This is a genomic window from Anaerobium acetethylicum (assembly GCF_900096945.1).
Classification (GTDB): Bacteria; Bacillota; Clostridia; order Lachnospirales; family Lachnospiraceae; genus Anaerobium; species Anaerobium acetethylicum.
In genome coordinates this window covers 1-46,560 of record NZ_FMKA01000029.1, presented here as the reverse complement: position 1 = coordinate 46,560, position 46,560 = coordinate 1, and the positions used below count along the sequence as shown (strand labels likewise).

The window sequence follows — 46,560 nt, the reverse complement described above, 5'->3', positions numbered from 1 at the left end:
GAGGAAAACATCACAATCAGCGGTGCGGAAAGAAAGGCAGCCAGAAAGGGATTTGTTACCAGATCTGAGTTCGATGAAATGAAAGAAAGACTGAGACAGGACGTCATGACAGAAGCCAGGAATGAAGTAATCCGTCTTCTTGGAGGGATGCTGGCAGGAAGCCGTTTGGGCGGGTTGAATGCATTGCCCCAGTCAGAAAAAGCAGGCCAGGCTGAAGAGGAAGTATTCGAAGACAAGGTAATGGCAGAACTGGCGGGAAGCTGGTCATAGAAGGGAGGCTTTACTTATGAGAGCCATATGGAGCGGTATATCATTTGTTTTAAGAGGAATTGTGTTGAGCGCACTCAGCATCCTGAAGTTAGCTCTAGAGGGAGCAAAGATAATGCTGCTCCTGTTCGGACTTGTATTGAGAATCTTTTTGGTATTTGCAAAAGCAGGCACGCCCTGAGAGGAGGTGGATCTTATGCTTATCGGTTTTTGGAATTATTGTGCAAATCGCAGATTTGTAAGATATTTTTTCGGACTGCAAAAACAGGTGATTAGATAGAAGGAGAAGGAACATGCATTTGATACGGGACAAACCAATGGTTGTCTCCGTGTAACCGAACAGAAAGTCAAAAGACTTCCCAACTGTATAGTGGATAGGTTTCTTACGGAATACAACCAGGCCTATCCCTTACAGAAGGAGTGGATAGGTATTGTAAACAGCTTGAAAGACAGCTGTTTTTTTGTTGCGTATAGGTTTAAAATCCTCATTATCCATTAAATAAGAGATAGAGATATTGATGCCATTTGCTAACTCTATAAGAATATTTTTTCGGTTATCAAATTTAATAAAACATAAAAAAATTCTCTGTGAAATGTCAATATATGGTATTATTGTAGTGGAAAGGTGGTACGGGGAAAATGAATAACTTAGCACAAAATATTTTAGACGCAGCAAAAACAAGTTTCATTGAAAGCGGCTTCGAATCCGCAGAAGAACTGCGTCCAAAACTACTATTCAACGATACAAAAAGGGGAAATACAGTTCTCGCTAATATTGCGAAAGAACTGAATCATTGCGAATCCTTCTGGTTTTCAGTTGCATTTATAACAAAGAGCGGTCTCGTGGTTTTAAAAGAGACATTTAAAGAATTGGGAAAGAATGGAATCAGAGGGAAGATTCTCACTACCGATTATCTGGCTTTTAACGAACCGGATGCGCTGCGAGAATTACTTGCTTTTTCAAACCTTGAAGTCAAAGTTTTTACGGAAGAGCACTTTCATACAAAAGGCTATATGTTCCAGGACCGGGCAGACAGAGATAAACATACATTCATAGTGGGCAGCTCCAACCTGACCCAGTATGCATTGAAATCAAATAAAGAATGGAATCTGAAGGTGACATCTCTTGAGGATGGGGAGTTAATCAAGGAAACCAACGAAGAATTCCAGTTTATGTGGAAAACTGCCGAAATTTTGACGGAAGAGTGGATAAGTGAGTATGAAAAGATCTATCAGGAAAATCGGAAAGTCCGTGTGAATCAGAAGCTGGCACGAATGAAAACATATACATTCAAGCCGAATAAAATGCAGGTTGAGGCGACCAGGGCGCTGGAGGAATTGAGGGATAAGAAGAAGGATAAGGCCTTGCTTATTTCGGCGACCGGGGAACGTGTTATTATTGTGACAGGTCAAAAAAGTCCGGTAAAATCAAGGGCTTGGGCGGCTTAGTCCTAATCCGTTATTGAATAAATAGTGTTTTATACCCCGTATGTATTGTTAAGAGAAAAAATTGCGAAGGCCCGCAAGCGACAATCAAAGCTTGGAGCGAATAGGTATGTAAATCAGAATAGGACTAGATTGACGTAGATTGAAATCAGAGAAAAGGCTGACGTAAATCTATAGTCAATATAGTTCTATTTTTTACCAAAATCCGGATGGCTACCGGATAGGTTTGCCACTTGAGTGACGAGGATTTTTACTTATGAAAAGAATATCCCCTCTGTCCCTGAGAAGCAGGGAATGTTGTTGAATCATACATACTTTTGACCCATTTTCACGTTGAATTTTGACCATGATATCATTGGCTTAAAACTATGGTGTCTCGTGATCAACTAATTTACCCTGCGTTAAATAATATAGTTTACCTTCGATAGTACAAAGCGAAGGCCATGTAGATGAAATGATTATTATGGATACTCCTTTCTGAGTAAGCAGGAGGATCATTTGATTAATAACCTGATTAATCTGATAATCAGAAATAGAAAAAGGATTAATGCAAATCAATACTTTGGGGAGGAAAAGAAGCCATTTTGCATAAATACTTATGTAAAGAATGTCTTGCGGAACTTTTGATATTGATAAGTTAAGGTATTTGGGATTAATTAAGTGGCTGGTTGATTTTATGACGCTTTTTTTATATTTGTTTTGCATCCAGAATCCAGAGACTTTTGACGATAATGGATAACACATGTTTTCTAAGACAGTAAGATTTTTGAAGAGCATTGTTGTTAAGGGATTGTCTTCGATAAAGCCGATGCCGTGTTCAAAGGAATTGTTGTTATGTGGCAATTTATAAATTTTCTTGTTGATTCTGATTGTGCCGGATATGATAGATGTGTTGCCTTTTAGTATTCGAATCAGATCTTGTGCACTATCGTCATCGGAGTAAATAATTTTCATTACTTCACCACGATTAAGTGAAAAACTGATGTTTTGGAGAGTATCGCTGTATATGTCGTCAAAAGATAACATAGGTTCGGAAAGAACGGTGGCATTCTTATACTCAATAGGAAGAGAGTATTTACAAAACAATTTATGAAGGTATTCAGGCTTTATTTCGGAAGGATTGAAAATACCGATGGTGCATCCATCTTGGATCAGAGCAATAGTATTAGCATATTCAAAGAGTACTGTTTCATAACCAATGAGAATGAAAGAATGTCCTAAGTGTTTCAACTTAGCGACGAGGTCAAACACAATGTGTATTTCGTTAGGAGTCAGGGCACCGATAATATCAGCAAGTACAATAATAGAATTGTTCAAAGCATGAGCTTTCAATAACTCAATTATGCAACATTCGCAAGGTGTTAATTGAGATATGGGGCTATTAGGATCAAAATGAAAACCAAATTCTTCCATTAGAACAAGAGCTTTTTTTGAAAATTTCCGTTTGCTAATAAACAAAGAAGGAAAAACACTGTAATAAAGGTTTTCTTGAATACTTAGCTGTTTGCACAAAGACGTAGGACTGGTTATGACATATACAGATTTTTTTAACGCCTCTGGTAAATCAAAGGGATGTATAAGGGTATCTTTTATATATATGCGTCCATAGTGCAGTGGGAGTTCACACATCAAAAACTTTATTAATGTATTTTTTTCGTCAGAATTATTAAAAATAAGACCGATGATTTCCTGTGAAAAAAGCTGAAAATTCACTTTTTTTAAGAGTGCGTGTCCATTGCGGTTCATAATGGCATTTTCTATTCTGAATGATTCTTCTTTCATATTTTTATCTTTCCTGTTTTGTGAATATCAAGATCGTTTTTGGTTAATTTGGGGAGAACAATTCGGACGTTTGTTCCAAATTCGGGAGTGCTATATATTTGCAGGCCATATTCATCTCCAAATAAAAGCTTGATTCTGCGGGATACATTTTTGAGTGCTATGCCGCTTCTTTTTGCTGAAGATTCGCTTACATAACTCACTCCGACCTGTTCTAACGCATCATTCAAGTTTTTAAGGACATCAGGAAGGATTCCCTTACCGTTATCGGTGATACTGATAAAAAGCCTGTTTCTTGTTGTTTCAAAGCTGATATTGACAATACCTTCTCTGCTGATTTGTTCCAGCCCATGATAAATAGCATTTTCAATAATTGGCTGTAAAGTCAGTTTTGGAATTTGAAGGTGCAACAAAGTCGGTTCGTTTGAAGGAAAGTCAAATGTCATTTTTAATCTATCTCCAAAACGATACTGCTGAATGATAAAATAATTTTGAATATTCTCAATTTCATTTTCTAAAGGAACGAGATTGCCAGTGTCAGTAATAGTGTAACGGAAAAATGAGGCAAGTGCCTCTGTTGTTTCTGCAATACTGGTAATTCCTTCGCACAGAGCATCACCTCTGATGGCTTCAAGAGTATTATAGAGGAAGTGAGGGTTGATCTGGTTTTGAAGTGCGAGGTATTCTGCTTGTTTTTTTGATAAATTAATAGAGTCCTGCTTGTTAAGCAACAGATGAACCCTTTTCATTGCCAGTTCAAATTCTAAAAAAGGCATATTTCCAGCCGTAAAAAGTTCTTCGTAAATAATCCCTTGACTGAAAAGCAGATATGATTTTTTCGTGTTTTGAAATGGTAAAAAACAACATTTGTAGAATAGCAGGCTAACAAGGAACTGAGTGAGCAACATGCAGAAAATAACAACCTTATCCAGTAGAGCATAAGGTTTTAAAAAGGCCTCCTGTAATAGGAATAGAAAAGCAAATACATTGAGTATGAGTGAAATACAAAACAAATAAAATATTTTGTTGGACAGATAAAACCCTTTTTTCATAATAGACCTCTTCTGCTTTAAGAGTATAGTTTGCGATAATCGCTGGGAGATAAGCCGGTTTCTTTTTTGAAGCGTTTGGTAAAATACTTGATATCATTGAAACCGACAGCTTCACAGATATCCATGACAGTTAACGAATTTTCAATTAGCAGTTGTTTGGCATTTTCAATTCGAACTGCATTGAGATAGTCGATAAAATTTTTCCCGGTTTCCTTTTTGAAAATACTTGAAAAATAGGAAGGATTTAATCCTATTTCTAAGCCTATCATTTCCAGCGTCAGAGGAGAGGTATAATTATCGTTGATATACTGTTTTGCTAATCTGATCGGTCTTGTATTTTCCAATTGTTTTTCTGTTTGTAATTGTGTGATTTTACTGTTTATAACAGCGATAACATGATTTATCAGGTCAGTGAGATTAGTGAAAGTATGGAATTCCAGCAGAAGATTCTGAGTTACGGAAGCGTAATCAATATTGAAATTATAATTTTTAACTCCGTATGAAAACATATCTATCAATTCAGTGTAAATAGCATATATATCATTACCTTGTAAGTTTTTATCGATTATGTTTTGCATTGTTTCTGTTAGTAATTTTGATATGCGTGAAGTGTTTAATGTTTCAAGTGAGAAAAGAAAATCTTTACGGAATTGAGCACTTAAAATAGCGTTGATGTTACTGTTTTCCTTTTTCTGTTCATATTGTATGATAGACGATACGGAAGTTAATTTATCATAAGAGGCAAAAAGGACCTCTTTCATGCATAAAGGAAGCTGCTCGATTCCTTGATAGACAGAGCTTAGATAAACATAAATCTTTAAATTGCTAAAAATATCTTTTAGTCCTAATAGTTCACTTCGAATGCGTCTTGCGGGATCCGCAGAAGTTATAAGTTGATCGTAAGATCCATTGAGTACACAGTATGTAAATTCTCCATGGTTGCTTATGATAAGCTCGTTTAAATAATTGATTTCTTTTTGTATAATGCTTGTAGCTTTCGACATAAAGAAAGCTAAAATTTCATCACTAAGAACATCATTCATACATATAGGTTGAATCACCATGATTTGATAAAACGCATCATTGAAATTACAATAATATTGAGTGTTGATTTTATTCAAATTCGGAATGAAATTGGGCACCTCATAATTATCGAGCAATTCATTGATAAAGTATGTTTTCACTATCTCTTTGTTTGTATGTATTTGCTGTAGCATGTCATTTGTTTCTGTTTCTTTGGTCTTTTGTTCCCTATGCTTCTCGACTAATTTGGTTAAAGTTGACAATAATTCGTTCTTTTTTATTGGTTTCAATAAATAGTCTTCTACACCATATTTTATGGCTTGTTGAGCATAAGTGAAATCGCTGTATCCACTTATAATTATAAAATTAATATTTGCATTAATGTCTTTGGTTTTTTTGATTAGTTCCAATCCATTAACATTCGGCATACGGATATCTGTAATTACAATGTCGGGCTGATGTTCGTGTATAGCAGAGAGTGCAGACAAACCGTCATGTACTACAGAAACTATTTTCAAACCTATTGATTGCCAGTCAATAAGACATTCGATGAGCTTGCAGATTTTAATTTCATCATCAGCTATCAGTACTTTTAACATGATATATCAATCCTTCCATAAAGAGCTCAATTAAAAACATTATAACTTATCAATAGGTTAATCTCAAGGAGTACTTTTTGAAAGGGGAAAACATGTTGTGCAATTTATATAGGTAAAATGAAAATATAATAAAAAAATAAAGGTAAATGCACAATATCTAAAGATTGTACCCCTTGATATAAAGAAAGTAAGTTGAGCAAAGATCCTTTGGATGATAGTATGTGTATACAAATTAAACAAAGCGACTGAATAAAGGAGGAAATAAAAAAATGAATGACATGAATTCTTTTCAAATTGACACACAACCAGTAAGAACGGAACGAATTGATAAACTGCATAAATATGTTACTTCGTTCGATTACGGTATTTGTACAGAAAGGGGACATTACCTAACAGAATTTTACAAAGACAATATGAGTCTTGTGCCGGTTGTAAGGAGAGCAAAAGCCATCGATTATGTACTGGAAAATATGAGTATTTATATTATGCCAGGAAGTCTATTCGCCGGTAATCAGACGTCCAATCCAAGGTGGGCTCCGTTATTTCCGGAATTCGAGGTTGAATGGGTAGAAGAAGAACTTTTAAAAGGGAATCCTTATTATCCATGGGAGAGACCTGCAGACAAATATACGCTTAGGGAAGAAGATAAAGCGGATGTTAAAGATATGTGTGCCTGGTGGGCAGGAAAAACCCATACGGATACATTGAGAGCACGTCTTCCAAAAGAAGCACTTACAACACACTATGATTTAAAGGCAGCTGACATAGGCACATATTTTCAAGGTGGAGACGGACATTTTGCGCCGGATCATCAGTGGTTGTTTGAAAATGGAATTGAACACATTATAAAAGAATCTGAAAAATACAGGGATGAAATTGATTGGCATGAACCAGATGCAATAAAGAAAAAGGACTTCTATGATGCAGCCATAATAAGTGCAAATGCAATTATCAAGTTTGCGGAACGCTATGCTGTTTTAGCTGAAGAAATGGCTGCTAAAGAGACAGACGAAGTTCGCAAAAAAGAATTGCTGGAAATAGCGGATACCTGTCGTTGGGTTCCGAGAAAACCGGCAAGAAATTTTAAAGAAGCATTACAGTTTGTAATCTTTGTTCATATTTGTATCCAGATTGAAGACAATGGAGCAGGGGTCTCCTTTGGACGATATGATCAGTTCATGTATCCGATGTACAAAAAAGGAATTAAAGATGGTACACTTACCAGAGAACTTGCGGTCGAATTGACAGAGAATTTCTTTTTGCAGATTTATACCTGTAATAAAGTTCGTAGTTGGATTGATACGGATTTCTACCGGGGGGTTCCGATGTTCCAGAACCTTACTATTGGAGGACAAGATCCTGTAAAGAAGTGCGATGCGACAAATGAACTTAGCTATATTTGTTTAGATGCAACTTATCATACAAGGGTTCCACAGCCGTCACTTACTGTAAGATTTCATAAAAATACGCCTTTCGAATTTAAGATGAAGGTTGCAGAAGTAATAAGATTAGGCACGGGATTACCGTCAATTTTCAATGATGAAACTTATATTCCTGCTTTGATGAATCGGGGATACGAATTAAATGACGCATATAATTATTGTATTATTGGATGTGTTGAACCAGGAACAGCGGGGCTTTTAGGTGGAAGAACAGGCGGGGCTTGGCTAAATTGTACAAAATCATTAGAAATGTCTTTATATAACGGAACTGATCCGATAACAGGAATATGTTTGCATAAAAATTTCAATAACAAAGATCTTTCGACATTCGAAAGTTTCGAAGAGGCAAAAGCGGCTTATTTGGATCAAATAAAATATTATATTAAGATGGAAGCTATTTTAGAAAATACAATCGATCAGGTTTGGGAAGAAAGTCTGGAAGAACCGATGGCTGCAATTTTCGGTTGTCCGACTACGACAATACCAAGAGGTAAACCCATCAAACAGGGTGGTGCAAAATATGATTTAACAGGACAGCAGACAATCGGTACAGCGAATGTCGCCAATAGTTTATATGCAATAAAGAAACTGATATTTGATGATAAAATTATCACAGGTCTACAGTTAAAACATGCATTAGAAACCAATTTCCAGGATATGACTACAAAACCTACTGGAGCACAGATAAAAGCACTTTGCTTATCTGTTCCTAAATATGGAAATGATGTTGACGAAGTAGATGAAATCGCCCGTGAAATGCTGGCTTTTGTAGCAAATGAATTAGTTTCATATAAAAATACAAGGTATGGAAGAGGACCAATTGGCGGTACCTTGCATTGCTCGACAAGTACAGTGTCAAGTAATACGCCTTTTGGAAAAGTATGTGGTGCAACACCAGACGGAAGGGAAGCCTTTACAGCTGTCGCAGATGGGCAGTCACCTATGAGAGGAACGGATATCAAAGGCCCGACGGCAGCTATTGCTTCGGTAGCAAAATTAAACAATATTCTTCTGTCATGTGGATCATTATACAATATGAAATTCAGTCCGGCAGATTTATGCTAAGTGAGGTATGTGAAAGGAGAAATTACTATGTCAGATGTAAGGATAAATAAAAATGATGGTTTAAAGAGATTTGTCAGTTTGATTGATCGTTATTTTGCGGCAGGAGGATCGCAGATGCAGTTCAATGTTGTAAGCAGAAAAACATTATTGGAGGCACAAAAAGAGCCTGAAAAATATTCGAATCTATTAGTAAGGGTTGCTGGTTATAGTGCATATTTTACACAGCTCTCAAAAGATGTGCAGCAGGATATTATTGAAAGAACTGAAGAAAAGTTATAACAGTAAATAAAAAAACAAATAAGAGAGGGAAAAGTTTGAAACAGAAAAGTAGAGGAAAACCAATAAAAAAGTGCACAGCAAACAAACCATCCGCATTTGTGGATAGTGACAGCTAATATTGAAGATAATGGTTAAGAGTTTACAACTGAATCATCTATTATTGTGTATCCTCTTTTCCTAAAAAGATCCAGAGCCTGTGCCTTTGTTAATATCTTAGATTCATTGACAGGACGATGCTCTAGAAAACCTTCCGGGTTGTAAGGCTCTAGCTTGCTTAAGATATTCCAGATAGCGGTCAGAAGCATCTTACAGATAGCAATAATAGCCTTTTTGTGGCCACGGCGGGTCTTGATTCTGTGATACCTCTCTTTAAATTCAGGATGTTTTTTTGATTTGAGAAGTGCATTGGCAATCTGAACAAGAAGAGGTTTCAAATAACAACCGGCACGGGAAATACGTGTGGATTTCACTTTACCAGCACTCTGGTCATTGCGTGGACAGCAGCCAGCCCAGGAAACGAGATTCTTTGATGACGGAAACACCGACATGTCGGGACCAATCTCAGAGAGAATGGCAATAGCGGTCATCGGATTTGAATCCAGTCCGGGAAGTGTATAAAGAAAATCCAAAACAGCAGAAAAGGGTTCTGTAATTAAAAGTATTTCCTGCTCGATTTCCCTTTTGTGGGCTTCAAGCTCATCGATGTGTGATAGGCATTGACGGAGTTTGATAGCCTGCTCGTGGGAAATGGCACCATCAACGGCGGCTTGTATTTCGTCGATGGGAGTTTTACAGCGTTTATCAACAAAAGGAGCAACATCAAAGCATTCACCTGGATGGTCGAGCATGTAGTTGGTAATAGCTCTGGAAGACTTGCCAAAGACATCACTGAAAACATCATCAAGCTTTAGGTTTGAAACAGTGAGGCAGTTTTGGGCACGGTTCTTTTCTCCGATCAGCATGTTTGTAAGCTTGAAGCGGTAACGCATTAAGTCACGGAGCTGGCGGATTTCAGGTGAAGGAATAAAACTTGGTTTGATCATGTCACACATAAAGAGATCACAAATCCATTTCGCATCCTTACGATCAGTCTTGTTCCCCTTTTGGGGCTTGGTGTATTTAGGATGTGCAAGGGTGACAAAGCAAGTCTTTTCAAGGATGTTGAAAACAGGAATCCAATATTTTCCGGAAGATTCCATACAAACTTCAGTACAGGAGTGTTTGGCAAGCCAGTCAGACAGCTCTCTAAGACCTTTGGAAAAGGATGAGAAGCGAGCTTGCTTGTACTCGGTTAGACCGTTTGTATCGGTAATTCCGATGCAGGCATAGATCCAGGTTTTGTGGACATCAAGACCACAGCAGTTTTTACGAAAGATTTTAAACATAGGGTACCTCCTACAAAAAGAATTGTAGGGCTGACGGGGACTGGTCATCCGGCGAAATCGAGTCAACTTCGGAAGAGATAAGTTTACGGGCTACTGTTTTGCGCCATTCATTGATGCCTTAACGGGTGACCGACCTATATAAATATACGGGGTTGCCGCTATACAGCCCCGCCACTCACCTCCTCAGGTTCTGTAGTATGTCAGCTACCTACAAGAGGAGAATAACATAGAAAGTACGAAAGGACGATGGATTTTGAAGTGTTTCATAACCCCATCGGTGCCTTTCGGAGAAAGGCGGATTATAAATATGAAAAAGAAAATCTTAAGTTTATTACTGGTAACTGTTATGGCAATTAGTTTTACAGCAGGATGTTCATCGACTAATCAAGCATCTGATAACAAAGTGGATAGTGGTAACACAAGCACAGTATCAGCGGATTCAGCGGGAGCTTTTTCGGCGACTCCGGATCAGCTGAAAGCGCTTCCTGAAGAAATGCTTGGCGAAAAAGATGAATTCAAAGGCATGAAAATTGGATTTTCACAGAGGAATATAGCAGGTTCAGAATGGTGGGAGCAGTTAGTTCGCTTGGCAAGAGAAGAAGCGGAGTATTTGGGGATTGAGCTTACTGTTTACGATGCAGGAAATGATTTGACGAGACAGCTTGCAGATATTGAAACATTAGTAAATTTGAGTCCGGATGCAATGATTATTAATCCATACCATTCAACAGGGGTATTACCTGCAGTATCGAAGGTTCACGAAGCAAATATTCCCCTTACGGTTGTTAACTGCGCGTTAGATCCGGCAGGCGCGCCGTTTACATTCGTATCATGTGATGTTGAAAATAGTGGATATCAGTCGGGATTTGAATTGGCAAAGGCATATGATGAAAAAAATGGATGGACTGATAGTGTAGAAGCACTTGTATTATCGGCAGCTGCACAGGAAGAGGAGTCAGATTTACGCCGTTGGGGACAGATTGCAGGATATAACGACTATATGCTTGAAAAATATGGCAAGTCCAATTTGGATATTGTTTCATATAGGTACTATAACTGGCAGCCTGAACCGGCTATGAACGAAACCCTTGATGCCTTACAGGCAAATCCTGATATTGATGTTGTATTCTGTGCATGTGACGGTGGCGCACAGGGTGTTGTTGCAGCTTTAGATTCTATAGGAAAAACTGGCGAGATATTAATGACATCTATAGACGCAAGAAGTTCAGTATTAAAATGGATTCAAGATGGAGATAAGGGAGTGGTAAGTACGGTAGCAAACGATCCAAGAATGATGGGAAAATGGGCTGTGTACTTAGCAGCAAAGCAGGCAACTGGAGTTACTACGCCATCGAGATTCTATGTACCTAATACCTGTTATACAGAGGAAAATGTAGCGGATATTTACGATCCGGATTCAGCTTATTAGAAAAACTAAAAGCTAAGAAGCCAGGCGGGTCAAACCGCTTGGCTTTATTATCAATAATAGCAGCACAAAAAGGAGATGATTTTGTGAGTGATAAGTATGCAGTTGATATGAAAAATATTGTGAAGAAATTTTCGGGAGTTACGGTGCTTGATGAAGTGAATTTACAGGTTAAGCAAGGCGAAATACATGCACTTATCGGGGAAAATGGTGCAGGAAAATCGACGCTGATGAATATCCTGAGTGGGGGTTTTTCGCATCATGCCTATGAAGGTGAAGTGTATATTGAAGGGCGAAAAACTAAAATGAATACTCCGAAAGATGCGAATGGAGAAGGTATCGTAATGGTGCACCAGGAACTTGCATTAATACCGGAACTGACAGTTGCAGAGAATATGTTTTTGGGAAATCTGCCAATTAAAAACAGCGGGATTGATTGGAAAAAAGTCTATACTGAATCTGAAAATATATTAAAAAAATTAGCCTTAGAAATTAATGTGCGCACAAAAGTTAAATATTTAAGCATTGGGCAGCAGCAGCTTGTAGAAATTGCAAAGGCTATCATGCTGGGTGGGCGAATAATGATATTGGATGAACCAACAGCTCCTCTTACAGGAAGAGAAATAGAAGTTCTGTTTAATATATTAAGGGAATTAAAAAACCGGGGCATTACAATTATTTATATTAGCCACAGATTAGAAGAAATTTTTGAGTTGACAGATAGAATTACAGTGATGCGAGATGGAAAGAAGATTGTTACTGTTTCAACAGATCAAATCACGCAAGAAAAATTAGTGTCCTATATGATTGGAAGGGATATGCAGGATTATTATCCTGATACAGAGACGGTCGCAGGTAATACGATTCTTGAAATACAGAACTATTATGTCGAGCATCCGGTGTACCAGGGGAAAAATATAGTTGACAATGTCAATATGCAGTTTAAAAAAGGAGAAATTGTTGGGATTTCTGGGCTGTTGGGTGCCGGAAGAACAGAGCTGATGAGTTCAGTAGCAGGAGTATACAGAAAAAAAGGTCATGGGATTGTAAAGTTAGATGGAAAGGTAATTGAGTTTAAGAATGCCAGGAGGGCAATTCAAAACGGTATTGGGTATGTTACGGAAGATAGAAAAGGAAATGGACTTATAGTAAGCAAATCAATAATCTTCAATACGACTTTGGCGTCATTAGATAAAATCAAGAAGCACAGGTGTTTAAATCAAAAAGTTGAAGCTGGATTTGTTAAAGAATTGGCAGATAAACTGGGGATAAAGACAACTGATATACGAAATAAAGTAAGCAGTCTGAGCGGAGGAAATCAACAGAAGGTGGTATTGGCAAAGTGGATTTTAACCACACCTAAGATTTTGATATTGGATGAACCGACAAGAGGAGTAGATGTTGGTGCAAAATATGAAATATATAGCATAATGAAAGAACTTGCTAAAGAGGGAGTTTCGATAATCATGATTTCTTCTGATTTACCTGAAATAATAGGTATGAGTGATAGAGTCTACATTATGCATGAAGGCAGGGTTACGGGGCAGTTGCTAAAACAGGAATTATCGGAAGAAAAAATCATGAAATATGCAACAGGAACAGTTGCTCAGTAGGAGGTAGCGTATGGAAATAACAAATAGCAAGGTAAAAGAATTGTCAAAGAACAAAACAAAAGAAAAAGCAGTTGAATGGATAAAAGGTAATTTTGTAATTATTGCGTTTATATGTTTGTTTGTATATGCTTCTTTTGCATCACCGGCATTTCTGACTGTAAACAATATTAAAACCGTTTTGTTACAGAATTCGATTTATGCAATTTGCGCGATAGGAATGCTTTTTATAGTAATCACCGGCGGTATTGACCTTTCGGTTGGATCTTATATTTGTGTATGTGTTTGTTTCACGGCTGGATTTATACAGGATGGGAAAGGAATATGGGCAATTGTATTCGTGGCTATATTGAGTATATTGTTTGGAACAATATCAGGTGTTCTTGTTGCTTATGCAAAAGTTGCTCCTTTTATTGCAACACTTGCAATGACAACAATATTAAAAGGTGTTGCTTACATGTATCAAGTTGGACAGAACCGGAGAATTGACGGAACATTCTGGCCGATTTTCATACAGGGTAATGTTTTGGGTATACCTACCCCAGTGTTTATATTGATTGTTGTATCAGCGATAGCCATTTTCATATTGAAAAAGACGAAATATGGGAGAGGGATATATGCCATTGGAGGTAATGCGGAAACAGCACGTCTGGCAGGTATTAATGTAAAAGTATATCTGGTATGTACCTATGCACTAGGCGGATTTCTTTTTGGGCTGGCCGGAATGATTCTGGCAGGAAGATTGAGCATGGGAACTGCAACGGTAGGAGAAGGATATGAATTAGATGCAATTGCATCTGTTGTAGTAGGCGGTGCAACATTAGCCGGAGGCGTTGGAAGCATTCCAAAGACAATAATTGGAGCATTTTTGATGGGGATATTAATGAATATTATGAATCTGATGGGTATCGCTTCATATCCTCAGATGATTTTAAAAGGTGTAATTATTGTAATTGCGGTATTGGCCAATAGGGAAAGCTAGAGTTGGAGGTATGTTGTGACGAGAGGGACAGTAACTGATATTGAAAGATATGCAATTAATGATGGTTTTGGATTAAGAACCACTGTTTTTCTAAAAGGATGCCCTTTAAAATGTAAATGGTGCAGTAATCCGGAAACCCAGAAATTTTATCAGCAAATGATCTATTTCCAAGATAAATGTATTGGATGTGGTGCCTGCAAAGAGGTCTGCCCATATGGAGCATTTACGAACGGACTAGAAGCGGATCGAGAGATTTGTGAGAAATGTCATGATAGAATAGATGCTTTTAAGTGTGTTGAAGAATGTTATCCTCAATGTAGAAAAATTGCTGGAGACAAAATGACAGTACAGGAAGTTGTAGACATAGTGAAACGAGATATGCCGTTTTACCAGCTTAGCGGTGGAGGGGTTACGATTTCTGGTGGTGAACCGTTAGCGCAGCCCCAATTCACTTTTGAACTGTTGAAAGCATTCAACGAAAACTGGATAGATACGGCTATTGAAACTTGTGGAGTAGGGGCCGTAGAGGATTATAAATTAATAGCGCCATTTTTAAAATTTGCATTTATGGACTTGAAATGCGTTGATAACAGAAAACATTATGAATGGACTGGTGCAGATAATGAATTGATTAAGAAAAATATTATATGCATGGATGAGTTATCAAAAAAATATGGTTTTCAGTTGATTATTCGTACTCCAATTATACCGGGTTTTAATGATTCGCAAGAGGAAGTGAGGGGGATTGCAGAGTTTGTAGCAAATAACTGTAAGAATTATATTGGAATGGAGTTGCTTCCATATCATAAACTTGGCAGGGGAAAATACATAAGCTTAGGGCGTGCATATGAGTTGGCAGAGTTAGCAACCCCAACGGATGAGCACATGGATAAATTAATTAAAATCCTGGACGAGTATAAAATTCCGATTTACAAATTTTAAATGAGGTAAGATTAACAAATCAAAGAAGAAGTGAGATTGACGGAAATGTTTAAGCTCACTTCTTTTTGTGTTTTGTTACTAGCCGCTAAGATGAGAGGGATTTTAGTTCGATAAATTGAAGATAAATAGTAATTGTAGATTTGTAAATGCTTTTAATGTAAAATAATGGTTGCGAAAATGAAAAAATTGAGGAGTTCTTTTGGTGAAAACTGAAAGGACTCCTATTTTTTTGCTTCTAGACAATATTTTGAGAAATTCATGTTTGTTCTATTTGAATGTTTTTTATAATTACGCAGACATGGAGGGAGCCGGCGTAGACTGAAATAAGTTGAAGAAAAGTTTTGAGACAAACCTATGATAAAACTGATATGAAAAAAGCAAGAGAGTTGCACGGTATTTTGAAACAGGGTCCCGAATGTTGAATGTTATGCTAGATGATAATAGGGAAGAGGAAATTGAGATTTTGTGGTTTGTAATTTAAAAGGGGCTAGTTTGTTTGGTTAAAAAATAAGAAAACAGTAAATGAAATTGACAATCAAGCTATTAAATGATATATTTTTAAATAAATTTACGTAAAAAGTGAGATGGTAGAATGAAAGTAACGATAAAAGAAGTAGCAAAAATCGCGGGTGTATCTATAGCGACGGTATCTCATGTGATTAATAAAACAAGATATGTGGGACCGGAACTTACGGAAAAGGTTAAGAGTGCGATAGAAGAAACAGGATATAAAATAAAAACGGTAGAGAGCGAAAATAATTTGAGGATTGGGAAGGAATCGATTATTGCATTTGTCATTCCTAATATTGGTGGGACAGTCTATTCGCAGTTGATTTCGGTTCTTTCTGTTTATTTAGCGCGAGAAGGATATGTCCTTTCTGTCTTTCTAACAGGCGATGATATTGAAAGTGAAAAATGTATATTATCTACAATAATGGCAGATAAAAGAATCGCAGGTGTATTTATCGCACCTGTTAGTAGTAGTGTTCAGGATTATAAGAAATTGTTATCAGAGAATACTCCAGTTGTTTTTTTAGAACGCTCAATAAAAAATTTCGAAGTGTGCAGTGTGCTTTCGGAAAATGAATTGGCTATATATAAAGGAATGAAGCATTTAATAAAATGTGGTCACGAAAAAATTGCAATTATATTAGAAAGTCGCAATTTAACAACGGTGGAGGAAAGGTTATCTGGCTATCGGAAAGCGTTAGAAAATGAAGGGATTCGATTTGATGAGAATCTTGTAATAAAATTAGACTTATATGATAGAGAGGAAGTTTGTCGTAATAAAATCAATGCGGCTTTCGAACTAAATAAACCTACTGCATTTATTGCCGGTGGAAATCGCTTAACATTGTTGCTTTTGAGAACTATACAAAATATGGGACTTGAATGTCCTAATGATATTTCAGTTGTTGGATTTGGCGATGAAGAATGGTGTGAACTTGCTGCTCCACCGCTTACAACTCTTAAACAAAATACTGAAGAAATGGGAAAAAGTGCTGCTGAACTTATCATTTCATTAATAAATGGTGAAACAGTAGAGCAGAAAGAAATAAGAGTTCCGGCAAATCTTTCTATAAGAAAATCTGTACAGATTATAGGACGTGGCCCTTTTGGGGAAAATGCGACTGCGCCAGAAGAAATCGAGCTGACAGAAGAAGAAATTAAGCTTCTTAAAGAAAGCGATTTTAAAGTTGGAATTTCATTTCATTATGGTGGAACTGCATGGGCACGTTTACATGAAAATGGGATACGTGATACTTTGAGTAAATATGGAATCACAGTGATTTCTGTAACGGATGCTCATTTCAATCCGGAGTTACAGGTAAGGCAGCTTGAAGGTTTGAGAATACAGGAGCCGAATGCTATTGTGGCAATACCAACAGATGATGAGGTTACTTCCAATAAATTTAGAGAATTAGCTAGGGAAACCAAACTTGTTTTTATTAGTAACATACCGAAAGGCATGAAAAAGGATGAATATGCCTCTTGTGTATCTGTTAATGAGCGAGAAAATGGGCATAATGCTGCAGTTTTAATCGGAGAGCATTTTAAAAATGAAAAGCATATTAAACTCGGGTTTATTGGGCATGGAGCACCATTTTATGGAACACATTTAAGAGATATGATTGCTGAGCAGACAATATTGGAAAACTACCCCAATATTGAAATTGTCGATACTCAATATTTTTATCAAATTGATAATGCTTTTGATGTGTGTAAGAAGATGATTATGGAACATCCAGATATTCAAGGATTGTATGTTTCATGGGATCGGCCGGCTTTAGAGGTAATCAGGGCATTAGAGGAAATGGAACGAACAGATGTGGCGATCGTAACGTTTGAACTAGACACAGAAATTGCTTCTTATTTAGCGCAAGAAAAAATGGTTGTAGGGGTAAGTACACAACTTCCTTATGAACAAGGAGTTGCAGTTGCTTTAGTTACGGCAAAAGCACTCTTAAATAAATGTTATGATAAGTATATAGGGGTGCATCCTTATACTGTTAAAACTAATAATTTATTAAGAGCATGGAGAGAAGTGAATCATGAGAAGGCTCCAGAAGAAATAGAACAGTATATAACGAGAAAATTTACGTAAATAAATATTAAAAATAAAAACAAGAGAAAAAAATAAGAAAAAATATTGACATATGGCGTAAAAAGTGATATATTTTACGTAAATTACAAAGCGAAAACAAAACGAAGTCAAAATAGATGACTTAAAACGCTGTAATTTACGTAACAATATATCATTTTTATTAGGAGGAATATTTTATGAAAAAAGTACTAGGATTACTTCTCGGTGTAAGCATGATTGCTGCTTCTCTAATTGGATGCGGAAGCAATCAAACGAAAGAAACAACAGAAACAACAGAAACAGAAAAAGTAACAGAAACGACATCAGATGAAAAAGCATATAGTTTTGCTTTTTTGCCAAACACACAGAATAATACGTTCCAGGCAGCTATGAATGATACCTTCAAAAAATTATGTGATGAAAATGGTTATGATTATGTATGTTTAGATCCTGATTACGATTTGAACAAACAATTAAGTCAGTTGGCAGATGCGGCTAATCAGGGATTTGATGCAGTGTTTGTAATTCCGGTAGATTCGGCTGGAATTAGACAGGGTCTTGAGCAGTTAAATGAGAAAGGTATTCCTGTATTGAATGTTGACACACCTGTTATAAAAGAAGATCTTGATCTTGTTGAAACAGTTATAGCAACAGATGCCTATAATGCAGGTACCTTGGTTGGGGCAGAGATGGCCAAGATTTATCCTGATGGCGCTAAGATTGCAATACTTGATTTTCCTTCCAATGAGAGTTGCATAAACCGTGTAGCTGGTTTCCTTGATGGATTAGGAGAAGATAAAGATAAATTTGAAATTGTTGCTCAACAGGATGGAGCTGCAGCGCTTGATGTTTCGATGCCTATCGCAGAAGATATTTTACAGGCTAATCCGGATTTAGACGCTTTCTTTTGTATTAATGACCCATCAGCAATGGGAGCAGCAGCTGCAATTAAAGCGGCTGGAAAAGAAAATGTAGGTGTTTATTCAATTGATGCATCTCCGGATGGAAAAGCAGCTCTGCTTGATGGATCGTTTACATGTGTTGCTGCACAGGTCCCAATTAAAATTGCAGAAAAAGCTTTTGAATCAGCCATTGCATTGAAAGAAGGTAAAACTATCGAAAAAGAAATTTTACTCCCATCATTCATTGTTACAAAAGAAATGGCTGAAGAGACAGCAGGACAGTGGCAGTAATTATTTGTAATTGAATTTAAATTATAGATAGAACAATGAGGAGATATACTTCTCCTCGTTGTTTTATCAGAAGAAAAATCCGGGAGGTGAACCCCAGTGAATCAAGTAGTTTTAGAAATGAATAATATCGATAAAAGTTTTGGTGGAACACATGCACTTAAAGGAATTAATTTTGAATTGCGAAAGGGAGAAGTACACGCTCTGTTGGGGGAAAATGGGGCTGGAAAATCCACCTTAATAAAAGTTCTGAGTGGAATTCATCAGCCAAACAGTGGGACAATTAGAATTGAAGGTAAGGAAATACTGATGGATAGTGTACAGGCAGCACAGTCTCACGGCATTGGCACGATTCATCAAGAAATTGTTCTGGTACCGCATCTTACTGTTGCAGAAAATATTTTTTTGGGTAGAGAAATAACAAATAAATTTGGTTTTAAAGACCTGAATTCAATTAACAAGCGCGCGGCGGAAATGGTGGCCTCGTTGGGGCTTGACATAGATGTTTTAAAGAAAGTAAGCGAACTCACTATCGCACAGCAGCAGATGGTTGAGATTGTGAAGGCGATTTCGTTTAATGTGAAAATACTAGTTATGGATGAACCTACTTCTTCTCTTTCTGATGAAGAGGTAAATAAATTGTTTGAAACAATGGAGCGCTTAAAGAAAAATGATGTAAGCATAATATATATATCCCATCGTATGGAAGAACTATTCAGAATAACAGACAGAGTAACAGTTATAAGGGATGGTACATATGTTGGAACAGTCGATACAGCAAAAACGAATCCGGATGAATTAGTTGCTATGATGGTTGGAAGAAGTTTAGAAAATTATTATATTCGAACATATTCAGTACAGGAAGAAGAGGTATTGCGAGTTGAGCATTTGTCTAAAATGAATGTTTTCGAAGATATAAGTTTTACTGTGCATAAAGGTGAAATTGTAGGTTTTGCTGGATTGGTTGGCGCTGGAAGAAGTGAGATAATGAGTGCCATATTTGGGGCAGACAGCTATGATAGTGGGAAAGTTTTCTTGTCGGGAGAAGAGGTACGTTTTAAAAACTGTAAGCAGGCAATAGAAAACGGAATTGCAATGGTTCCGGAAGATAGAAAGTTACAAGGACTCACGCTTATTAACTCGGTAGAATTCAACGCCTCTCTGGCAGCATTGAAATTTATGATGAATGGTCTGCTAATCAGTTCGCAAAAAAAATCTGAAATAGTTCAAAAATATATAAAAGATTTAAGAATAAAAACTGCTTCGGCGGATATCGCGGTATCAAGTCTTTCTGGTGGGAATCAGCAAAAGGTTGTTTTGGCAAAATGGCTTGCAACAAAACCGAAATTATTAATTCTAGATGAACCGACCAGAGGTGTTGATGTTGGCGCCAAATCGGAGATATACGCAATAATCAATGAATTGGCAAAAAATGGAATGGCAATTATTATGATTTCTTCCGAACTGCCGGAGATTATTAATATGTGTGATTCGGTAAATGTAATTCGTGCAGGGAAACTGGCGGGCAGTATTGGGGCTGAAGAGTTAACCCAGGAAAATATTATGAAATACGCTACAGGAGGAGTTAAGTAATATGAATAGTAGATTAAGTAATGGCGTGGCAGGGAAAATGCTAAAAGGAAATATTGGTATTATTAGTGTACTTTTGCTGTTGTGCATTATCCTCTCTTTTACATCACCAGTTTTTCTTACAGCAGATAATATTATGTCAGTATTACGACAGGTTTCCAATAACGTATATTTGGCACTGGGAATGACTCTGGCAATCATTATCGGAGGGATTGATCTTTCGGTTGGTTCTATAGTTGCAATGTGCGGAACATTAACGGTTGGTTTTATAGTTACAAATAATTTACCAATGTGGATTGCGGTTGTACTTGGGATATTGATAGGAACCTTATTTGGACTGGCAACGGGATTAATCGTCGCATATTTTCGACTTCCGGCATTTATTGTTACGATGGCGATGATGAACATTACGAAGGGTGTTGCCTATATATATAGTGGCGGGCGTTCAACAAGAATTATGGACGAAGCTTTTACTAGTATTGGAACAGGAAAATTATTCGGAATAGTTCCATTTCCTGTTGTATATATGATTATCTTAATTATCATTTTTGTTGTTTTACTAAATAAAACAAAATTTGGAACGTATGTCTATGCGTTAGGCGGAAACAGAGAAGCTGCTAGATTGTCTGGAATTCCAATTAAAAGAATTGAAATTACTGTATATACACTCATCGGTCTTCTTTCTGCATTTGCAGGTATTGTACTTAGTGCGAGAATGTATTCGGGTCAACCATCGGTTGGTGAAGGTTACGAGTTGGATGCAATTGCTTCGTGTGTACTAGGTGGAGTATCCATGTCAGGAGGCATTGGAAATATCAGTGGAACTGTTTTTGGTGCAATAGTTCTCGGTATCATAAGTAACGGTTTGAATCTCATGGGAGTAAGCTCGTTCTGGCAGTTGGTGGTTAAAGGTTTAATTATACTGGTAGCAGTAATAATTGATACGCAGAAAGGTAGAGGAAATTTGTTTAAAAAAGTAAGTAAGTAAGAGTTCTAATGATAAATCGGCAGCAACTATTAAGGCAAATTAATACAGATAACTTGTTTTAAAATAGACAAGAAAATTGATTGACAATAGAAGTGAGAACTAATAGGAGGCATATATGGCTGTTTTTAGAAAACCATCTTTAGCTGATTCGACAGGGGATGCAATCCCTTTTTACCATGACGGTATTTATCATATTTTCTCATTAACGCCACCAGTGGGTACTACGGTATATCCCGCTCGTTTGAGAACGTCATGGAGTCATACAATATCTAGAGATTTGATAAATTGGGAAGAAATTGAAACTGCATTATATCCGGGAGAAGGAAATGAACCGGACGCAGATGGTGTGTGGACGGGATCTGTTATTTATGGAGAAGGGAAATATCATATTTTTTATACCGGATATAATATAAATATTCCATTACAGCAAACAATATGTCATGCGACAAGTGATGATGGAATCGTATGGGAAAAAGATAATGCAAATCCAGTTATTATACCTAAGGAAGATGAATATGAAAAATTAGATTGGAGAGATCCTTACGTATTTTATAATGAAGAGGATCAATGTTACTGGATATTGATTTCGGCAAGAATAAAGATTGGACCACCAACAAAGCGTGGTTGTGTTGTCTTATATAGGTCAAATGATTTGATAAATTGGGAATACTATGGGCCGATTTATCAGCCGCATCATACGAATTGCCCGGAATGCCCGGAAATGTATAAGATGGGGGATAATTGGTATCTTTCTTATTCGAGATTTTCAGAATTCGTAAACACAATATATCGGGTGTCGAAATCGCCATTTGGGCCGTGGCGCACTCCTAAAATGGATGGTATTGGTGGACGCAGGTTCTATGCGGCAAAGTCTATGGAAAATGATGAAGGTCGTCGCTTTTACTTTGCATGGGCTCATGATAGGGCAGATAATTCAGATGAAGGAGAATGGTATTGGGGTGGAAGGTTCTGTGTTCCACATGAAGTTGAGGTAAATTCAGAGGGAGAGCTTGATGTTAAAATGCCAAAGGAAATAGCGTATTCATTCAATGAGTCTATTGAATGGAGCTATAAACCGATGCTAGGGAATTCGGTAATGTATGGTAATAGAACAGTAGACATTAATTCGATAGGTACTCTTACATATGGTCTCTTTGATATGCATGAAGAAAAATATATGTTTAAGTGTAAAGTCAGACCAAAAGATTGCTGTGATTATTTTGGACTATTGCTAAAATCTGATGAAGCTGCAGGAAGGTGCCTTGTATTATCTTTTGAAAGTGGAATGCAGAGAGTGTCACTTCTTAATCTTCCTATGGACGTTGATCCGTTTTGGCAGCAGTCATGTACTAATATTGGGAAGCCCAAAAATCCAGGTCCCGATGGTATAAGAGTTTGTGAAAAACCATATCGTTTTGAAGATAATGATATTATTGATGTTAAAGTTTTTGTGGATCACGATATGATAGAAATTTTTGTGGGTGAAAAGGTTGCATTTACTTACCGGTCATATGAGAAACCTGAATATGAAATTGGACTAATAGTACAAGATTCTGTTGCAGAATTTTATGATATCAGCATTTCAAAATAAGGGAGTTCTAACGTATCGCTTCGCATAGGCGTGAAAATTAATAGCAAAATATTTGACAATACTATTACTAGTAAAATTGATAGAAGCCAAAGGCCTTTTAGTCCAAAACTAAAAATGTCCTTTGGCTTTTTTGTATTTATAAAAGGTGCTTTCTATATTCACCAGGAGTGATGCCATATTTTGCACGAAAGATTCGGAAAAAATGACTTAAACTTTCATAACCGCATAGTTCGGCAATATCATTGATACTAATAGTTGGATTCGCCAACAAAGAAATTGCTTCGTTTAATTTGGTCTCTTGTATGATATCCTTACAGTTTCGCCCAGTGTTTTTTTTGATGTAGGTGGTTAGATAACTTGGGTTATATCCGAGTTGACTGGCTATTTCACCAAAAGAATTTTTAAGGCAATGGGATTGTATGTATTGTACTAGTTCAAATGTGCGGTCATCAATAGTATGATTTTTAGAGCCGTTTGCGGGGTGAAGATTAGAAAGCAATAGTAACAGGAGTGATTCTAAAGGAAAGGATTGTTGATAATTCGAATTTATATATTCATTTATAATATCGGATACGATTAGTTGTGCTTTTGCGTTTTGGTTCGCTGAAAAAAATATATGATTTTCCTGTACAGAAGATTTATTTCGGAGGAATTCAGAGACTGGGTTTTTGTCTTCATAAAAAGATTTCAAAGTCCGTTCAAAGAATTCTTTTTTGATGCAAATGAGCAAGATAAGGGTTTCTGGATTTATGCATCTTTCAAAATGAGTTGCATCAAGATTCATCAGTAGCATATCTCCTGAATTGGTTAGAACTTCCTTGCCATCCACAATGTTTACTAAAGTGCCTTTGTGAACATATATAAATTCATAGAAGCTGTGCTTATGTTCGGGGAAATCTTTCTGTACCTCGTGGGAGAGAATGAATATATTCTCTTTTTCGGGAAAACTGTTGGAAAAGTTATGAAAATTGTCAAGTACACATAGTCCAGAGGCTAAAACAGGACTGGTCTCGAGTAAGGTATTTGGTGGAATATGGTATGGGTTATATGGGACTTCATTTGTATTTTCTGTTAGTTTAACGAGAGGGAAAATTTTTTGATTTTTTAACATAGGCCACTCCTTAAAATTATTTTCGGAAATAAGGTGCCACTTCTACCTTGATTTTCTTTTCTTTATACTCATTAAGAGTTTCTTTATCAATTTTCTCATCGGTTATAAGTAGACTTAAAGAATCAGAAGTTCCGAAACTTGCTACCGATATGCTGCCCAGTTTTGAGTGGTCAAGAAGAGCGATGCAGTGCTTGGAACGTTTAAGGAAAAGATTCTTCATTGCAGCTTCATACATATTAAAAACAGTAAGACCGTCTTCGGGAGTAAATGAGGTGGCGGAAAAAAAAGCAATGTCAGCATTGATTTTATTTATCAAATCGGAACTAAGAGTGCCTTCTACAAAGCCAGATTGAGGAGTTACTATACCGCCAATCAGAATAACCGTAATATTGGGAAATTCCTTAAGTGTAAGCATGGTATATAGGCCGTTTGTAACGACGGTGAGACGGTTGAAGCGGTTCAATTTTTTTGCGAGTGTATATGATGTTGTACTGGCATCTAAAATAATGCATTGGTCATCGTGTATATACTTTAGAGCTGCTTCGCTAATGGCTTCTTTTTCCGCTTTGTTTTGAGATGCCCGTTTAAGAAATCCTTGTGAAATAACAGGAACAGCAGGATGTTCTATGTCTGGATGACTAATAGGAAAAGCGCCTCCATAAGCCTTTAAAAGTTGTCCTTGTTTTTCCAGGAAATTCAAATCATTTCTAATTGTTGTGGCGGATACATTAAGCAAAGAACTTAATTCGTTAGTTGTAGCTTTGCCGTGTTCTGAAATGTACATTAGTATTGTGTTATGTCTTTCTGCTGCTAACATAAAGTGCCCCCTTTACTAAAAATATGAATATATTTGTTATTGTAGTGCAAAAAACAAGAGAACACAAGAAGAAAAAAGTAAAATAACATATTTTTATTTTCATAATAGAAAGAAATATGGTTGAATGTGCAAAGAAAATGACATATACGTATAAGAAAACAGCATTTTAAACAAAAAGTAAAGATGATAGTATGTAATTACACAAATAAATAACACAAAAAACAAGAAAACAACAAAAAGCACAACCAAAGGAGAATAAGTAGAATGAATATAGCGTTAGGATGTGATGAAGCTGCATTTAGCTTTAAGGAAAGTATTAAGCAGTTTCTGGAAGGGAAAGGCATTATAGTGGATGATTATGGAACGTACAGCCTTGAGGAAGAAGTTCTTTATCCGGATGTAGCCATTGCTGTTGCTCAGTCTATAAAAAATGGAAAAAATGAGAGAGGTTTACTGTTCTGCGGTACAGGATTAGGGATGGCAATAGCAGCCAATAAAGTACCTGGTATAAGGGCATGCACCTGCCATGATCCATTTTCGGCGGAGAGATCCAGAAAAAGCAATAACGCCCAAATTATGACAATGGGAGCAAGAGTAATCGGTATTGAACTTGCTAAAACTTTAGTTGACACTTGGCTCAAATCTGAATTTGCGGGTGGAGGGTCTGAAAAAAAGGTTGACCGCATTATGTCATACGAGAAGGAATTAAATGGAAATTGCAATAAATAGAAATGGAGGTAGAGTATGAAACAGACAGATTTGTTCTGCCTTGCAGAAGAGATAAAAGATAGAGAGTTTGTGTTAGCTACATATTATATACAACTTCCGAAAGCCGCTAATGTTATGGAAAAGGCATCTTCGTTAGCGATAGGCCAGACAATTGGAACTTGGGTTGAGGTTCCAGGCATTACGGATGAGATGCGAGCGGAGCATATGGGTAAAATTGTTCGGATATTACAAGCACCGTCGGTTGATTTGTCAACGCAGGTGGATACAGACATCGTAAGCTATTTTTTTCAGATAGCATATCCTATGATTAATTTTGGAGCACAAATACCAATGTTGCTGACTACTTTGCTTGGTAATGATGCATCAACATCTGCGCAGGTAAAATTAGTCGATATTCAGTTGCCAGAAAAATTTATGGATGGATTCAAAGGTCCCAATTTTGGGATCGAAGGACTAAGAAACCTAACAGGAGTAAAAGACAGACCTTTTATTTTAAATATGATTAAACCTTGCACGGGCCATAGTCCGGAAATAGGTGCAAAAATATTTTATGAAACTGCACTTGGTGGTGTGGATTTTATCAAAGATGATGAACTTCTTGGAAATCCGGATTTCTCACCTGCGGTAGAAAGGGTGAAGTCGTATAACAAAGCGGCTAAAATGGTTTATGAAAAGACTGGGCATGAAACAATTTATATAGTAAATGCCACGGAAGATGCGAGTTGTATCGAAGGACATATACAAAATCTTGTTGAAGCGGGAGCCAAGGCAATCATGCTGAATTTTGCAACCATAGGATATAGTTTGCTTCAGAAGATAGCGGCTGATTGTCCGGTTCCGATATTAGGACATTATGCTGGAGCTGGACTGATGTACGAAGGAGTGAACAGTGGAATGGGTAGCGATATTGCGATTGGAAAACTGCCAAGGTTGTGCGGAGCCGATATCGTGATGATGAACACACCATATGGGGGTTATCCTCTTCAATATCATAAATATATAATGACTGCGCAGCAACTGTCGTTGCCCTTGAAAAACTTACGACGATCGCTTCCGGCGGTAGGTGGAGGAGTGCATCCGGGCGTCGTCGAACAGTATATTAAGGATTTGGGTATGGACATAATGCTTTCACCAGGTGGAGCAATACAAGGACATCCAATGGGACCCGCGGCAGGAATAAGGGCAATGCATCAGGCAATAGATTATGTCCGAAAAGGAATGACAATTGAGAGTGCCATTAAAGAATATCCTGAGTTGAATGCAGCAATAGAAAGATTTGGATATCGAAAGGCTGTGTGAGAAAAATATGGTAATTGATATACATACACATTTATGGCCATTTGAAAAATCAAATGAAGCCATGAAACAGTATTTAACAAATAGGATAAGTGAATATGAATTTACTGCAGATGGATTATTAAAATCAATGGAAAACGCAGGAATAGATATGTCCGTCATCAGTACACTGGCTTTTGATTCTCAAATGGATAATGGACAGATAGATCTGTTTAATCGATTTATAGCAGATACCGTAAAACATTCGGATGGAAAACTGGAAGGTTTCTGTACGATTAATCCATTTGAAAAAGGCGCTGGAAAGTATTTGAGAAAATGTATAGAAGAATATGAAATGAAGGGATTGAAGCTGCACTGTAACATACAGGAGTTCTATCCGAATGATCCTGTGCTTGATTCGGTGTATGGAATTATGCAGGAATATGGGCTTCCCATATTGTTCCACAGTGGTGGAATTGGAGTTAGACCATATAAAGACGTTTATGGGAGGCCAATACTTCATGATGAGACTGCTATAAAATTTCCGGAGCTTAAGATTATTTTAGGGCATGCAGGACGTATTTGGTATGATGAGACTGCAATGCTGTTGCGAAAACATAAAAACATATATGCGGACATTAGCACAAATTTTGGAAAGACAGAAGAGACAATTAATTATCCGATTAAGAAATTGCTTGAGATTACAAAAGGATGGGCTGGAAATACGGAACATTTGCTGTTTGGAAGTGATTTTCCTTTTTATGGGCAGACTGAAACTATGAAGAATTTGAAATTAATGATGAAAGAACATAAAGAGGAGATAATAGTAGCGAACGAAGATATCGAAAATATTTATATCTATAATACACAATTATTCTGGGATTCATTAAATTTAAATAAATAAAGGAGAGATGTAAGATGGGAAAACGTTACAAAGAGGATGAAGTCATTGCACTTCTGAAAAGGCAGGCAGAAGCAAAAAAAATGCTGTTTATGCCGAATTGCGGGTGCGGATTGACCGCAAAATTGCAGGAAAAGGGAGGCGCCGATTTAATTTGTGTATCAGCAACAAGCTATTGGAGAATGAAGGGGCAGGGATCGTTAGCACCTTTAATGCCATACAGTGATATAAATGAAATCATATTAAAGCTTGCGCCCGAAGTGGTTGCAAATGTCAAAAATGCACCGGTACTTGCGCTTTCGGGAGGAACAAACCCGCTATATCCCCATAAAGAGCATTTGAAAAAATTATGGGATGCAGGGATATCAGGAATTAATCCGTTTATGATGAAAATCTATGGGGATGAAATTATGGAGCAGATGGCGGCTATCGGTATGGGCTGGGATAAGGAAGTCGATTTTATTGCTGAAGCCCACAAAATGGAAATGTTTTCACTTGCCTATGCATTCACACCGGATGAAGCAAGAGTTTTAGCTGAAGTCGGTTGTCCGGCTATCTCATCACATGTTGGTTCTACAGTAGGTGGAATGATGGGGGCGAAGAGTGACCTTACTCTGGAAGAGGCAACAGAATTAAGTCAGAAGATATTTGATGCTGCAAAGGCGGTAAATCCTGATGTGCTTCTTTTTGCACACGGTGGTCCAATGAAAGGGCCAGAAGAAGCTAAATATGTAGTAGATCATACAGATGCAGTTGGATTTATTGGAGGTTCAGCAGCAGAACGTATGCCGATTGAAAAGGCTGTTCTTGCAGCAACACAAGAATATAAGGATATAAAGTTGAATTAGAATCACATTAAGCTTAATCATCGTAGGAGGTATGTAAAATGGAAAAGAGACCCAAAATCGTTGTAGCAGGTATGTGTGACACAAAGTTTACAGAAATTAAATTTTTAGCAGAAGAAGTTAGAAAAGCTGGTGGAGATCCTATTACACTTAATTGTGGATGCGGACATCCATGTGATTGGCCAGATATTTCATTGCAAGAAGTGCTAGATGCAATTGGTGTAAAGCAGGAAGAAATTTTCAAGGCGCCTCGATCTACTGCTGTTAAGACTGTTGGAGAGGCAGGAGCAGTCAAAATTATGCAGATGTATGAAGCTGGTGAAGTGGATGGAATTATTTCGTGGGCCGGCTCAATGGGAACAACAACAGTGACATACCTTATGAGAGCTTTACCATTTGGGGTTCCTAAAATTATGCTTACTGATATGGCTTCGGGAGATATAAGTCAGTGGGTTGGAAATAAAGATATATACATAGTAAATCCTACGGCGGAGCAAGGCGTTAATATTGTGACTCGGAAGATGGTGGCGAATGCAGCAGCAGCAATTGTTGCGATGGCTAAAGTGGGAAATATTGATACTGCGGATGTAAAGCCACTGATGGCTATTACGGCATATGGAACAACAACGCAGACCGTTAATCGTTGTAGTGCATATTTTAATGAAAAGGGGTGGGATACTATTATTATCCATCAAGTAGGTACTGGTGCGACTATGGAGGATCTTATACGATCAGGAGCTATTACGGCGATAATTGATTTGACGACAGGTGAACTTACGAATGAGATGTATGATAGCGTTTACTCAATACCGAAAACATGGGAAGGAGAAAGACTAAGTGCAGCTTCTGATATGGGAATCCCCCAGATTGTCACGCCAGGTGGCTGTGATCAGGCTGCATGTGGGCCTATCTCTACAATTCCACAGAATCTGATGGATGATTTTAAGACAGGAAAAAGAAGACCTTGGAGAGAAACGGGACTCCCATATTTGCATAATGAAGGTGTAACAATTATGTATCCAACATTAGAGGAAATAGAAAGTCTTTCTAACTATTATGTGGAAAAGTTAAATAATGCGAAAGGACCAACAACATTTATACTTCCGATGCAAGGATGGTCTGCATATGATCAAAGTGCAGAAGTGGCGACAAAAGAAAGAGGATGGTCTGCCGGGAATGGAGATGGTCCACAGTGGGAGCCTGATGAAAATGAACCGAAATGGTCAAAAAGGTCTACTCTTATGCGTGAAATTTTCGAAGAAAAATTAGATAAAAGTAACGAGAAATTAGACTTTATCGTGGCAGACATGCATATTGTTGAACCAGAATTTGGAGACTTGTGCAACCGGATTATGGAGGATATGCTTGAAGGTAAATGGGAAAAAGGAAAGTATCGTGATGTTGATGGCGTAGTAGCGTGATTGAATAGGAGGAAACGGTATGAAAAGAACGTTGGGTATTGGTATAAGTGCTGGTATTTTAGCTGGATTATTGACTGAAATTGGTGGAGCAGCAGGAGTAATAACATGGGTGGGATTCATTGCAATGTTGTCTTATTACGCAACGAGCTGCGGAACAGAAGGATTAATTAAGTCCACAGCAACAAATCTTTCGGGTGTTTTCTGGGGATGGGTAATAGTTTTTGTCGGAAAAGCAATTCCATTTAAATATGGATTAGGCATTGCTGTTGTAATAATCGTTATAGTCATGTGTATGCAGTCATACTTTTCGTTCTTAAATTTTATTCCAGGTTCATTTGCGGGTTGTTCTTGTTTGTTCGGAACAAACTTTGATACAAAAGGTGTAATTATTGCATTGATTCTTGGAAATATACTCGCCTATATATCATTTGTAATCGGTTTAAAACTAGGTAACGTATTGGAAGGGAAAAATGCAGAAACCTCCAATGCAGAGGCAAAGTCGGCAGATTGAATAGTACATGTAAAAAGGGTTTGCTTATGGAAAGAACATTAGTGCTTATTAAGCCGGATGCAATGGAAAGAAAATTAATGGGCAAGATTATTTCCGTTTATGAACAGAAAGGATTCAGTGTTTCAAGTATTAAAGTCCTAAAACCATCTCGTAATATAGCAGCACAGCATTATGCGGAACTGAAGGAAAAGGCATATTTTGAGGAAATCCTAACTTACATTACCCGAAGTGAAGTATGTGCCATGATAATTGAGGGAGAAAATGCAATAGGGGAAGTAAGGAAAATAAACGGAGCTACAGATCCTCAAGAAGCAGATGAAGATACTATAAGAAGGCAATTCGCTATATCAAAAGCAGAAAACGCGGTTCATTCCTCTGATTCAGCAGAAAACGCTGAAAAAGAGATTGGATTGTGGTTTTCGGAAAAGGAATTGCATCGATAACAAGAGTTTTCTTTGAGTTTATTATTTTGTACTCTTTTATAAACGAAAAGTATGATGCATAGATTTTATGAAGAGTAGCTGAATGTATAAATTCGAATGCCAGTAAAGAAAAGTTCTGACGAGGCATATTGAAAATGATTGATATAGAACAAAAGAAGGAGATTTTTATGAAACAATTGAATAAGTTGTATTTGGGAACAAATACTAAAATGTACAAGACTATAAGTGAAACGACTGGATTTATTGAGAGGTTACAAGAGCTTACAAAGGATATTTCCAGAGAAAAACTTCAATTGTTTGTTTTGCCTTCTTATACTGCACTAGAATCGGTTGGGAAAATTTCTGATCCGGAGCTAATCGCATTTGGAAGCCAAAATATAAGTTGGGATGACCAGGGTCAGTTTACCGGAGAAGTCTCACCAATTATGATTAAGGAAACAGGTGCTTCAATAGCTATGATTGGACATTCGGAAAGGAGACATATATTTAGAGAAAATGACTTGGAAGAAAACCTTAAAATTCGCTGTTCGTTGAGACATGGTTTTACTACATTGCTGTGTATAGGAGAGACAGAAGAGGAAAAAGAAAAGAATATTTCCGATGAAGTTTTGAAAGAGCAGCTGAAGATTGGTTTATACAAAGTCGCAAAGGAACAGGCGCACGGACTTTGGATTGCATATGAGCCTGTATGGGCGATTGGAGTTAATGGCAAACCGGCATCGAAACAATATGCAAGTGAAAAGCACAAGGTTATAAAACAGACTCTGAATGAAATATTTGGAGAAGAGCTCGGAGAAAAAATCCCTGTGTTATATGGCGGCAGTGTAAATAATGAAAATGCAGAAGAGTTAATAAGCATGGAAGGGATTGATGGGCTTTTTATTGGACGCAGTGCATGGGATGCGGACAATTTCAATAAGATTATCAGGAAGGTAATGAAAATTAGAAATATTTAAGTATCACCAAGTAATATAAAAAAATCAAAATAAATTCGGGTAAGGCATCGTTTGGAGGTCTTATCCGAGTTTTGATTTTCATAAAGGGAGATAAATTCATAGTGGGTAGCTCAAATCTACCCCGGTTTACATTGAAGTCAAACAAAGAATGGAATTTGAAGGCGATATCACTTGGAGACGGGGAGTTAATCACGGTAAGAAGTGAAGAATTACAATTAATGTAAAAACGCATAAATCCAGACAGAAAGGTGGATTAAAGAACACGAAAAAATTTATCACTAAAATAAAAAGGTTTGTATAAGCATAAAATAGCAAGGATGCAAACCTATACATTTGAGTTGAGAGAGTAAAAAGTGAATAGGTATATAAATTTGGATAGGCCTAGATTGACGGAGATTGAACTCAGAGTAAATCTTGATGGTAAAGAAGGGAGTACACTGTTGAAACAAAAATGAAATAGATAAAGCAGGCATTGAAAAAGAGGGAAATGAAAATTACGCATTTTGCATTTTCGCTTTTTGATTGTCTATCTGGTTGAAGAAATTTAATTTGAGTGCATAATTTTTGTTACCTAACTTTTGGTACCTGTCCCTTAAAATTCATATCGTAATTCTTCAATACAAGGCGATTCTTGTGATGGAAACGTGATCTTAGCGTTGAAATTATGCTCATTTCATACTATATAGATATCCATTATCATCTTCTACATTGCTATTTTTTTGCTGATATTGTATAATTTAACGAAATTACTTGTTTAATAATGGGGGTGGTAGTCGTGGCGAGTATTAGAGATGTTGCAAAGAGAGCACACGTAGGGGCGACAACAGTATCCAGATATCTGAATGATAATGGTTACGTTTCGGATGAGACCCGAATAAAAATTGAAAAGGCAATAAAGGAATTGAATTATACGCCAAATGAATTAGCCCGACATCTATTTCGTAAGAGGACTGGAATTGTTGCCGTATTAGTTCCAGATGTGTCACACCCTTTTTTTGGTGAATTTGTAAAACATGTTGAAAGTAAACTGTATGAGAATGGTTACAAGACGATGATTTGCAGCACAACGAAAGAAAAGAATAGCGAAATCGAATATATTGATATGTTGAACCGACATATTGTTGATGGAATCATTTCAGGAGTGCATACTTTGGAAGTAGGTGCGTACCTTAATGTAGATAAACCTATTGTTGCATTGGATCGTTATTTTAATGAGAAAATTCCTGTAGTAGGGGCGGATCATTATCATGGAGGCGAAATGGCTGCTAATTGCTTAATAAATTGCGGCTGCAGAAATGTCTTGCAGTTTCAGGGTGCAAAGTCAGTTAATTCACCATCCCATGAAAGACATATAGCATTCGAGCGGATAATGAAGATGAATGGTGCAACTGTATGTACTGTAGAACTGGAATGGAATCGTTTTGAGGAAGACTATTTTCAACAGGTGGTACAGGAGATTTTTCGCACAAATCCAGAAATAGATGGTGTGTTTGGCGCTGATTTGCTTGCCATTGCATATATGAAGGAAGTGATTAGACACGGAAAAAAGGTTCCTCAAGATGTAAAAATAATTGCCTATGATGGCACGTATGTAACAGACATTGTATCTCCAACTATTACGGCTATTGTACAACCGATAGAAGAACTTGCAGCGGAAAGTGTTAGGTTGCTTATGAATAGGATTGCAGATATTTCAAATCTTGAACAGAGAGTTGTGTTAGATGTAAAATTAGTTGAAGGTGAAAGCACATGTGTACAAAAGTAACAATGGTGTGCGATGGTGGTACCCGTACCACTATCGTATGTGTTGCTTTTTTCAAAAATATTATTGACATAGGTGTAATAATGCAATATAATGTGAAGTGTAAAGAAGAAAAACAGCGGTTATAAAAGAAATGAGTTTCAGATATTAGTTGAAAAGGTCATAAAAGAAGGCCTATTTTTTATAATCAGTATGGGACGGGTACCATATAAAAAGGAGCAATGCCCAAGGTAAAAAATGGCTCATATTATTAAAAATGTAATTTTTTTTAACTATTATGGAACGGGTTTCACAAAAGAGAAAAGGAGGATTTTGTTATGAAAAAAAGGATTTTGGCAATAATATCTGCAACAACTATGGTGGTATCGATGTTGACTGGATGTAGTGAAAGCCAAAAGGAGGATTATGCATCTGAAAACAAAAAAGTCGCAATTACTCTTGGTATGCATGTAGCAAATGTGGAAGAGCAGGAACCTGTAACGGCGGATATTATCAAAGCGTTTGAAGCAGCTAATCCTGATATTGTGGTAGAGGTAAAAGGAAATGACAAAGACGAACATGTTAAGAAAATGAAGATGGCAGCACAGGCTGATGAATTACCCGATATATTTTGGATGGATGCAAGTGTTGCACCGGAATTAAACGAAGCAGGATTATTGCTTGATTTAAATGGCTTCTTAAAAGAATATTCGGAAATTGGAGATGCTTTAGCTGACAATATGAAAGAAGCTAGCCAAGCAGAAGATGGAGCTCAATACGGCCTTCCATATCAGTCGCTCGTAACAGGAATATGGTACAACAAAGCTTTGTTTGAAAAGTGTGGATTGGAATTACCTGTAAATGGAACGACGTTTGAAGAGCTAGAAAATATGGTAAAGGTGTTCAATGAAAACGGAATAACGCCGATTGCACAAGGAGCAAAAGATACATATAGTATTTGGGCATTTCTTATTGCTATCGAAAGATATGGATACTTTGATAAGATTGATACTATTTTAGCAGGTAATGAGAAGTTTAATAACACTGAGTTCTTGAAATTTTTTGAAAAACTTCAAATATTAGGTCGAGACGGGGCTTTTCCTAGTAACGCGGCAACTATGACATATTTCCAGGCGAAAGAAGCATTTCTTGCAGAAAAGACAGCAATGTTTGATTCTGGTATGTGGGATGCAGGTGAACTGGATAAAACGATGGGAGTAAATACTGGATTCTGGTGGGGTCCAACTTTCTCGGACTCAGATTCACCACAGACAGTTAAAATGAAGGTTTCTTCGGCACCTCTGTGCGTCAGTAAAGCAGTTGGAGAGGATAAAATTAAGCAAGAAGCAGTATATAAATTCTTGGCATTTTATTATGGAGAGGAAGCAGCAAAAATTTCCTATGAAGGATCTATAATCCCTTCAACCAATTATCAGGTAGAGGTTGATTTGAGTGAAAAGCCTGCTTTTGCAGCAATTGTGGAAGCTTTAAATGCTGAAACTTGGATAAGCCCAAAGGCACAGCCGGATCTTGTTTTAAAAGAAGCAGTACAGGCACAGTTATATGATTCTATATATGGTACTATGTTAGGAAATTATACACCCGAAGAGGCTCTTGATAAAATTGATATTGTACTGGATCAGCAGTAAGTTTGAGGAGGAACCAAAATGTATTGGTTGAGTAAAAAGAGGTATATAGTACTCATGTTGATACCGACTTTGCTGATCTATATCGTGTATATGATTGCACCTATTATTGTTGCGGTCGGATATAGTTTCACTAAATATTCAGGAATAGGTAATGCAAAATTTATTGGGCTCAATAATTACATTCGTTTACTTGGGGATAGCACATTTATGTTATCCCTGAAAAATACGATGGTTATATTTGTGGTTATTTTTATCTTTCTGATGGTTGGGGCATTTTCGGTTGCACTATTGCTGAATAATAAACTAAAGTTTAATGGTACTGCAAAGGCTTTGATTTTTTCACCAGCAATCATTGCACCTATTATAGTAGGTATAATATGGGTATTTATACTTGATCCGGAAGTAGGACTAATCAATTCCATAATGAATGAAATTGGATTAGAAAAACATACACAGTTATGGATAGGAGGAGATAAACTAACGCCTTATTGCGTGGCATTTATTTATTTGTGGCAACAGTTAGGGTATGTGGCAACTATCTTTATTGCAGGATTAAAGATGATTCCAGAAGAAGTTATGGAAGCAGCAAAAGTAGATGGAGCAAATGCCTGGCAGAAAGTTCGTTATGTTACGATCCCTATGATAAGGAGCACTATTTCTACAGCAGCTATTTTAATTATTACAGGAACTTTTAAAATTTTCGAAGTAGTACAACAGTTAACGAATGGTGGGCCTAACCATGTTTCGGAAACATTGGTAACATATAGTTATGCAACAACCTTTTCAAATGGAGAATATGGGTATGGTATGTCAATGGCAACAATAACTTTCATAATATCATTGATGATAACGGCAATATATTCGTTTTTTGCAAGAGAAAAAGTTGAATAAGAGGAGGGATTCGAGATGATTGTAAATAAGATATCAAGAAATAGAAGAAAAATATCATTATATATCCTACTATCTTTCGTTACTTTTTTGGTAATGCTTCCATTTTTGTGGATGTTATTGCTATCTATCAAAACAAACTCGGAAATCTTTAGAATGCCATTAAGTATTCCTGATAGGCTTAGCTTTGATAATTTTAGAAGAGCCTTGAATACACTTGATTTTTTGCAGTTATATAAGAATACATTCTTGATCGTTATCATGACAATGGCGATTGAACTTACCATAACATTTTTGAGTTCGTTCGTATTAGCTAGAATGGTATTTGAAAATCCAAAGATAAAGTCAATGATATATGGATTTTTAATTATTGGACTAACAATATCACCATTTATATTATTGTTTCCGGTATACAAAATAAATACGATTATAGGGCTTAAAGAGCAAGCTGGTCTTATCTTTCCCTATGTTGCGAGTTCTATTTCATTTAATACGTTGTTGTTTGTAGGATATATGAAATCACTTCCGAGTGAGATTGATGAGGCGGCAGTAATTGACGGATGTTCTTTGCGACAGTTGATTCTACAGGTTATTGTGCCAATGTCAAAACCTGTTATTGCAACAGTAGTAATATTCAATGTTCTATATATTTGGAATGAATTCCCGTTTGCTTCGATCATATTACAAGATTCAACTAATTACACACTTTCTTTGGGAGCATCATTTTTCAAAGGAAAATATAACATTGACTATGCAGGTATTATAGCATCAAGCGTAATGATGATAATTCCACAGCTGCTATTTTATGGGCTTTTCCAAAAAAATATTGTAGATGGAATGACTGCGGGAGCAATCAAAGGATAAGAAGGAGAAAAAAATATGAGTAATTTATCAGGTATGTTTAAAGATTTAACAAAGGTAAAAAAGGCAAGAAACGGACGATTTGCAAGTTGGGATCAACGTGGAATGAATCAGGATTATTGGGAAATTCCAGCAGGAGAAAGCATTACGATAGGCGAAGTTGAAGGACCAGGATGTATTACCCATATTTGGATGACATCTTCGTGCCGTAAAGTAAAAGCACCAAGTATTTTAGATCCGGAGTTAAATGCGAATGCTGCTCCGGTAATGGAAATCCATCCTGCTCTTGGTGTCATTTGGGATGACTATGATCCTTTTTATTACAGAAAAGTTCTAATTAAAATAACGTGGGATGATCAAGATACCCCGAGTGTCTTAGCGCCCTTTGGAGATTTTTTCTGTATTGGAAATAGCTATCCGGGAAATTTTTCATCACTACCTTTTAATGTTTCCTTGAAACCAGAAGAGGCAGGGAGGTATGGCGCACCTTGTTCCGTTTCGTGTTATTTCCCTATGCCTTTTAATAAGAAGGCTAAATTTGAGATAATCAATCAGAATGAACTACCATTTATTTTATATTTTAACATTGATTATGAAATGTACAAGGAACCGTTAGATGATGATACGGCGTATTTTCATGCATCATGGAATAGGCAGAATCCTTGCGATGGATGGGGGGCGGACCTCCAGGTAAATTCTCCTGAAGTTAATACTGTTACAAATTTAAAAGGTGATGGAAATTATGTTGTTTTAAATACAGAAGGAACAGGACATTATGTAGGGTGTAATCTAACCGTCAAACATTTCCAAGGAAGTTGGTGGGGAGAAGGAAATGATATGTTCTTTATTGATGGGGAAGAATACCCCAGTTTAAATGGAACAGGAACGGAAGATTACTTTAATCACGCGTGGGGAATGCAAAGAAATAGTTTTCCGTTCTTTGGAACAATTGTTCATGAAGGTGATACTGACGGCTTTCAGGTTTCATATCGGTTCCATCTGACAGATCCAGTACGTTTTGAAAAGAGTCTTAAAGTGACAATAGAGCATGGACATTCGAATCATCTTTCAGATGATTGGAGTTCAACGGCGTATTGGTATCAAACACTTCCAACGGTAAAACCGCTTTCTATTTTGCCAGTTGAAGACAGGTTACCTGTTGTACCGATTCTTCCTGAAAGAATCACTCCGAAGGTTGAATTAACTACTGAGCAGAAAAATGCACGTGAGTCCTATTTAAAACGTTGGGAAAATTATGAGCCAGTACGACAGGAACAGTTTAGAATCAAAGAAAACAAAGCAAGACGTGAATCAAAAATGAATACAGAATTTGCCAAGAAACTTAGAGAAGATTATAAGTAATATATTTATGGAGGAATTTAAATGTCACAGGCATTATTAAAAGAAAACATCGAAAAAGCTCAGGAGAAAATTGATGCTGATAAGCCCTTGATGAAAAATGCAAAAATGAGACAACGATTCCATTTTATGGCAGAGCAGGGATGGATTAATGATCCGAATGGTTTAATCTTCTTTAGAGGGAAATATCATTTCTTTTATCAATATAATCCATATGATGCATACTGGGGAGCGATGCATTGGGGGCATGCGGTTAGCGACGATCTTGTACATTGGGAATATCTTCCGGTCGCACTGGCGCCGAGTGAACATTATGACGACCATAAAGAAGGAGGGTGCTTTTCGGGTAGTTCAATTGAGCACGACGGAAAACTTTATCTTCTTTATACTGGAACGACAAACTATGGAGAGGGATTTGTTCAGACACAATGTCTCGCCTGTAGCGAAGATGGCGTAAATTTTAAAAAGTATGAGAACAATCCTGTGATTACGGCTCCGGATGGATATGAACAAGCAAACTTCAGAGATCCGAAGGTCTGGAAGCATGAAGAATATTTTTATATGGTATGTGGAGCGAAGAAAGATAATCTTGCAAAAGCGCTGCTATATAGATCGAAAAATCTGAAAGAGTGGGAATTTGTTAACGTATTGGCTGAAAGCAGGGGCGAATTAGGATATATGTGGGAATGCCCGGATTTCTATCCGATGGGGGATAAGTATGTACTTATGTTTTCGCCAATGGGAGTGCATGAAAGAACAACTGTTTACCTGGTGGGTGATATGGATTACGAAACTGGTAAATTCACATATAATTCGACAGGTGAGATTGATTGGGGATTTGATTTCTATGCACCACAGTCGTTTTTAGACGGTAAAGGTAGAAGGATTATTGTAAGCTGGGCGAATGCATGGGATTGGATGCCATGGTGGAAAGACTGGGGGCCATCGTTTAAAGAAAAGTGGTGTGGTGCTTTCAATATTCCGAGAGAAGTAGTTCTGTGTGAGGATAATACTCTTAAATTTGTTCCAGTTGAAGAAATGGCACTTTTACATTACGATGAAAAACGTTTAGAAAATGTAAATGTGTATAATCAAAAGATTCCATTTGAAGCTGGAGATGGTATTGCGTATGAATTACGAGCAAAAATAGACCTGACAAAGACAACCGCGAAACGTTTGAAATTCCTGCTTCGTTGCTCAGATAAAGAGCAATCAGTAATTTCATTCGATCTTGAAAAGGCAGAAATGAAATTTGATAGAAACAATGCTGATGGATGGAGCAAAGGAGTTTCCAGAAGTCCGTTGAAGAAACAGGATAAAAAGACTTTAGATATATGTATATTCTCTGATCAGAGTTCTATAGAAGTATTTGCAGACGACTATAAGAACAACCATTCGGGTAATGTTTTTGCGGATAATAATCATAATAGAAATTATATTGTGGCAGATGAGGGAAGTGTTTATTTTACGGAAATAATAACTTGGGGTATGAAAACAGTAATGTAATAGTTTATACAGAGTGTTGGCTAAAACTAATTAGCCAACACTGTTTGATTGGAGGATAACATGAATAAAAAATATGATGTAGTGTCTTTAGGAGAATTATTAATTGATTTCACACTGAATGGGAAGAGTGAGCAGGGTAACAATCTTTTCGAAGCAAATCCGGGGGGAGCGCCATGTAACGTGCTTTCAATGCTAAGTAAATTAGGTAAAAAGACGGCGTTCATTGGAAAAGTGGGTGAAGACCAGTTTGGTATTCTTTTAAAAGAAGCCCTTGATAAGATTGGTATATCTACAGAAAATCTTGTAATGGACAAAGATTTTAATACAACTTTAGCCTTTGTTCATACAGCAATAGATGGAGAACGGAATTTCTCTTTCTATAGAAAACCAGGAGCAGATATGATGCTGAAAGCGGCAGAAATTAAAGAAGAACTGCTGACAGAAACGAAAATCTTTCATTTTGGTACGCTGTCAATGACAGACGATGAAGTGCGAAAAGCAACTAAAATAGCGATCAAAATTGCAAAGAAAAATGGCGCAATAATCTCATTTGATCCGAATTTACGTCCGCCTTTGTGGGATGATCTGAATTTTGCTAAAGAACAGATGATATATGGAATGAAGGAATGTGATATTTTGAAGATATCTGATGATGAGCTAGAATTTGTTACTGGTTGTAAAGATGTTGATTTGGGAATTGCTTTCGTGCAGCAAAACTATCCGATAAAATTACTATTTGTAACACAGGGAAAAGATGGTAGCATAGCGTGCTGGGATCAAAAAAAAATTCGTGTTGCTGGATTTCCACAAGAGAATACTGTAGATACAACAGGTGCAGGAGATACGTTTTGTGGCTGCATACTTAATTATATTTTAGAACATGGACTTGACAATATAACGAAAAAGGATTTGGAAGATATGCTCGAATTTGCAAATGCTGCTGCTGCGTTGGTGACAACTAGAAGAGGTGCTTTATTTTCTATGCCAGAAAAGGAAGAAGTGCTAAATTTGATAGGGTTACCAAATTAGGAGGTATGTTAGCGAATATGATTCTAATAATTATACTTTAATGAGAGGGGCTATGAAATGTATAAGATACCGGTCTACTTATCTGATATGAAAGAAGTTATTCGTTTTGTTGATAAAATTAATACGTTTGAATATAATTGTGATTTGTGCTGTGGAAGTTATGTTGTGGATGCAAAATCATTATTAGGTGTGGCAACACTTAAGGGTTCTTCAAATGTTGAACTGATTATTCATGCGGATAAGATAGATGTACTGATGAAAAATATTGAATTGAATTATTGCTAATTAGTACTATGTGGTATCTGGTTTGTAAAATATGCAAACAGTTATGGAATAGATTGCAATATTTTTACAAAATGGTTGAATCCAGAAAAAACAATAATTGAACCAGATATTACCAAAACAGAACAAGCAGCCTCGTAGGCATAAAAAAATTTGAAAAATTTCAGACAACTATCTTGACAATCAGCGGCCATAGGAAGGTATTTATATCGTCATGCGTTTGGTTGCGTTATAACGCGTGACGATGAAAAATGCAATAGTGAAAACGGCTAAAAGTCTTAATTTTCCAATGATTACGAGTGTCTTTGATGTCAATATTGTCGTATGTTTCCGGGAATCTAGGATACACACTAGGAATTCGATGCTTTCTTTTTGGGGGATGCACCAGTAGTCGTTTTGTGAGGATGCGATTCGCTTTTTTAAGGCTCTACCAATAGTATCTTTGCTAACAGAAACTTCAAGCTCGATTTTTGCTTTCTCGTTCAACAGATGAAGTGTCTATCTGAAATGTCCCTCCGGTACGATACCACATGCAATCTCAATAAGCTTCACTTCTGCACAGCCATCAAGTTTTCGCCTGCATTGTCAGAGTTGACATTTCTCACAAGAGAAGTGACTTTTTCAATGTCATCATCAACATAATATTTGATTACATTGTAAATAGTAGCGATAGAGACATCCGAAGATTTCGAAGACTGTTCCTGAGTAAATTGTTTTTCATGCGCAACATCAAGCGCAATTAATATCCGATATTTTTCGTTTTTTTGTTCTTGAAGTGCTTTTATGCGTTACAGATATTTAAGTTTTTGATTAATAGTTTGATAAAGATATAATATATTTTTTTGTTTTGTGTCATTTTTCGTTTACTACCGTTTCTAAAGACTGGTATTAAGGAGTAAATCAGTCAATGCTACAGTAAGCTTAGCTTATTCCAGAAAAAAAGCTAGGAGTATGTGCAAAATTCATGTATAATTGTAATTAAATTTAAATATGGCATTTTAATTTTGCTAGATAAACAGTGGGGGAAGCAAAATGGCAGGTATAAAAGATGTTGCAAAAATAGCACATGTTGGTGTTGGAACCGTTTCTAGAGTGATTAATAATAGCGGATACACTTCCGAAGAAACACGTGAAAAAGTAGAAAAAGCAATGCAGCAATTGCGGTATACACCAAATGAACTCGCACGAAACCTATATAGAAAAAGAACAGGAATCATTGCGGTTCTTGTACCAGACGTAGGGCATCCTTTTTTTGCCCAAGTTGTGAAATATGTGGAAATCGAGCTTAACCGTTATGGATACAAAACAATGATCTGTAATACGACACAAAAGGATAATAATGAATTAGAGTATCTTCAGATGCTTGAAAGAAGAATGGTAGATGGAGTTATTACGGGCGTACATTCATTGGATATCCATGAATATTTACAAATTGAGAAACCGATTGTTGCTTTGGACCGATATATAGGAAATACCATTCCGGTTGTAAGTGTGGATCATAAGAAGGGCGGTCAGCTCGCAGCAGAAGAGATGCTTCGCACAGGTTCTAGGATTATTATCCAGTTTCAGGGAGCGAGTAAGGTGGAATCTCCATCATTGGATCGTCATATTGAATTTGAAAAAATCATGACAGAACACGGAATCACTGTGTATTCATATGAGATGGAATGGAATCGACTTGATACAAATTATTCCGCTGAGTTAGTGAATAAAGCGTATATGGATCATCCGGAAGCAGATGGGGTTTTTGGAACAGACTTGTTAGCTTTGGAATATATGAAAAAGGCCCTAATAGAAGGGAAAAAGGTTCCTGAGGACTTAAAAGTTATTTGCTATGATGGAACCTATATTACAAATGTAGTCTATCCAGAAGTAACTGTAATTCGCCAACCGATTGAGGAACTAGCAAAAGAATCTGTTCGTCTTATGAATAATATGATTAATGGTAAATTATATGAAATAAGAATTATCAGCTTACAGCCAGAATTAATCAGAAGAAGAAGCACGCAATGTGATTAATTGGTAAAAACGATTAAAAAAGATGTAAAAGTTCAAAAGAATCATACGAAATGAACAATAAAAGGAAAAAATAAATTGACATTTTTGAAACTTGGTCGTATAATAAACTTAGCTAGTTAAGAGGTGCACTGGTAAACGTGTTTTTTTAAAGCAATAAGGAACGGGTTCCACATTAGAATAAACGTACGATATTTTGAGGTGGAAATCAAGAGATTATGGATTAGTATATAGTCCAGTAAATTTTTTTGCTCAATATGGAACGGGTTCCATATTTGAAAGATGGCTGAAAGGAGATTTATTTATGAAAAAGAGAATGAAAAGAGTAGTAGCGTTACTGTTAGCAGGTGTTATGATGTTTTCAATGACAGCATGTGAAAGCAAAACTGAAGATTTATCATCTACAGTCCAGTCAGATAAGAACATAGGTAAGACTGAACTAAGAGTATTAAATTGGGGAAGTACAGAAGAAGAAAGAATTGCAAATGATGCAATTGCTAGATTCAATGAGGCAAACCCAGATGTTGAAGTCAAGCAGACATGTGTTCCAGTAGATTCTTGGTCCAATTTTATTCAGAAATGGATTACAATGTCTACTTCAGGAGAGGCACCTGATGTCATCAACTTAGGACTTGAAGCTACTCAGATGGCAGTAAGTAATGATTTACTCATGCCGTTAGATGACATTGTTTCAATAGATGAAGATTTATCTGGCTTAAAAGATGAATATGCATCAGCGTTATTGGATGGATTTAGTGTGGATGGCAAATTATATGGACTCCCAAGTGGAACACAAACAATGGTTATGTATTACAACAAGGTAATGTTCGATGAAGCAGGCCTTGCTTATCCAAAAGATGGGTGGACATGGGATGAATTCCTTTCTGATGCAAAAGCATTAACAAAAGCAGATGGTTCTGTATATGGATTTGGTTTATCTAGTTCTTACTTTCAGCTAACACCCTGGTGGTCTACGAATGGAACAGCACTTGTTACAACTGATTCCAAGCCAGCACTTAACAGTCCTGAAATGGTTGAAGCTGTTGAATTTCTTGATTCTATGGTAAAAGATAAAGTAACTCCAGATCCAATTAGCTCAGATGTATATACTATGTTTGCTTCTAAACAGCTTGCAATGGTTGGAGCCGGACGCTGGGTACTTAATACATGGAAAGACGCAGGCTTAACAAATGATGATTTTGATTGTGTTCAATGGCCGGTAAATGCAAAAGAAGGTTCAGTATATGGCGGTTCTGCTTGGTGTATTGGAAAGAATACTGAGAATAAAGAGTTATCCGTTGAATTATTAAAAGCAATGGTTTCTGAAGAAACATTAAAAGCAACTGCAGAGGGCGGTCAGCAGGTACCACCAACAGAGTCATTAGCAACAAACGAAGAAATTATGGGAACAACGCCTGATAATGTTATGGGTATCTGGAAGGCAGTAACAATCGCATCACCAATTGCAGCACCTACATTTTTCGGAGACTTAGAGCAATCTACGCTTCGTTGTATGGAAGAAGTGTTCTCGGGTGAGAAAGAACCGCAGCAGGCATTGGACACTGCACAGAGTGAAGTAGAAGCACAGGCCAAATAAAGAAAGGAACGTGAAAAATGCGCGGTAAAAATAATAAGCCCAAATATTCCAGACAAGAAACATTAACCGCATATTTATTTACTGTACCGTCCTTTATCGGATTTGTATGTTTTGTTCTGATACCGGTTATATGGGTCTTCATTATTTCATTTCGTCAATACAATGTTTTTACAGGAGCATCTGTATTTGTTGGATTAGATAATTTTAAAAGCATATTATCGGATTCGAGGTCAGTATCAGCATTAAAAAATACTTTGTGGTATACAATCCTGTGTTCCGTTGGGAACACAGGATTGGGTTTAATCCTGGCGGTTCTGGTAGATGATATATTGCCCAAAAAGGTTAGTGTGCTCTTTCGTTCAGTGTATTTTTTCCCGTCGTTGGTAGGACTTACATTCGTAGCAATTATATGGCAGTCTTTTTTTCAGACAGACGCTGGGGTTATCAACTATTACCTGAATTTATTGGGAATAGATAAAGTAGGATGGTTAAGCAATCAGGATTTTTCAAAAGTAGCAGTACTTATTTTGGATATGTGGAAAAATGCAGGTATATCTATGTTGTTAATTTTAGCAGGACTGCAGAATGTAAACAGAGGACTGCTTGAAGCGGCAGAGATTGATGGGGCAAATGCTTTTCAACGTTTTTTTAAGATAATCATACCGGTTGCATCGCCACAAATCTTTTTTGTAATGATTATGAATGTTACAGGTGCTTTGCGTATCTATGAATCAATTTATGTACTTTCAGGAGGCGGACCGGGTGATTCATCAAGAAGTCTGGTTATGCTTATTGCGGAGAAAGGTTTTACATCATTTGATTATGGAAGTGCGTCAGCATTGTCAATGTTATTGCTTATGCTAATTGCAATTGTTACAGTGGTTCAGTTTGTAGGAAGTATATGGTGGGTACATTATGAGTAAGAAAATACATATATTCGGAAAAAAAATCAAAGTCAGTCATATTATTTTGTTTGTCATAATGTTGATGATTGCATTTCTTATGATTGCACCATTTTTGTGGGTGTTTTCTGCATCGCTCAGACCTTATAATGAAGCAATTGCATTACCACCCAAATGGCTTCCACCATCATTTAAAGATTGGAATTTGAAATATTTTCAGAAACTATTTTCGCCTTCCATTCCGTTTTTTACATTTATGAAAAACAGTTTAAAAATGAGTACGATTATAACAATTGGAATGGTATTTCACGGTGTGATTGCAGGATATGCATATGCAAAATTTAATTTTAAAGGTAAGAATTTAATGTTCGCCCTTATGATGGTAGCAACCTGGATTCCCGCAACTCCTCACTAGGTTGCCACTAGAAAACACTTAAAAACCGCATGAAATCAGTGCTTTCAACCCATTGCGTATTGATTT

At 36.9% G+C, this 46,560-nt stretch carries 38 protein-coding genes and 1 pseudogene; 33 read left to right on the top strand and 6 right to left on the bottom strand.

From position 1 onward, the window contains the following. The 3 genes from BJR36_RS20405 to BJR36_RS15915 form a co-directional block, all read left to right on the top strand. Positions 1–270: hypothetical protein (locus BJR36_RS20405; protein ID WP_330387963.1), on the top strand; the 270-nt coding region annotated here is incomplete at its 5' end. Between the two features lie 16 nt (positions 271–286). Then, positions 287–448: a hypothetical protein gene (locus BJR36_RS20400; RefSeq protein ID WP_169823740.1), complete on the top strand. Its 162-nt coding sequence runs from the start codon at positions 287–289 to the stop codon at positions 446–448. Between the two features lie 458 nt (positions 449–906). Further along, complete coding sequence (locus BJR36_RS15915; protein ID WP_091236201.1) at positions 907–1,716, top strand: phospholipase D-like domain-containing protein; 810 nt, start codon at positions 907–909, stop codon at positions 1,714–1,716. A 363-nt stretch (positions 1,717–2,079) separates the two neighbouring features. Here BJR36_RS15915 and BJR36_RS15910 read toward each other — a convergent pair whose 3' ends face one another. The 3 genes from BJR36_RS15910 to BJR36_RS15900 are packed head-to-tail and all read right to left on the bottom strand — an operon-like array spanning position 2,080 to position 6,166. Further along, a complete protein-coding gene (locus tag BJR36_RS15910) occupies positions 2,080–3,495 on the bottom strand; it encodes an ATP-binding cassette domain-containing protein (RefSeq protein ID WP_091236198.1) in 1,416 nt (471 codons plus the stop codon). Further along, positions 3,492–4,544, bottom strand: coding sequence for a sensor histidine kinase (locus tag BJR36_RS15905; RefSeq protein WP_091236197.1), 1,053 nt, complete (start codon positions 4,542–4,544; stop codon positions 3,492–3,494). Before BJR36_RS15905 ends, BJR36_RS15910 begins: the two co-directional genes overlap by 4 nt. 17 nt (positions 4,545–4,561) lie before the next feature. Then, complete coding sequence (locus tag BJR36_RS15900; RefSeq protein WP_091236195.1) at positions 4,562–6,166, bottom strand: response regulator transcription factor; 1,605 nt, start codon at positions 6,164–6,166, stop codon at positions 4,562–4,564. A 269-nt stretch (positions 6,167–6,435) separates the two neighbouring features. On the opposite strand from BJR36_RS15900, the pseudogene BJR36_RS15895 reads away from it, so the two are divergent. Then, positions 6,436–8,952, top strand: a pseudogene (locus tag BJR36_RS15895) (glycyl radical protein). Positions 8,953–9,083: 131 nt separating this feature from the next. Here BJR36_RS15895 and BJR36_RS15885 read toward each other — a convergent pair. After that, positions 9,084–10,337, bottom strand: a complete 1,254-nt coding sequence (locus tag BJR36_RS15885) for an IS110 family RNA-guided transposase (RefSeq protein ID WP_091236190.1) — start codon at positions 10,335–10,337, stop codon at positions 9,084–9,086. Positions 10,338–10,644: 307 nt separating this feature from the next. On the opposite strand from BJR36_RS15885, the gene BJR36_RS15880 reads away from it, so the two are divergent. The 9 genes from BJR36_RS15880 (at position 10,645) to BJR36_RS15840 (ending at position 23,240) form a co-directional block, all read left to right on the top strand. Further along, entirely contained in the window at positions 10,645–11,766 is a 1,122-nt protein-coding gene (locus BJR36_RS15880; protein WP_091236188.1) for a substrate-binding domain-containing protein, read from the top strand. A 38-nt stretch (positions 11,767–11,804) separates the two neighbouring features. Next, positions 11,805–13,376, top strand: a complete 1,572-nt coding sequence (locus tag BJR36_RS15875; protein WP_242875622.1) for a sugar ABC transporter ATP-binding protein — start codon at positions 11,805–11,807, stop codon at positions 13,374–13,376. Positions 13,377–13,386: 10 nt separating this feature from the next. Next, positions 13,387–14,355 carry an ABC transporter permease gene (locus BJR36_RS15870; RefSeq protein WP_091236186.1) on the top strand — a complete coding sequence of 323 codons (969 nt, stop codon included), beginning with the start codon at positions 13,387–13,389 and terminating at the stop codon, positions 14,353–14,355. 15 nt (positions 14,356–14,370) lie between these two features. Further along, the gene (locus tag BJR36_RS15865) at positions 14,371–15,297 is read left to right on the top strand and encodes a glycyl-radical enzyme activating protein (RefSeq protein WP_091236185.1); all 927 of its coding nucleotides are present in this window, start codon (positions 14,371–14,373) and stop codon (positions 15,295–15,297) included. Between the two features lie 592 nt (positions 15,298–15,889). After that, entirely contained in the window at positions 15,890–17,902 is a 2,013-nt protein-coding gene (locus BJR36_RS15860) for a LacI family DNA-binding transcriptional regulator (RefSeq protein WP_091236183.1), read from the top strand. A 176-nt stretch (positions 17,903–18,078) separates the two neighbouring features. After that, positions 18,079–19,074 (top strand): sugar ABC transporter substrate-binding protein, encoded by a 996-nt coding sequence (locus BJR36_RS15855; RefSeq protein WP_091236181.1) that lies wholly within the window; start codon positions 18,079–18,081, stop codon positions 19,072–19,074. A 96-nt stretch (positions 19,075–19,170) separates the two neighbouring features. Further along, positions 19,171–20,664, top strand: a complete 1,494-nt coding sequence (locus tag BJR36_RS15850; protein ID WP_091236180.1) for a sugar ABC transporter ATP-binding protein — start codon at positions 19,171–19,173, stop codon at positions 20,662–20,664. Position 20,665: 1 nt separating this feature from the next. Next, the gene (locus BJR36_RS15845) at positions 20,666–21,649 is read left to right on the top strand and encodes an ABC transporter permease (protein WP_091236178.1); all 984 of its coding nucleotides are present in this window, start codon (positions 20,666–20,668) and stop codon (positions 21,647–21,649) included. Positions 21,650–21,764: 115 nt separating this feature from the next. Continuing rightward, positions 21,765–23,240 carry a glycoside hydrolase family 32 protein gene (locus tag BJR36_RS15840; RefSeq protein ID WP_091236177.1) on the top strand — a complete coding sequence of 492 codons (1,476 nt, stop codon included), beginning with the start codon at positions 21,765–21,767 and terminating at the stop codon, positions 23,238–23,240. A gap of 136 nt (positions 23,241–23,376) precedes the next feature. Here BJR36_RS15840 and BJR36_RS15835 read toward each other — a convergent pair whose 3' ends face one another. Together BJR36_RS15835 and BJR36_RS15830 are read right to left on the bottom strand one after the other, a co-directional pair. Further along, positions 23,377–24,351, bottom strand: coding sequence for an AraC family transcriptional regulator (locus BJR36_RS15835; RefSeq protein ID WP_091236175.1), 975 nt, complete (start codon positions 24,349–24,351; stop codon positions 23,377–23,379). Between the two features lie 16 nt (positions 24,352–24,367). Further along, a complete protein-coding gene (locus BJR36_RS15830) occupies positions 24,368–25,168 on the bottom strand; it encodes a DeoR/GlpR family DNA-binding transcription regulator (RefSeq protein ID WP_091236173.1) in 801 nt (266 codons plus the stop codon). A gap of 264 nt (positions 25,169–25,432) precedes the next feature. Between BJR36_RS15830 and rpiB the strand changes: the two genes are divergently transcribed. The 20 genes from rpiB (at position 25,433) to BJR36_RS15725 (ending at position 46,494) form a co-directional block, all read left to right on the top strand. Further along, complete coding sequence (gene rpiB / locus BJR36_RS15825; RefSeq protein WP_091236171.1) at positions 25,433–25,897, top strand: ribose 5-phosphate isomerase B; 465 nt, start codon at positions 25,433–25,435, stop codon at positions 25,895–25,897. A 15-nt stretch (positions 25,898–25,912) separates the two neighbouring features. Next, positions 25,913–27,196 carry a RuBisCO large subunit C-terminal-like domain-containing protein gene (locus tag BJR36_RS15820; RefSeq protein ID WP_091236169.1) on the top strand — a complete coding sequence of 428 codons (1,284 nt, stop codon included), beginning with the start codon at positions 25,913–25,915 and terminating at the stop codon, positions 27,194–27,196. After that, positions 27,174–28,076, top strand: a complete 903-nt coding sequence (locus BJR36_RS15815; protein WP_091236165.1) for an amidohydrolase family protein — start codon at positions 27,174–27,176, stop codon at positions 28,074–28,076. The genes BJR36_RS15820 and BJR36_RS15815 overlap by 23 nt, the downstream gene beginning before the upstream one ends. 14 nt (positions 28,077–28,090) lie before the next feature. Next, a complete protein-coding gene (locus tag BJR36_RS15810) occupies positions 28,091–28,921 on the top strand; it encodes a phosphoenolpyruvate hydrolase family protein (RefSeq protein WP_091236163.1) in 831 nt (276 codons plus the stop codon). Positions 28,922–28,959: 38 nt separating this feature from the next. Then, entirely contained in the window at positions 28,960–30,339 is a 1,380-nt protein-coding gene (locus tag BJR36_RS15805) for a Tm-1-like ATP-binding domain-containing protein (RefSeq protein ID WP_091236161.1), read from the top strand. Positions 30,340–30,358: 19 nt separating this feature from the next. Further along, the gene (locus BJR36_RS15800; RefSeq protein ID WP_091236159.1) at positions 30,359–30,850 is read left to right on the top strand and encodes a DUF1097 domain-containing protein; all 492 of its coding nucleotides are present in this window, start codon (positions 30,359–30,361) and stop codon (positions 30,848–30,850) included. A gap of 26 nt (positions 30,851–30,876) precedes the next feature. Next, positions 30,877–31,293, top strand: coding sequence for a nucleoside-diphosphate kinase (ndk, locus tag BJR36_RS15795; protein WP_091236157.1), 417 nt, complete (start codon positions 30,877–30,879; stop codon positions 31,291–31,293). Positions 31,294–31,460: 167 nt separating this feature from the next. Beyond that, positions 31,461–32,249 carry a triose-phosphate isomerase gene (locus BJR36_RS15790; RefSeq protein WP_091236155.1) on the top strand — a complete coding sequence of 263 codons (789 nt, stop codon included), beginning with the start codon at positions 31,461–31,463 and terminating at the stop codon, positions 32,247–32,249. Between the two features lie 775 nt (positions 32,250–33,024). Next, positions 33,025–34,014 (top strand): LacI family DNA-binding transcriptional regulator, encoded by a 990-nt coding sequence (locus BJR36_RS15785; protein WP_091236153.1) that lies wholly within the window; start codon positions 33,025–33,027, stop codon positions 34,012–34,014. Between the two features lie 314 nt (positions 34,015–34,328). Next, complete coding sequence (locus BJR36_RS15780) at positions 34,329–35,639, top strand: ABC transporter substrate-binding protein (protein ID WP_091236151.1); 1,311 nt, start codon at positions 34,329–34,331, stop codon at positions 35,637–35,639. An 18-nt stretch (positions 35,640–35,657) separates the two neighbouring features. After that, complete coding sequence (locus BJR36_RS15775) at positions 35,658–36,530, top strand: carbohydrate ABC transporter permease (protein WP_091236149.1); 873 nt, start codon at positions 35,658–35,660, stop codon at positions 36,528–36,530. A 15-nt stretch (positions 36,531–36,545) separates the two neighbouring features. Continuing rightward, positions 36,546–37,391: a carbohydrate ABC transporter permease gene (locus BJR36_RS15770; RefSeq protein WP_242875620.1), complete on the top strand. Its 846-nt coding sequence runs from the start codon at positions 36,546–36,548 to the stop codon at positions 37,389–37,391. Between the two features lie 15 nt (positions 37,392–37,406). Then, positions 37,407–38,750, top strand: a complete 1,344-nt coding sequence (locus tag BJR36_RS15765) for a glycoside hydrolase family 172 protein (protein WP_091236146.1) — start codon at positions 37,407–37,409, stop codon at positions 38,748–38,750. 21 nt (positions 38,751–38,771) lie between these two features. After that, complete coding sequence (locus tag BJR36_RS15760; RefSeq protein ID WP_091236144.1) at positions 38,772–40,253, top strand: glycoside hydrolase family 32 protein; 1,482 nt, start codon at positions 38,772–38,774, stop codon at positions 40,251–40,253. Positions 40,254–40,313: 60 nt separating this feature from the next. Further along, the gene (locus BJR36_RS15755) at positions 40,314–41,282 is read left to right on the top strand and encodes a carbohydrate kinase family protein (protein WP_091236140.1); all 969 of its coding nucleotides are present in this window, start codon (positions 40,314–40,316) and stop codon (positions 41,280–41,282) included. Between the two features lie 87 nt (positions 41,283–41,369). Further along, positions 41,370–41,567 carry an HPr family phosphocarrier protein gene (locus tag BJR36_RS15750; RefSeq protein ID WP_242875619.1) on the top strand — a complete coding sequence of 66 codons (198 nt, stop codon included), beginning with the start codon at positions 41,370–41,372 and terminating at the stop codon, positions 41,565–41,567. Positions 41,568–42,596: 1,029 nt separating this feature from the next. Beyond that, a complete protein-coding gene (locus BJR36_RS15740) occupies positions 42,597–43,583 on the top strand; it encodes a LacI family DNA-binding transcriptional regulator (protein WP_091236137.1) in 987 nt (328 codons plus the stop codon). Between the two features lie 301 nt (positions 43,584–43,884). Beyond that, positions 43,885–45,177, top strand: a complete 1,293-nt coding sequence (locus BJR36_RS15735) for an ABC transporter substrate-binding protein (RefSeq protein ID WP_091236135.1) — start codon at positions 43,885–43,887, stop codon at positions 45,175–45,177. A 17-nt stretch (positions 45,178–45,194) separates the two neighbouring features. Further along, the gene (locus BJR36_RS15730; protein ID WP_091236133.1) at positions 45,195–46,100 is read left to right on the top strand and encodes a carbohydrate ABC transporter permease; all 906 of its coding nucleotides are present in this window, start codon (positions 45,195–45,197) and stop codon (positions 46,098–46,100) included. Next, positions 46,093–46,494: an ABC transporter permease family protein gene (locus BJR36_RS15725; protein ID WP_091236131.1), complete on the top strand. Its 402-nt coding sequence runs from the start codon at positions 46,093–46,095 to the stop codon at positions 46,492–46,494. Before BJR36_RS15730 ends, BJR36_RS15725 begins: the two co-directional genes overlap by 8 nt. Positions 46,495–46,560: the final 66 nt, after the last annotated feature.

Excerpts from the sequence above, each read along its gene's own strand:
- BJR36_RS20400 (WP_169823740.1), top strand. The coding sequence starts at position 287 with ATGAGAGCCATATGGAGCGGTATATCATTTGTTTTAAGAGGAATTGTG.
- BJR36_RS15915 (WP_091236201.1), top strand. The coding sequence starts at position 907 with ATGAATAACTTAGCACAAAATATTTTAGACGCAGCAAAAACAAGTTTC.
- BJR36_RS15910 (WP_091236198.1), bottom strand. The coding sequence starts at position 3,495 with ATGAAAGAAGAATCATTCAGAATAGAAAATGCCATTATGAACCGCAAT.
- BJR36_RS15905 (WP_091236197.1), bottom strand. The coding sequence starts at position 4,544 with ATGAAAAAAGGGTTTTATCTGTCCAACAAAATATTTTATTTGTTTTGT.
- BJR36_RS15900 (WP_091236195.1), bottom strand. The coding sequence starts at position 6,166 with ATGTTAAAAGTACTGATAGCTGATGATGAAATTAAAATCTGCAAGCTC.
- BJR36_RS15885 (WP_091236190.1), bottom strand. The coding sequence starts at position 10,337 with ATGTTTAAAATCTTTCGTAAAAACTGCTGTGGTCTTGATGTCCACAAA.
- BJR36_RS15880 (WP_091236188.1), top strand. The coding sequence starts at position 10,645 with ATGAAAAAGAAAATCTTAAGTTTATTACTGGTAACTGTTATGGCAATT.
- BJR36_RS15870 (WP_091236186.1), top strand. The coding sequence starts at position 13,387 with ATGGAAATAACAAATAGCAAGGTAAAAGAATTGTCAAAGAACAAAACA.
- BJR36_RS15860 (WP_091236183.1), top strand. The coding sequence starts at position 15,890 with ATGAAAGTAACGATAAAAGAAGTAGCAAAAATCGCGGGTGTATCTATA.
- BJR36_RS15855 (WP_091236181.1), top strand. The coding sequence starts at position 18,079 with ATGAAAAAAGTACTAGGATTACTTCTCGGTGTAAGCATGATTGCTGCT.
- BJR36_RS15845 (WP_091236178.1), top strand. The coding sequence starts at position 20,666 with ATGAATAGTAGATTAAGTAATGGCGTGGCAGGGAAAATGCTAAAAGGA.
- BJR36_RS15840 (WP_091236177.1), top strand. The coding sequence starts at position 21,765 with ATGGCTGTTTTTAGAAAACCATCTTTAGCTGATTCGACAGGGGATGCA.
- BJR36_RS15835 (WP_091236175.1), bottom strand. The coding sequence starts at position 24,351 with ATGTTAAAAAATCAAAAAATTTTCCCTCTCGTTAAACTAACAGAAAAT.
- BJR36_RS15830 (WP_091236173.1), bottom strand. The coding sequence starts at position 25,168 with ATGTTAGCAGCAGAAAGACATAACACAATACTAATGTACATTTCAGAA.
- rpiB (WP_091236171.1), top strand. The coding sequence starts at position 25,433 with ATGAATATAGCGTTAGGATGTGATGAAGCTGCATTTAGCTTTAAGGAA.
- BJR36_RS15820 (WP_091236169.1), top strand. The coding sequence starts at position 25,913 with ATGAAACAGACAGATTTGTTCTGCCTTGCAGAAGAGATAAAAGATAGA.
- BJR36_RS15810 (WP_091236163.1), top strand. The coding sequence starts at position 28,091 with ATGGGAAAACGTTACAAAGAGGATGAAGTCATTGCACTTCTGAAAAGG.
- BJR36_RS15805 (WP_091236161.1), top strand. The coding sequence starts at position 28,960 with ATGGAAAAGAGACCCAAAATCGTTGTAGCAGGTATGTGTGACACAAAG.
- BJR36_RS15800 (WP_091236159.1), top strand. The coding sequence starts at position 30,359 with ATGAAAAGAACGTTGGGTATTGGTATAAGTGCTGGTATTTTAGCTGGA.
- ndk (WP_091236157.1), top strand. The coding sequence starts at position 30,877 with ATGGAAAGAACATTAGTGCTTATTAAGCCGGATGCAATGGAAAGAAAA.
- BJR36_RS15790 (WP_091236155.1), top strand. The coding sequence starts at position 31,461 with ATGAAACAATTGAATAAGTTGTATTTGGGAACAAATACTAAAATGTAC.
- BJR36_RS15780 (WP_091236151.1), top strand. The coding sequence starts at position 34,329 with ATGAAAAAAAGGATTTTGGCAATAATATCTGCAACAACTATGGTGGTA.
- BJR36_RS15775 (WP_091236149.1), top strand. The coding sequence starts at position 35,658 with ATGTATTGGTTGAGTAAAAAGAGGTATATAGTACTCATGTTGATACCG.
- BJR36_RS15770 (WP_242875620.1), top strand. The coding sequence starts at position 36,546 with ATGATTGTAAATAAGATATCAAGAAATAGAAGAAAAATATCATTATAT.
- BJR36_RS15765 (WP_091236146.1), top strand. The coding sequence starts at position 37,407 with ATGAGTAATTTATCAGGTATGTTTAAAGATTTAACAAAGGTAAAAAAG.
- BJR36_RS15760 (WP_091236144.1), top strand. The coding sequence starts at position 38,772 with ATGTCACAGGCATTATTAAAAGAAAACATCGAAAAAGCTCAGGAGAAA.
- BJR36_RS15755 (WP_091236140.1), top strand. The coding sequence starts at position 40,314 with ATGAATAAAAAATATGATGTAGTGTCTTTAGGAGAATTATTAATTGAT.
- BJR36_RS15750 (WP_242875619.1), top strand. The coding sequence starts at position 41,370 with ATGAAAGAAGTTATTCGTTTTGTTGATAAAATTAATACGTTTGAATAT.
- BJR36_RS15740 (WP_091236137.1), top strand. The coding sequence starts at position 42,597 with ATGGCAGGTATAAAAGATGTTGCAAAAATAGCACATGTTGGTGTTGGA.
- BJR36_RS15735 (WP_091236135.1), top strand. The coding sequence starts at position 43,885 with ATGAAAAAGAGAATGAAAAGAGTAGTAGCGTTACTGTTAGCAGGTGTT.
- BJR36_RS15730 (WP_091236133.1), top strand. The coding sequence starts at position 45,195 with ATGCGCGGTAAAAATAATAAGCCCAAATATTCCAGACAAGAAACATTA.
- BJR36_RS15725 (WP_091236131.1), top strand. The coding sequence starts at position 46,093 with ATGAGTAAGAAAATACATATATTCGGAAAAAAAATCAAAGTCAGTCAT.